This window comes from Ktedonobacter sp. SOSP1-52, from assembly GCF_016587395.1.
On record NZ_BNJH01000002.1, the window covers coordinates 1,211,101 to 1,268,771 of the forward strand.

Below are 57,671 nucleotides of genomic sequence, written 5' to 3' on the forward strand. Positions count from 1 at the left end.
TGCGATCTCTCTCATTCCCGCCAAGGCGCGCCCTCTCCGCAAGCAAAACCCAACAAGCTTACTGCGTACCCACCCACGTGTCGCCGCTCTGCGTACCAGTTCGGTCACCATGGCCTCCGCTTCCTCCGCGCAGCGCTGGAACACGAGATCAGGAGCCGCATCAAACTGATCAAGCTGTAGATAGTTTGCAAGAACCCCCAGAATATAGGTGGGATCCTCTGACCAGCGTGGTAACCCTAGATCGATTTCAGCGACACCACGATGCCCATAATCGTCGAGGAACGCACGTAATCCCCGTTGGAAGACAAAGGGCAATGTTTGATCATGGTATTGCTGCACCAGTTGCGCATGTGGTGTGTTCAGGAAAAACTGCGCAGTGCTTGCGTCAGCACGCAGTTGTTGCGCAAGATCCCATAGAGCGAGATCCATCTCTGTCGTCGGGTTATGGGGGAGCGCTCTTAACACGACCTGTCTCTCTTCAGGGGTTGCAAGATCCCCAAGCAGCTTCCCTGCCAGGACGGTGAGCAGAAAGGCAGGAAGGGCAGTAAAGAGTGAGTTACAGATCGTAGCGGCCGTATTTTGCAGCAATAACACTTCGGCAGCCGTCAACCGTTGGCTAGCACTTGTCTCAGGACGAACTTCACTCTGTTTCTTCAGCTGTTCTTTCAACCCCAGCACACGTTTCTTCGCCTTCTCTGGCTGGAAGAGGACCTGTCCGATATAGAAGAACGCGCGAGTGCGAAGCAGGATGCTTAGAGAGCGTCGCACAATCGTACCACGTGAAATGTGGTCGAAGGAAGTGAGGCGAGGGTCAGCGCTTTGTTGTTGTAAGATCTCACCAGAGCGCGCTTCTAGCCTTCCCATCACCCGCTTGAGCACCTTGCGCCCTAGTGGATGACCCAACAAAGGGGTCATATCAATAAAGAAACGATGGCCCGCTTCCTGTATGGCCGAGGGTCCGACACGCACATCCCGCGGGGGAAGCCGATGCGCCTGGCAATCGACGATGCCATAAGGCGCAGGGCCGCAAACCCCATAGGGGTAAACGGGCGATAGACACCCTGTAATACATTAAAACAGAGGTAGACGCGTAATGAGTCGTTTGCAGAAGGGACACTATCGGGCAATGGGAACAGCGTCGTGATTGGGCGTGCCTGGGTTAACCAGAGCTGATTCGTTGCATCGATAGCCCATTCTATATCCTGTGGCGCTCCATAATACGTTTCTACCCGCGCGCCTAACCGGGCCAGATCTGCTATTTGCCCATCAGAGAGGCATGGGCCCCGTTCGGTCAGCTCTACTCGCTGAAGCCCTCCACCCGGAGTCGCTTGAAGCATAAACTGTTTGTCACCCAGGCAACGCTCAATCATTTCTCCTGTATTGACATCGATGACAAACTGATCTGGATTGACAGCTCCTGAAACCACGGCTTCGCCTAAACCCGGGCTTGCGTTGATCACGGCTTGACGGCGGCGTCCTGTGAGCGGATTAGCGGTAAAGAGGACGCCTGCCACGTGTGCCTCGACCATACGCTGCACCACGACAGCTAGGCGTACGGTGCGATGATCGATACCATTGCTGGCGCGATAGCTCACCGCTCGGTTCGTCCATAACGACGCCCAGCAGTGCTTCACCGCCGTGAGAACGGCATCGACGCCGACGACATTGAGATATGTATCCTGCTGTCCAGCAAAGCTGGCAAATGGCAAATCCTCAGCATTCGCGGAAGAGCGTACGGCAACGGCAATCGACTCCCCCTTCCCCAACAGTTCGTAGGCAGCGGTAATATCCCTGACAATGTCAGCAGGAATAGGTGTGGCAAGCAAAGCGGCTCGCATTGCAGCGGCACACGCTTCAAGCACTTCACTCTCACCACTCGCTGTGGCAGCTAACCGGCTCAGCGTACCTTCAAGATTTGCATCACCACTCACGCGGAGATAGGCAGCTGTGGTAATGCAAAATCCCTGTGGGACGGGGAGGCTTGCCTTGACAAGTTGGCCCAAGTTGGCAGCCTTGCCACCAACGGACGGGAGCATCGTTGCATCAATAGCGGTAAAAGGGAGGATAAACGGAGCAGATACGACATGTGTATCCTGGGATGTTTCGTGTTGACATGGGGTATATTGCAGGCTCATAACGACTCCTTATAAGGTGCGAAAACGTTTCGATTCACCTGATATATAGCCCCATAGTGAGGAGAAGCTCTTACCAGAGAATTGTATGAACGCGAAGTGAGCGGTAACTCTCGATCTTTATGCTGTCCTTTGCGCATCTCGGATTCGCAGACAGATGCAAGAGGAAGCGCTAGCACTTCCCCGTTACTGTAGAGGGAAGCTGAGGGTAAGTACTGCCCTCTATATCTGCTCATCAGAAGGTAATCACGAAAGGATGTAGACCTAACCAATTCACCAGGAGGATACCTCAACTGTGAAGCAATTACAGTCAACGAGAGAAGAGGATTTTAATCCCCAAAGGGCAACAGATCCTCGCTCTATGCACACTCCGCTCGACTTTGCGGATCTCATGGCTCAGAATTTCACGACGGTCCCTTACACTTGTGACGTTTGGTCTTTGCTTGCCTTGATCTCGTATGAACTCGCCAGAACGAACTGGCGTTTCCCGAAGATGCGGAACAAGAACGCGAACAAGTTGGACATGTCGTAAACACACTCTGCGTTGCCAGGCTTTGCGTCCTATACCCATTTTCATGGAGGTCACACACATGATTTATGTCGATGGAGTCCGCCATTATCCAAAGTGCAAGCTCTCATTCAAATATTGGAGCCATATGGCAACCGATAGCACACTGGAAGAGCTACACACAATAGCGAGCAAGATGGGTCTACCACGACAGTGCTTTCACAATGTCAGCTCCCACCCTCATTATGATGTCACCCCTTTACAAAGAGCGAGGGCAATCCAATTGGGTGCAAAAGCGGTCCATTCACGAGAACTGATTAAAATGTGCTGGCCAGCGCGTCACGACTCGAAGAACGAATCGCGGTCAAATGCGGCGTAGGCAGGAAACAACCTCACGCCGAAACGAATCCATTGCGGTTAAGGAGGGATGCTACATGACAGTACCAGTAGACGAGACAACCTTGCTCAAACAAGGCTTCACCCAAGAGCAGGTCAGCCATTTGCGAGCCACTCGCATAGCCATTCAAGAACGCCAGAAAGCACAGGTCATGACGATCCGGCGCCGCCTGGAGTTTGCGCGTTGGCTCATTGCGACTGGAAGGATCACCGAGCAGGTCTGTTAATGCTTCTTGTTCTGACGACTCAAGGCCATTGCCGCAGGCTTTTCTCTCCCTGAAGGGAATGATGGATCAGGGCAGACTGCCCTGATCCATCATTCCCTCGCTCACGAAGTATCCTACTGACTGAGAAGACTTCAGCAAGGAACTTTTCACCACATTCAGACAAAGAGAGGTTACCCATGGCAGATTCTACTGTTGCGTCCAGACAACCTGTTTTGCACTCGCCGAGCGAAGAAACACCGCTTGCATTATTCCAAGTGCCCACTCGTCGGCTCAGCCGCACGTTTTGCGTCCTCTTTGGTCTCGCCAGCATGGTGAGCGGGCTCTGTAACATCGCCATCAAACAGCTGTTATTGCCTGCCCAGGTCAGCTTACTTGATCCCACGAATACCTATACGACCCTTGCCATTGTCGCCTCAGCAGGGGCTGCGGCGGGCATCATCACCACACCGCTCGTCGGAGCACTCAGTGATCGCACCACCTCCCGTTGGGGACGACGGCGTCCCTGGTTGGTATTCGGCTTGATCTTTGTCGTCCTGGGCCTCGTTTTGATGGCACGGGCAACGACACTCGCACAACTTCTCATGGGAGAAGTCATTGTTCAAATCTCTGTCGATAGTATCATGGCCGTTATTACTGCCATTATTCCCGACCAGGTGCCACTGACGCAGCGTGCACTTACCTCGGCATTCGTCGGGATGGCGCCAGTCGTCGGTGGGTTGATCGGTCTCTTGCTTGTCGCGCGCTTCACAAACGCGAATCTGCATCCGGAACAGGGCTACTACATTATGGCAGCTGCTGCGTGTGTCTGCGTACTGCTCTTCCTGCTTGTTCTACGAGACCGGCAACTTCCGCGACATATCATGCCACGTTTTCGCCTTGTCCCGTTTCTCGCGGAGTTCTGGGTGAGCCCCAGAAAGCATCCTGATTTCCTCTTCACGTGGCTATCCCGTGGACTGGCCTTCCTCGGTTACACAATATTAGTCTCATATCTCTACCTCTACCTGAAAGACGTTATCCACTATCCAGGTGCGGATAAAGGCGTCGCCATTTTTCAGGCGCTTACGACAGGCACACTCATCATCTCAGCCATCATCGGCAGCATCCTTTCAGATCGGTTGCAGCGCATCAAACCCTTCGTAATTGGATCTGCGCTCCTCATGATGAGCTCCCTACTAGTCATCGTTTTTATCCCAGTCTGGTCCTTCATGCTCATTGCAGCAGTGCTCACGGGACTCGGCTTTGGGGCCTACCTTGCCGTAGATATCACACTCGCTGTCCGGGTCCTCCCAACTGAGAAGAATCGAGCGAAAGATCTTGGTATTATTAATACGGCGATCTTCCTGGCCCTGCTTTTCACGCCAATAGTCAGTGCGTTCATCTTAAACACTTTTCATAGCTACGCCTTGTTGTTTGCGTTCGCAGCCGGCTGTTTCCTGCTCGCGGCACTGTTCATCATCCCCATCAAAAGTGTCCATTAGATACACGTGTCATGGAGGAGTGCCGCACGTTCCTCCAGTCAGCAAAACACGCGCTCCTCCCGCCTCATTCATAAAGCTGGCAGCGTTTTATGGATGAGGTATTCCGGCCCTCGTGAAACCATTGAGCGCCTGCACACATGCGCGCTTCTCTATTATTCCCTTCATGAAGAGGCTCCCCTAAAAACATTGACTTCGGTTTGAAAAGTGCGAAACGAATGCAAAGTGATTGCAAAGAACCTTTGCGTATACTTATCCACAGAAAAACGTTGTGGTCAGACGGAACAGCGCCAAAAAGCGGAGAAACGCGCAGGCATTTTTCTCTCCGAGAGGAGGGAACCAGAAACAACCTGTCGTTTTCTATGCCTATAGACGACACGTGCAACACAGTTCTCTCCCACTGGATGGTGTCTCATTCCCTCTTCCGATCTCCAATGCCAGGGGTATGGCAGAAAGGGAGGAAACACTTACTGTGCAAGTAAAGCATAGGGGGGAACGGAGAGTTCTTCCCACTCTTGCTCATGGAGAAGCGTTTCAAGGCGACGAAGCGTCTCTCGCAGTTGTTGATCCTGGTGGATAGGATGTTCCTGGGCATCCTCCAGGCATAGAATAAGGGACTGAGCAAGCTCCTGTACAATCTGAGGGGAACTCATTGGCTTCATGTCGTGTATCTCCATTTCTTCGTCATCTCATGTTCTCTTCTCAAGGTGCCTCTTCTCTAGAGGACACTCAAAGTATACCTACAAGAGCGGTGAATCGAGATGCGCCAAGAGAAGGAATCGTCCAGGACTCTAGACTCATTTTGGCAAACGAGAGATGAAAGGAACGAATAGTGATAAATTTCCTACTTGTCAGCTTACTCATTTTTCCCATCATCAGTGTCCTGGCTTTTTTGGGCAGCCGGTTACTTGGCGGACGTGTCTCGTTCCCATGCGCTCTTCTCACGGCATTGCTGGGCCTCTTAGCAGCGCTCGGTCTCATCATTACACTGAAGTTGCTCAATGCGTGGTTCCCAGTGACTGCATTTGCCCTCGCGCTCCTCCTCACAATGGTAGGAATGGTCTTCACAGAACTACTGGCACCACCTGGCTCATTAGGACGCATTCAAGATCGACTTGTTCACAACTCTCTGCCTATACGCGCTCTCTACTTCAAATGTTCACGCATTTATCGCTATCTACAAATTTGCTTTATCGGTGCACGCCATGGGCTCTCCTTCTCATTAGGCAACGCGACCAACCGCACACCGTCAAAGCAGGCACTGAATTCGTCCCTACTTGCCAAAGGCCTGAAGAGTACGCTACAGGATGCTGGAGGCGTCTTCGTCAAACTGGGGCAAGTGCTCTCTACAAGACAAGACCTCCTTCCACCCGCAATGATTACCGAACTTTCAACCCTACAAGATCATGTCCCGCCAGTCCCTTATGAACGCATCGTGGCTGTTTTCCAAAAGGAACTGGGAGGGACACCCTCCGAACTCTTTGCGCAGTTCGACCCCGAACCACTTGCTTCAGCTTCTATCGCTCAAGTCTATCGTGCACAACTTCATTCTGGGGAACAGGTCGTTATCAAGGTTCAACGACCTGGGATGCGCAGAAATGTAGAGCGAGATATTGACATTCTCCTGCGATTATCGCAAACGCTCGAACTGCATACCGCCTGGGGAAGACAATTACAGACCACCAGACTTGCCAAGGGTTTTGCAGAAGCATTACTCGAAGAATTAGATTTCCAGGTTGAGGGGCGTAATCTTCTGGCGCTCTCAGATGCTTTAAAAAACCATGCCGCCATTGTTATCCCCAAGCTCTATCAGCATCTTTCAACTAGCAGGATCTTGGTTATGGAATGGTTAGATGGCGTCAGTGTGCGCCATGCAGAAACTGCCATACATTCACCCAGTGAAGAGCGCACATCACTCGCCCGTTCCCTCCTCAACTGTTTTCTCTACCAAATTTTAGGCAATGGAGTCTTTCACGCCGATCCCCACCCCGGCAATATCTTGCTCCTTCGAGAGGGAAAACTTGCGCTCATAGATCTAGGATCTGTCGGACGCCTCGATCCCCTGCAGCAATCAGCCCTCCGCTCTATGCTCTTTGCGATCCAACGTAATGATGCACACTTACTCTCACAAGCGATTCTTGACATTGCAGAAGTAGGAGAGGACATGCAGGAAGAGCGTTTTGAGCGCGCACTTGCTCAATACCTCGTACAGCGTCTTGGATCACATATGCCTTTTGATGCGCGGGCAATTGCCGATCTCTTTCTCCTCATCCAAAAATTCGAGGTCTCCTTTCCTCCTGTGGTAGCCGGTGTGTTCAGAGCGTTGGTCACGTTAGAAAATGCGCTCCATTTGCTGTGTCCCGGTTTTTCACTCGTTGATGAAGCTCGAACTCTTGCCGTCGCGTACGTGAAAGAAGAACTGCAACCAACAGCCCTCAGTAATGTCCTCATCAACGAAGCGTTAACACTTCTGCCTATTCTGCGTCGGCTCCCAAGACGTCTGGACAGAATTACGGCGTCGTTAGAACGCGGCAATTTCGTCATGAATACACGGCTCTTTGCTCACCCTGCCGATGCAGCCTTTATTCGCGTCCTGATCAGTAACATTATTCTCGCCTTCCTTGGGGCAACGCTAGGAATTATGGGCGTATTATTAATCACCATGAACGGTGGTTCTACCGTTCTACAGAAGATGACCGTGTTACAAGGATTAGGCTATATCAGCTTAGGCATAAGCGCTATCTTCATTATGCGCGTAGTGATGACCGTCGCACACGATCAGACGAGATATCGCTCTTAGTAGGGGCTGTCCTTTCACCGCATCTGGAGGACACCCAAACTGGTGCTCACGCACACAAAAGCATCAGCGCCACCTGTTCGTGACAGCGCAACGCTGATGCTTTTGAACCAAGAAAATAAATACACCCAAAAGTTAATCAGTCAGATACTCCATCCCGTGAAAGGGGACGAGCTTGTGTCTAGCCTCCGCCTCAACTCAGGACAAGCCTGCTTTGGTTTCATCGACCGACACATCAGGGCGTACTGACAAAACACCCGTCCTTCTTTACCTATTGGGGGCAAGGAGGCCCCGGTTCTTGAGACCGAGGAGGAATTGCCGTCAACACAACACCTCTCCCCTTACGGGGGAGCCGTTTTGTATGGAAACGGCTCCAAACCTCTCTCCTCAGCGTGAGCCTTGGAGGTAATGTTTGCCTCGACAATGATAGCGGGCGGCACTGTTCTCTGAGCACTGTCGCGTACCCCGTCCAGCTGTTTAACTCAGAGATTCTAGAGCTCCAGGCTGGCAACGCACCCGGAGGTAGGACCTTGAACGCTTCCCAACTATCGGAGCCCGATAGCCTCCTGCCGAAACAGAAAGCCCTTGGCTGAGTCTACTCATGTCCGGGGCTTGCAACCAGGCACATGGCCTGGCTCCAAGCCCCCGCTTTGAAAGCGGGGTACATGACTAGTCTCTCTCTGTTAGGGCATGTATGCCCATTGGGTGGTTGCAACTACCTCAACCTACAGACTGCCTTTCGACCTAACGATCTCTTCTTCTGCAGACAAGAAAAGCAGTAACGACCACCCTCTCCACCAAAGAAGGGCTCGGCATTCCTCCCGTCCCCTCAAGGGAGATGGGCATCCAACCTCGATTTAGGGGAATCTTGACTTACCAAAAAACGCCGGTATATGAAGCAGCAACAAGATGGGTAAGATCACATCCGCAATCAAGCTGTACGTGAGAGTAGTCGTGCTGTAATGAGCAATCGTGAGTGAGTAGGTGATGTTCGCAATCATTGGCACCCAACAAGCCCACCAGGCCCAGCGCGCACGTTGCCGAAACGGGATCACGAGAATAAGAAGAAAGAGAAGCCCAAAAACGAGCTCATGGACTGCGTATATTATCTCTAAAAGCGTTACATAGTGGGCAATATTGGGTGATGCAAGCTTCGCGCTATTCCAGGTGATACCTGCAATCGCGTGAAATGCCTCCAGGTGATCGGAGGGCAAACCCGTTCTGATATCTGCTACAAGGTCAGAGCACGACGCGAAGATATAAAACGCGCCAAGGAACAGGAGAAGAATCCAGACCTCCAGTAGATAGCGGGACTGTCTGGGCAAGGAACGCTTCGAGGGAGCGTGCTTGGCAGGCTCGCCTTGAGCTTGCTCATCTGATGCCCTCTCATCTGGTTGCTTCATTGTGAATCCTTTCTCATACAACAAAAGGGTAATGTACTCATCCTTCCCTCTTATGAACATGAACAAACAAGAGCAGTGGCAAGCATTCCTTCGCAACACAAGCCAACGTAACATAAGAGCTCGGTAGATCCCTGTGCAAATTGCGCGAAGAACACATGGCCCCTCTGTTCCCACGGGATGCGCAACGAGGTTGCTACAAGAAAGCCATCTTACGTGAATCAGCTTTAGAAGCAAGATTGGTTCCCATCCCATTCTGATTTGTTTCAAGAGAGCAGAGCGCCTCGTTAGCTTTCGTTTGACAACGCAGAAACGGGCGAAAGTCCCTCGCCCTGGTTTTCTTGAAGGCACTCTCCCAGATGAAGACAGCCACATTGTAAAAAACGCTCAAAAATCCGTTTGGTCTGCTGGGCATGAGCGATAATGGCCTCAATCTCTTTGAGTTTGGCTTGAGCAAGCGATTACCACCACTCTGATGCTGGAGTTGAAGCATCAAACCCTGCTACTAGCAGGTGCATCTCAGCAATGGTAAACCCTGCCTGTTGAGCCATCCGCAGAATGGCCAACAGCTCAAGGATACTGGCGTCATAGTGACGATGCCCTCCAGAGGCCCGGCGAGGGGCTGGAAGTAAGCCCATACTTTCGTAGTAACGCAAGGCGGATGTTCGTATCCCTTGCCCGGCGCGCAACTTCTCCAATGGTCAGTTCTTCCATCTCTCTTCTTGGTCCTTTCCCTCTTGACTTCAAGTTCACTTGAAATTGTATGCTTGTAACCAGAAACATGCAATACGAGAGGAGATTTCATCGATGCCATTTCAGCTGCATTGCCTCACGAGAATCTTCCCTCATCGGTCTGCCAAACCCTCTTCCCTTCTGTTCTTCGTTCACCGTGCAATGGGGTTTCAAGCGCGTTCGAGGTCTTTGACCACACAGAAAATAGGCGCTCCAGTACATGACAAGAGGACGATCGTTATGAGGCACAGAGAGGCGAAGCTGTCGTGCCAGGTCTCGGCAGACATGGCAATGGTCTCGACCTGGGGTTCGAGAAACGAGAGAAGCTGTGCCTTTTTCCCACAAGTGGGGAAGTGTGCATGCAACGCGTTTTTTGCCTTGAGTATCATTCCTCCAGTTTCCTCTCCCTCTGGCTTGATTCCCAACGACGTTGCTGAATGAGCAATGCTCTCTCAAATCCCTTCGGTTTCTTGCTGCTCGTGCTCGAGGAGCAGCTGGTCATACCAGCGCAGATATTGCCTGACCGGAGCCATTCCCTCATAGCCCAACAATTCCTGTAAACCCTGGGGGTTTCCTCCCGCCTGCAGATAACGCAGGGCAAAGCTGTGACGGAGGACCTGGGGCGTGATTTTGGTTTCACTGATCCCTGCCCGTTTGCGAAACCGAGCAAACAGCATGGTCATCCCGTTCCTGGTCAGCGGCTGCTTCCCCTGGGAACCGAACAGAGGATCGCCACCAGCATGTCTCCTGGCCAGCCCTCTCCTGGTCGTCGGGTCCATCTGCTTCAGATACACACGCAGGTGGCTCAGACAGGTTGACTTGAGAGGCATCTGGCGTTCTTTGCCTCCTTTCCCCCTCACCCGCAGCAGGCTCCCTTGTTGGTCCAGATCAACGATCCGTAAGGCACATACCTCAACGACCGTGATGCCGGTGTCAAAGAGCACCCAGAGCAGCGCCCGATCACGTGCGGCCAGGCACTTTGCCTCACGCGCTTGCGCTTTCTGGGAAAACCCTGCTCGCATGATCTGGTCAAAGGTCGCTGGCGAGATAACATGAGGGAGAGGGACACTGGTCCGAGGGAATGCGCCCTCGCTCAGAGGGGAGCACGAGAGCATTCCTCGCTCGGCCAGCCAACTGCAAAACGCTCGCGCCGAGCGCGCATAGGTCTCAATGGTACTCGCCGAACGCACTGATCCTCTCGTGGTTGGGGTCTGTGTCAGGGACGCCAGCCAGTTCCTCATGGCCGCTTTGGTGAGCTGATGGACGAGGAGGAGATGACACTCGGTCTGCAAATACTGGTGCAAATGACCGAGCACCATCTGGTGCCATTCGAGAGTTTTCGGGCGATGCCCAGCCTTGCAATGGGCCTGGAGATACTCCTGGACCGCTCGTTCAATGGTCAGGCGCTGACCTTTCTCTCGTGAGGACGTCTGAGGTGCAGATCTGGCTGAGACGGTGGCAGAGCGCCGGACGATCTGGCTTGGTTCGCTCTTCGAGAGGGTTGGGGCAGCGGGTACGGATTCTCTCGCCTTCTCGACGGGGGGTAACGACAGATCTACTGCCCCCTGATGCCGGTCGGAGAAACGCGTGCTCCGGTCACCTGGAGAAGGAGCACCAACGCTCGCTGGAAAGGAAGAAGGGGCCAGGCTCTCAGACGCCGGCCTGGTGGGCTTCAGCTCGGCAGGGAAAGGCAGGGTTCCCTGAAGTTCTTCTGGCGATTCTGCTTCCTCATACGTTTGGAGCAGATGCGTCTGGATCTTACGCATGCCCCGTTGGAGCGTGCGCAGATGCGAGCGCTCATAGCGTCCAGGAAACAGAGACTGGAGTTCGCGAAGGACGTCTCCGCTACTGCGCGTTGGGTTCGCTTGCATCCAGGCGAAAATCTGTTCCCACTGCCCGGCGAAAGGATCTTTGCTGGTCCGTCTCCAGTCCAGAACACGTGCGTTTCCCTGTTCCTCATGGGGAAGCTCATCTGCTTCGCTTGCTTCCGGCAGGACAAGCTCCGCCGCGCATCCTGCCAGACCAAACGGTAGAAGCTCCGGGGGCGGCGTCGGTTGGCTGGCAGAGGACCTCCCAGCTTCACAGCGAAAGGTCGCTTGCTGCAACTGTTCTACCTGCTGGAAAAGCCGAAGCGGGTCGAACGCTTTCCTTATGGCACGCAGTTCCTGCTGCTGGCAAGGGGACAACGCCCCAGAGAGCAACGCCCGTTGCAGCGGCGTTTTAGCCGCGTCGTAGATCCGATGGATCTTTCTCCCCTAGACCTGTTTGGATACCAGCTTCATCGATGGCTGAAAACAGTTCACGTACCAATGGAGAGCACGATACAATTCGTCCAGTTGCCGATAGGCATGCTCGCCAACCAGGCGGCCATGGCCCACCACCTGGCGCACCACCACCCCATTTTTCTGTTCCACGAAGCACTGGTCCCGTTTCTGATAGGGACGTCCTCGCGTGAAGGTGACCTGCTCACGCACACAATAGGCAGCGACCTCTTCGTTGATAAATTCTCCGCCGTTATCGGTATCGAGTCCCAAGATCGGAAATGGGAAGCGCGTCCGGGCGCGTTGGAGGGCAGCCAGGACGGCTTCTCGCCCCCGATTGAGCAAGGGGAAACATTCTGTCCACCCGGTGGCGACATCGGTCAGCGTAATGGTATACAGGCAGCCACCCTGCAATCGCCCTCTACAGTGAGCAACCAGATCAACCTCCAGGAAGCCTGGTTTGGTCTCGTCCTACTGAGCGTAAGTGCGGATCGGAATCTGTTGCTTGAGCAAGGGGCCAGCTTTGGTCGTCGGAAGGCCATGGGGATGCGTGTAGCGGTGGGCCTGCAGGAGACGATCTGCGGTGGCTGCGCTCATCGAGAGGAGTTGGCCGCGGTGTTCCTTGCTGAGCTGGACATGCCCTTGCTCCTCCAGTTTTTCGAGCACATCAGGCAGGAACGGTATCAGGCGTTTCGTACAAATCCGGTTGAGGGTCTTCCAAGCCAGCACCAACGCTTCTTCGACTTCTGGCCCATAGCGACGGCGAAGTGCTGCTGGTGGCGCGAAGATCTCCTCGACGTGATGAAGCAGCCACTGGGCATATTTACGTGCATACCCGGTGGTAATGACAAATTCCTCCAGGATCTCTTGTTTCTGGAGTCCTGATGCCTGGTGATACGCTGGCGCTATTTGCTGGAGCAAAACCCGGCTGGTTTATGTCCTCAATCCGTTTCCCACGTGTTCCTCCTTGATCCGTCAAACAACCCAGAAATTGCATGCGACAGATCCCTGTTCGCTTGCCTCATGACCTTCGTCCTCTTGTCACGAGTATAGCGCTTGAGTGCCGATTTTGCTAGAGACCATCAGCACGCTTCTATCCTCGTGGCAGCGTCTCTGTAAGCCGAGAAGAGAAAGATGGAAAGAATTGGCAGAGGAAGATTTTTGTGAGGCAATGCAGCGCCGGAGAAAAAGGTTACGACAACTTTTGCTCTCTTGCGACAAAAGATGCCCAAACATTTTTGCTGTTTTTCAGCCTTTTATCACTCACTGCTTTCGGCCCCGGGGCAAAAGAGACTATAAGATATAACATCTTTTCTCCCTCTTATGCAAGAGCTTTTCTAACAGCGAGCCAAAAGGTGTCACACTGCCTTTTGGCTATGAGAGCGGTACAAGGCACTCTTCCCACATTTCCTTTGATAAGGAACGCATCGGGGATGACAAAAACAGCGAAATCGTTTCTCCGCAGACATACTCTTAAAGATACTATAAGGACTTTCTGCCTACATTTCAAGCGGGAAAGCCTGCCTCCCCAACAGGCCGCGCTTATATCCTGGGCCAGTGTGCAGACTTGAAGCGTCAAACGACATATTCCAGCCAGCGTGGTCACCGTGCGGGCTGTATGATACGCTGCATACAGGCGCTTCCCACACGCAGAGCAGAACTGCGGATACTGTATTCATGCTCTCTCAGAGAGGAAATGAGAATGCTGGTTCGTCAACTATGCGGCAATCTCGACAGTAAATCCGCCAGGCGCTTGCACATAAAATGTCCAGGCATGACTGCGCTGTGGTGGATTCACATCAAAGCCGTCACCTTTCAAACGTTGATAAATCTCGTTCACTCGTTGCTCGCTCTCCTGACCAAAGCCGATGTGAAACGTACCAGGATAGGTGACGTTTGCGGCCTTCATCAAGGTGAGAACCAGGCCGTCATCGTCAAAGAGCGCGCAAAAGCTCTTCTTATCGCTTGGTTGTTTGCGCAACCCGAAATACTTTTCGAGAAAATCGGCTGCTGCCGGGACATCGGTAACACTCAGATTGAGATGATTCAATTTCATGGATAGATGCTCTCCTTTCAACGAGAAAACGTTTTGCTGCTCAACAGTAATTGTATTTTAAAAGGGTGGTGTATATGTGGAGAGTTTGAGGGGGGAGAAGTCTCTTATCCTGCGGGGAATAGCTCGATCATGTGTCCAATTTGCCCAATCATTTCCTGGGCGCGTTGCTCCAGCTCTAGCAGACTCGCAAGCCAATGATCAGCAGCAGCGACAATAACTTTATCGGCATTTTCTTCAGGCGGAATACTCAGTGATTCACGCAGGCTCTTCGTGTTACCGCTATCAAACTGGTGCAACATACGCAGAATTGCCATGAGGCTGAAGCCACACTTGACAAGCATGCGAATAACCCGCAACCGTCCAAACTCGGTACCTCCATAGAGACGGTAGTGGTTGGTCGGGTCACGTGGGACAGTAAGTAGGCCGTTGCGCTCCCAATTGCGCAGCATATCAACGGATACATTAAGATGGAGGGCCGCTTGGCGAATATGCATGGGATGTGGTGAGGCGTCCATGGTGCGTCCCGCTGCCCAACGCTCAAGAAACTCAAGCGCGGATTCGGCATAGGTGCGTTCGACACGCACCTGAGCAAGATACTGATAAGCAAACTCCATCGCCATGCCCAGATCGCCATTCGCTGCATTTTTCACCAACATAATGAGCTGATGCTTATCGCCTACATATGGCCAGCGAAGCGCCAGCCATGTGAGCCGTGCTTGTTCGAGATGCAGCGCACTATACTGGCGATAGCCATTCGTCCCGCGCGGAATTGGGGCCAGGAACCCGGAGGCTTCATAAAGCCGAATGGTGTTCACATGGACTCCTAGCTCTTTCGCCAGGTCGCTCGTGCGCAAAAACGTTGTTCCCATACATCCAATCCTACGGCATTCTACGAGGAAATCTTTAACTGGTTGCGAGTCGAGGAAACCCTCTACATATTAACCAATGTTGTGCTGCACTTCAATAGAGGCTGGTAAACCGCCCTCGATTTGAGAGCGTGTTCGATTCCCAGGGGCCTCCGTCCTCTCACGTCAGAAATTCGCGCGGCTTCCGCGAGCAAGCGGTCGTAATGGGGATCAGGCACACTCTCAGTGGGGAGCTGGTGACTTCTGTGGAAAACTCTTCCTGACAGGAAACACGTGAAATCCGCTCTGTGAAAAGAGACATCCCTTCACCAGGGATGCAGTAGAAAGCGCAACTCAATGCCAGATGGACGCATCCGTCAACATATCCGTTCGGGAATCACCGTGTTAATCGTCCTCAAGCAAGACCAGCTCGTTTGCACTGAATGCAAACAAACGCTGATCATGACACGCGGTATGGTGCTCTCACGTCGCCCTGAGACGACAGCTCCGTCTCAGAGAGAGCGCCTCTCTCATATACCTCCAGCGATCCTATCGCAAGAATCGCATTTTCGTGGCGATTTGCAGCCACCTCATATAAGAGAAGCGATGACGAATGCGCATCGGTAGCGGCTCCGTCTCCATGACACTCCCGTCACAGTCCGCACTCACGCTCAACGCCTCGACCGGCTCTGGCAAGGTCATCAACGCCTTTAAACATATGCCCGTGGATGGAGCCGCTCCCAGGTTCGAGTCAAGACCGGCAGCGGCTCCATCACTGTCACGAAGGTGTAGAGAGGCCACAATCTCGCGAGCCTCCAGACAGCGTGAGGAGTCGGGTTCATAGCTGGATAGGTAGATGGTTGGAATGGGCTGAATGTAACGGGTTTAAGCCTGAAAATGGTGGAGCAGCATGCCAGCACCATCCAGCAATTTGGCTCTAACGTGTTGTTAAACCAGACACCATCGCATGAGTTGCTAGATATGACCCCGGATGAGGTCGAATTCTATTTGCAGACAACTGGCGTCAAAACGGTGAAGACGAGCTTCAAGCGTTTTGTATGCTTCCTCGTAGAGGCAGATGGGATAGAATATGAGCAGAGCGAGGAGCTGCGACAACTGCTTAGATAGGGAGACGTGCAATCTCATGCCTGATACGCTTCAATGGAGAGGAGAACGAAGGTGAACGATGATTTGACACCAACACAGCGGCTTTTAGACGTCCTAAAGCAAAGAGAATTGACAAAAGCAGAACGCGCCATCGCGAGAGAGCAAATTGGACGCTATTATGCGAGAAAACTGGCCAGCCTCCAACAGCATCTCTTTGAGGCTCTAGAGAAACGCGACACAGGCGAACTCGACCCCTTCGATGTGGATGAGTTCATTCACCGCTACCACAAGCAATCCCAGGAACTCTATGTCTATATGAATGCGCAATCCAGCTCCAATGCGAACCTCCCTTTCTGGCTGAAAATCATTGAGGCTGATGAACAAGGTCGCAATGTGTGGCAGCCAGAGACAACGCTTCCACATGAAGAGCAACCTTCCTGACATCAACGCAACCAATTGAGAGGTTTTCTCAGTCCAGGTTCGCCAACGCTGAATTGACCTGCTGGACTGAAAAGAGCTCAGCATCGTAAGACGCGCCGACCCACTCGCGCAGACGTGTGTGCTCAGGATGCTTCGGATGCTGCAATGCCTCAAGCAAATCAGAGTATCCGCCTACGCCACCAGCATTTTCCGGGGGACAGGCCCGTTCACCAGCCAGGCAACGAGGGGTGATCCAGAACGCATCCTCCTGCACGTTCTCATCTTCGAGATGCTCAATCTTTTCAATCGTCACCTGATGCATCCAGCTATCGCCCAGGTCATACTCATACGTCAACGTCAGCCACTCGGCCCAGACCGTTGCATCGAGCTTAGTGCGTCGGCTGTCCCTGACACGTATACCTGTATCTTCCCACTCAGGATCTGGAAGACCATACACCATGGTCTTGTTGTTGATCGTGAGCCGAAACAAATACAGATGGGAGTTCTCCCACCCCATCACCACCTGAAGCATTTTATGGAGCGTATGCAGACTGATAGCACCAGGCACCACCATTTTGCGCCAGATTGGTGGCTCAATCCCAACCAACTGGACATGCAGATAATAGCGGCTCTCCGACCAATAACTTCCCAAGTGATTCTCCTCTTCTCCATATTCTATAACAGATTAATCTCTCTGCTATTGTCCGCTAGTATACCCTCAAGCTCTTCCTCTTCAATCCAACTTGCAGGATCCTCTACCAGATCGATCACGCTGCTACCGCAGGGTGAGAAATAGGGGTGGCTGGTATGTTTTTTGCGTTTTGACACCTTTGAGCCGTTTGTTGAGCATCTCAGAGTTTCGATTTTGCTCCATGTACCTCTGCTAGTGTAGCATAACACAGGCTTTTTTTCGAAAATCGTTTTTTTGTCTCAAAAATAGGGAATTCTCGGACGCCTTTTGCATGTTTATGCACATCCATCTCGCTTTTCAGATATATTTCGCAATATATCACAAAACGATACCTATCAGTAGCAAAACCAGGCCTGCCACGATCAATCGAGGATCAGTCGGATATTCTCTCTGAAAGACGGAACGCGGTTCGCTCATCATGGCTGTAGAGAGTTGCTTTTCTTTCGTGTGGCGACGCCGTTTTTTGCTCATTGAGGTAGGTCCCTTTTTCATAGACACATAACTCTACTATGTTACAAAGAAATTTGACGGAGGAGATCCAATGCGGCGAAAAGTCTGATCATTCTTCACAATTACTACCACCTCTTTGCTGGTCTTTGGGTACTCTACGAAGCCATTCGTTCACTATTGTAGTGTTAAAAAAAAGATCAATTGACCCGGCGCGACCAGGATAAGGCGTGCGGGAGAGGGGTAAAGCGTATGTTGGCTCGTACAACGGATATCTCGGAAGAAGCTTCTACAGACTGGCCTCTGCGGCCTCGTTCCAGGCCTCTGCTGACCCTGGGCGAAATGGTGGTCTTGCTCATTGCTCTGCTCATCCCAGCCTGTGGTGGCTTGTATCGGGCGGACTATTATAGCCGCTTTGTCCAGGGCACCTGTACCATCACCAGTGGGGATGTGACGAGTGTGTTGCACCATGTCAAAAATGGCTCGGATTATACCACCTATGCTCCTTCTTTTTTCTATATCGTCTCTGCGCCTGGAACCTCTGGAGTGGACAGTTCGGGCTATGATGGGCCTGACCATACAACCTTTTATGATGAGACTGAGGCCCAGGATATCGTGAACCAGTATGCGGTCGGCACGACGACAACATGCTCATATAATCCTGCCAATCCCCATGAGGCCTTCCTCATCTTTCAAGGCTATTCGCAGGAGCGTGCCTGGAGTGTCTTCTGGTGGTCTCTCTTCTTGACTGGGCTGGCCCAGATAATGATTACGTTGCTGATCTGGTATCTCTGGGTGCGCAAGCTCATGATCTTACATGAGCGCGGCCAGTTAACGCGTGGCCATGTAATCAGGCACGAGACCCGTCAGAGCAAAAACGGTCGTTATACCGTCTCGATCATTGAGTATACCGGGATCACTATCTTGAAGCACCCGATCAGGGGAGAGCTTACGGGGCCGGGATATCTCTCTCTCGATAGGCCGATCCCCGTCTGCTACGATCCCTATCGCCCAACCCGAGCCAGGCGCGGCGACCGTCCCACCCGGCTACATATCTGTGGCGCTATCATCGCAACGCTTCTCTTGCTGGTCTCAATAAGCGCATTTGCCTGTTTGTTCACGTTTTTGTTGGTATAAATAGTATGATCAGCATCTGATCATTCGTGTCCTTCTGAAAGAAGATAAGAGGCCAGTAAGCAATGTTATTGCTTGGCCTCTTTCCTCATATGTTTTTATCGCTGCCTCTCCCTCCCTTTCCCTCGCACTCCCTGCCTCCCCTCCCCTCCCTATGGCCTACAGGGGCTGCTCTCCTCCGCCCTCCTCTTTGCTGCCAACTGGAGTTTGGTACGCTCAGCATTGAAGCTTTTCACGAGTAAAGGCTTTTCTTCTGTGCAGATGGGCACAGCGGCAAATAATCGGTAGTCACACTTTAGACTGAGGAACACTCGATGGACCCGATTCAATTCTGGAATCTGCTTCAGAAAATATTTAATGCCCCCCACAGCCTGTTCGGGACAAGTACGCTTGGGCCGTTGGAACCACTACTGATTCACTATATGAAAAGCACGCCGGAGAATTTGACCACCGGGAATATGGAACCCCTCACTGTGCCAAAGCTTGCAAGCTGGATATCTCCAAGATCAAAGTCTCTGCGAGCTCTGGGCACAGATGGATCAGATCATCAACGGGTTCGGCGAACCAGATGCGTGGAGCAAAACCTTGGGACATTAGCGAAGATATCATATCCCTGCTGATGCCTACGTGTCGGCGCGCCCCTTTAGCCTCCAAGTTTTGCTGCGGTCTCGGCGAGGCGCGAAGCGTATCCCCATTCATTGTCGTACCAGGCCGCAACCGAGACAAAATTTCCCTCCTGCACCTGGGTCAGAGGGAGATCAATAATCGAAGAATGATAGTCTCCGACAATACGCGCTGACGCCCATTCCTCTTTCAGTACATCCATAATCCCTTTCAGCGGCCCCTCGCTGGCTGCTTGGATAAAAGCATCGTTCACTTCCTGCGCTGTGACCGCGCGTTCGGTGATGAGATTGAGTTCGGCGATGCTACCAGTCTTGACGGGAACACGATACGCCTTGCCTGTGATTTTCAGGTCCGGCCAGATAAACTTGAGGGCTTTCGCCGCGCCCGAGGAGGAAGGAATGATATTTTCAGCTGCTGCCCACGAGTCGCGCCGGTCGCGCATGGGCTGGTCGGTTAAAGATTGGGTGTTGGTATACGCGTGAACCGTTGTGAATAAGCCGTACTGGATGCCAAATTGCTCCAGCATCACTTTCACCACGGCGGCAAGTGCGTTGGTGGTGCAGCTTGCCATGCTCACAATTGTGTGGGCCTGCGGATCAAAACGCTCCATGTTAATACCAGGCAGCAGAACGGCGTCGCAATCCTGAAGGGTTTTGCTCGCGGCGCTGATGAGCACCCGCTTCGCGCCACGATCAAGATGCACCTGCGCTCCGGCGCGAGTGACGGCGCGACCCGTGCAGTCAACAACCAGATGGATGCCCATCGCTCCCCAGTCGGGCACTTCTTTGGAGGAATCGATATAGGGGATGTCGCGCCCACCAATCAGAAAACTCTTTTCTCTGGTGCTGACATCTTCATGCCAGCGGCCATAGTTGCTATCAATTTGAAAGACGGCGGCTGTTGTCTCAAGGTCTCGAATGTCGGCAATCGCAACGGGCGTGAACAGATTCCGCTTCAATGCCGATTTAAGCATAGAACGTCCAATGCGTCCAAAGCCATAGATTGCAATGTTACTCACACAGCATCTCCCTTATTGTTTTGAGGAAGCCCTTCTCAAGCAGGAGGACTAACATCTCATCAGCAAGTCTACCCAAAGCTCTTGATAAAAAAGAACCTTTTATCCCTCCAACCCTCGATGGGTAGGCTTCTCTCGTTTCCATTTGAGCATGCTTTGATCAGCCTTCAGGCGCTGCATACCTAATTTCTCAAGCACTTTGATGGAACCAATATTGTCATCACGGCACTCAGCCGTGATGCAACTGATGGGAAGATGCTGGAAAACCCAGGTGATGAGACCTTCTGCCATTTCCGTCGCATAGCCTGCTCCACGATACTCGGGAAGAATGCTGTAGCCAATCTCGACCATTCCCTGATCATCTGGCCCGCCCTTAAAACCGATATCACCAATGACTTGTTGATCGGCTGTATGAAGAATGATACCATCCCAGATCGCTCCTGATGGATCACTCTCCGTGAGTCGAATGAAAAATGGTAAGGCTTCCATGTAATCTGGGAGAGGCCAGTGAGGAGGCACATGCACTCCCAGCAATATTTCCAGAGAGATTCTATCCTCAAGCGTTGCTTTTTTTAACCTGAGCGAATAAGGAATGAATTGAAGTCGAGCTGTCTGAATACGTTGTAACATAGGGAAAATTTACTCCTTCTTCAACCAAGGCTTTGGTCTGCTAGAACTTGTGGTACTGGAGAATCATCACACCACTTTCAAAGGATCTCGAAGAGATCAGGCGAAACGGCTTCACCTGAAATTGACCAGAAAAAAGCGGAATCCCATTGCCGATCACGATAGGATTGAGCTTTAGAATCAGTTCATCTATTTCAGGGAGAAGCTGTTGAGCAAGCTTGCCCCCTCCACAGAGCCAGATATCCATCCCCTCTTCCTGCTTGAGTTCTTGAACCTTCTTGAGAGGGTCGCTAGAGATAAATTCGACTGAAGGATCGATCTCTGCTGAGAGGCTGGAGCTTATGACAATCTGACGGAGTTGTGGATAGGGACTGGTCAGACCCACCTTCAATCCTGGTTCATACGTTCCACGCCCCATGATAACCGTATCAAAACGTGTATTGGCAGCACTGATTTCGAAGTGAGCGCGAGCAGGGGCAGGGAACGTCTCTGGGAATTTCTCGATAAGATAGGGAAAATGATCAGTGGCTGTAAAAAAGTCGTACTGGCCCGCTGGTCCGGCGATATAACCATCTAAGGTCGATGCAACATAGTAAACGAGTTTTTTCATTTGTTTTCCTTTTCTAGAGAATGTGCTTGGTGAGTAGGTAAGCAGCGTGAAGCGGAAAAAAGCACGCGACTGCCATCGATGAGACTTACCTGGCGACTCGTCCGAGAGACAAGGGAGCGACTGGCTCCGTCCATCAGCCTTCCGGGATCGTACTGCTCTCCCGGTCAAAATAGCCTTGAAAGGTCTCTCGCTCCTGGTGAACTTCCCCGTCAAGACATTTTCCCAGGTTTCGGGCCTAGCTCTCGATGAAGGCCAGCAGGTCGCTATTGAGGTAATCTCGATGGGTGAGGAACATGCCATGGCCGCCTCCAGGATAGATTTTGAGTGTGCTGCCCGCGATCCCTTGAGCGGTTCTGCGTCCACAGAGATCCAGGGGAGCGATGTGATCGTTATCCCCATGCAATACCAATGTGGGAACCGTGCAGGCAGGTAAGTCGGGGCGGGCATCTGTTGTTGAGGCAGTGCGCTGACACTCAATGCAGGCTTTGGGCGAACACTCCAGAATGAGGCGAATGCTCCATTGGATCATCTCGGACGACAGCAGTTCCGGTCCCGGCCACGCCGATCCCAGGCCGTAGTACGTGATTGCTCCGGCGCCCATGTATAACGGACGGTCCTGACGGACTCTTGAGATATTGAACTCGATCGCCTCCTCTGGTAGTCCTTGAGGGTTATCTTCCGACCTGCGCATAAAGGGGGTCACACCACTGACGAGTGCAACCCGCGCGATGCGACTGGTGCCGTGGCGCGCGAGGTAGTGGAGGATCTCCTGGCACCCCATGGAGTTGCCAACCAGTGTAGCCTCGTGCAAGTCGAGCTGGTTGAGCAACGAGGCCAGGTCATCGGATAAGGTGTCAATATCATAGCCCCGTCCAGGATCATCCGAACGGCCATGTCCACGTCGGTCCAGGGCAATGCAGCGCAAACCCCGCTCTGAGAGTGCCAGCATCTGGTATTCCCACATGGCACTCCCAAAGCTCCAGGCACTCACGAAGACAACTGGTTTACCCGTCCCGTACCAGTCCCGATAGTAAAGGGTAGTATGATCGTTTGTTTCAATGGAAGGCATTGTTTATATCTCCTTTGGTCTCTTTTTCATATGGAGTTCTTTTCAGGAGGCTTCCCAAGCGCCTCTCGACGTATCTCCTGGAAAGGAGTATAGCCGAAACATCAGCGAGATGACTTCACCCGTTTTCGTGATCATGAGGGTGATCGTGTCCTCATCTCCCGAACATTGGCTGTCGATCTTTGGCACCCAACACCAGAACACGCGTTCTGTTACTTCTCCCACGTCAAGGGCAACTGCTTCACCCCAAAAGTGGACATGCTCTTGAGCGGGGTCAGCGGCCCGTCAGACACGCGCCAGGAGCCGGGGAGGCGGTCGAGCATCGCGTTCAGCGCAATCTTTGCCTCCAAACGCGCCAGGGGAGTGCCCAGACAGAAGTGGATACCGCGCCCGAAGCCCAGGTGCCGATTCGGCTCACGCTCGATAGTGAACTGACTGGCATCGGGGAACTGGGCCTCATCGCGATTCGCTGAGGCGATCCAGGCAAAGAGTAATTTACCAGCTTCGATGCGCTGACCACCAATCGTCGTCTCGGTCGTGGTCCCGCGTATCGTGAGTTTGAGCGGCGAGTAGTAGCGCAGTGCCTCTTCAAGCACGCCTGGTACCAGGTCGCGATTGGCACGCAGACGTTCCACCGCTTCAGGATACTCATCCAGGCACAAGATGGCATTGCCAATCAGATTGGTCGTGGTCTCGTTGCCCGCGACCAGGAGCAGCACACAGAAACCTAGCAATTCCTCGTTGCTCAGGCGCTCCCCATCCACTTCAGCCCTCAGCAGTGCGCTCACCAGGTCGTTCTGGTTCCGTCATCCTGAAGTATTTTTCGCCTACTGCTTTGGATTCATTACTCCAATTCCATGCGATATCCCTGTCCACCTCACGACGCCAGACAGGCAACCAGCATGTCCCGACAAGGACACTACATGTCCTCATCGTCTTCCAGCAAGTCGATCTACTGATCCTGCTCCTCCGTTTCCAGCGAGAGCAGGACGAGCCCAAGACTGTGAATTTTCAAGAGCACCCGATAGAGCGCTGCTTGACCGACCAGGAGCTCATGGAGCACGGTTCTCCCATCTGTCTTATGAAGAATCTTAAGGTCCTCAAACCATTCTTGCCAGGAGGGGTCCAGATATCCGTTGATAGAGCTATGGCATCGCATATGCGGTACCATCCTCCTTCCGTTCAGGATGGTTGAAGTATAAAATCCCATCGGGTGAGTTGTGATCATCCGATGTGGTGATTGTGAGTGGGTGAGGCAGAAACAGGAAGATTAGAGTAAGGACAAACGCCGGGCGGCCTCGCTGGCTTCGACCCGATTGTGGACATCAAGCTTGCGGTAGACACTTTGGACGTGGGTTTTCACAGTATTCAGCGAGATCACCAGTTCACGCGCAATCTCTGGATTGGATCGCCCGGCGACCAGCAGACGCAGCACACGCTGCTCCTGCTCACTGAGCGGTTCCAGGAGCAATGTATTCTCCCTAAGAGGCGCTTCCTCTTCTCCAGGCTGGGCACCTAGCTCCTGGACAAAAGCACGCAGGAGAGTCCGCACAAAGAAGACCAGGGATGCCTCGCGCAGTTCTGGGAGCAGGATCTTGAGCAAGGCTTCCATCGCCGGGCCTTCATCGAGAAAGATGCGTTGGTAGTTCTCAGAATGTGCCAGCCACAACGCTTGGAGGTGAGAGGATTTCGCCTGGCTGTATTCTTGACAGGCAACATGGGCTCGGATCGTTGTCCAATGCCTCCAAAGACAACCAGGCAACGGCCTCCTGATGCCTGTGTGCCCACGCTGAGAGCAAGGTAGTTTTCCCCCAGCCCGCGGATGCGGAGAGCAAGGTGAACGGGCGAGAGAAGGCAGTATCTAAAGCTGAGAGGAGACGCTCCCGTCCCACGAGAGTGGCAGGAAGAGGGGGTGGAGCCAGCCTGGTCAACACCATCAGCATGCCGAGATCAGTGAATGGGACAGCAGGCTCGACAAGGTGGGAAGGAGTCTCGTTGTCAGCAGATGGGATGGACAAGGAAACAGGCCTCGCCTCCAGCACGCGCGAGGGGGACGACGGCTTCTGTTGGCCCTCCTGGAGTTCCTGTGCCATCTCCTCTAAACGAACCAGAGTCACAGTGGCATCGGTTCCCAGATAGCGCTTGCTGGTCTGGCCGAAATGGGTGTGATAAGCATACCAGTAGCCACGCCTACGAGACCGACTCTCTTTGAGGACATTCAAGTGACCATGTTGGCCCTGAAAGGAGAAGGAGGAGTGCGCTGCCAGCCAGGCCCGCCACGCTTCCTGGTCTTCTGGAAGCATGGGCTGTAGTGGCTGGTTGAGAGTATGCAAAAGATAGCACTGATTCTCGGGAGACCAGATGAGAGCATGAGCGGCTGGCTTTGGCATGGCGTCCTTTCTTCTCCACAACTCCATACTGAACGTCTTCCCCAACTCCCCAACAGGGTGAGTATAGCAAAGGCGAGACGAGCCTGCAAGCGTGCGCATCCGCTCCAGCTTCATCTCTCCAGGCGGTTCCAATGACGTGTCAGGCGAATGGTTCAAAATCGACCTTTTTTGACGCTTGTTGCTCTGCTTTTCAGGACTGACTGGCCTGGCGCTGCTCGTGACCGATGAGGAGACTCCCCTTACCAGGAGCGAGGAGGCCTACCTGACTGCCGTGGCGCGGGCAACCTATGCCGAGAAAGGCATTACCGGTGAAGCCATACGAGCACATGCTGAAACTACGCTTCTGCCTGCTCCAACCCTGGCTGACTTCATTGAACGGCTGCACACCATCCCGGCCTCATCGGAGAGTATGCGGTGCTCACACGATGCCATCCCGAATGTTGTGTAACGGTGAATTACGGAAAAGCCTCGAAGCCAGAACTGGCGCCGTTTTAACGCATTCTAGCATTACGCCATTACACACAACTCGGTATGGCATCTGAAGTTTTGTGAGTAGGAGTCATAATTGTGAGATTACACCCACTCAATGAACCAGGCGTCTGTTACCTACCTCTCGCAGGTGAGTAATTTCCTCTTGTGAGACAAGAATCATGCATGCTATCCTCCACAGAAGAGAAGTATTAGTGAAAGATGGTGAGCATGTTAAACACTACCTTTGATTGGAATGAAGTTGAGTCTCTCATCGCTCTTTTGCATACATATGGAATCTCTTCAAACTCGCAATATGTTATATGATATTAGCATACAAGCAAAGCTGATTTTGCTTGTATGTTGCTAAAATAGACGAGGGCAAACGTGACATTCATTCTTGGTTACTTTCTTGTACTGAACATCCTGACTTTTGTCGTCTATGGCCTGGATAAGCATTCAGCCAGAATTGGAGGACAAAGAGTTCCAGAGAACGTCTTATTGTTACTCGCATTTGCTGGTGGTACTCCTGCCGCCTACATTGCACGGAAATACTTCAGGCATAAGACGATCAAACGCCCCTTCATCACAAGGCTGCGGCTTATACTCATTGTTCAAATAGGTGTTTTGCTTCTCTATATTCTGTTTTCTTTCCGTGGACAGGCGTAGCTTTCATGTGTTTGCTAAAGAGATCCAAATTGTTCCTTTTTTAGATATTCTTATTTTTTTGCTTAAACATATCAACCATTGAGATTAGCCTATTTCACCACCCCTTATGAATCAAAGCAAGCAGACACGCTTACTATGGGGATGAGCCAGGATAGTTGATCTTTAACAAACCTCGAAAGGTGGGAAATTCCATGCATCTGAGCAAACAAATCCATGGAATTCCCAATCTTCTTTGGCTACGAACAACCGCACTTTACAATACGAAAAACAAATCTGTTACTCATCAAGGACGTGACTTGCGACTCTGGCCACGTGATTGGTGATGAGTGACTTTTGAGTTGGTCTCGGCGTTTGTTGTAGGGCCTGGGCAGGTGCAGACGTTATAGAGGCGGCTGGCGCCCAGGCGGAGACGTCTTTGCCTCGACGAAGCCGGTCCCATTCGATGAGGATACGTCGCGTGGCTTCTGCACGGCTGAGTCCTCCCCATTCTTTGCAGAAGGCATCGAGCGATTGCAAGGCCTCGTGCTGCCTGGGAAGGCTCGTATTCCAGTAGACATCGTCATCGTTGCGCATTTACGGTGCCTCCTCCCAGCGATCTTCATCCAGAGAGGCGGCAAGTTCTGCGTAGCCACAGATGCTTGCGTGTTCTGGATCGGGGACGGTGACGATATGGCATTCCTGTAACGCCTGGCGGACCACCTCTTCAAAGTAGTAGGCTCCTCCGCCTCCGAGATAAATCTTGTCAAATTGTGTTCCCGCTGGCGCGCCCTCGACATTCCATGTGCCAATGAGAAATGAGGACAGAGCGCGAGCCAGGCGCTTGAGCGAGCCTGTAATGACCTGCATAATTTCCTCATCTGGAAGAGAGCTTGCGCCAGTGGGGATACTCGGGTAAGGCTGATGATGCGCATAGGCCGTGAGCAAGGCATGCGCCTTTTCGATGGAGAGCTTGCGCTTATAGCGCCAGACAAGCTGCTGAAGATCTTCGACCAGTTGGCCGACGCCAAATTGTTCTCCTTTGCATAAGGGGATGAGGAGCCGTTGCCCTTCGGCAGCGACTAGATCGGTCGTGCGCTCACCCACATCGATGACGGCCTGCTGACTGCTTGCATCGCCGCAGTGGATAAGGATACCTTGCCCTTCCATCGCGACATAACCGCACTTAACGATTACCTCGCGGGAGCGCCCATTGAAGCTGAAGCGATACTGCTGCGAGAGTGCCTGCTTGACGCGCTGGCGTCGCGTGCGCTCATAAAGGCTCACAGGCAGAGCTGTCACCAGGCGCAGCTCAAAACATCGTTCAGGTATGAGGATACATGCCAGGCAGAGCAGGAGAACCTGGGCATGCTCAGACCAATACCGCCGCTCGTCATTGAATGCGTTGTGGCTATGCGTGCCATGAGCGAGCAAACGGCCAAGAAAGTAGGTATGGTCCTCCAGGGAGAGCACATAGTCGCTCGGCTGGAGGACATCAGCGAGCTTTGCGTGAGGGTCACTGCCTTTGAGCAAGGTGACAATATCGCCATCCGCAAGAAAGCTCGGGAGCGTAACGAGGTCCTGGACCAGTGTCAGCCCATCGGCGGGAAGGAGTTTTAAGCCCGCAAATCCAGAGCCAACCTCAAATCCGACATAGTAGAGGGGGAATGTAGGATGCATATCTCAGTTTCAACCCTTTCCTTCTTGGCACTCTGAAGGATACGTCCCCCAAAGTGATGTACATGTTCCACAAGTTAGTGAACACCTCTTGTATCTTGCCATCGGTACATGGGAATGGTGTACGTGTCCCACACTTTGTGGGACACGTACACGTTTGCTCAGTCCTTAGCGCTCCTCTTGTTGCTTCTTGACTCTTTGGCGGGGGTATAGCCTCGGCGGCGCAGTTCGCGAGGGCCAGGCATGCTTGCGGGAAGGTGATCGCCAGGGCTATATTTGCGCTTTTGCTCCTGAATATCGTCGTCGTTCATGTGCATATACAGCTTGACGGTCGCCATGTCGTCATGCCCTAAGAGTTCTTGCAGGCTGAAGGGGTCCTTGCCGAGCTTGAGATAGCGGATGGCAAAGGTATGGCGGAAGATGTGAGGGCTGATACGCTTGCTGGTAATGCCCGCACGCTTCTTCAGGCGCGCAAACAAGAGGGTAATCCCATTTTTGGTTAATGGCCGTCTCGTTTCAGCGAGAAAGAGATGATCCTCTCCGAGACTTCCCCATTCAGTGAGCTCCTCCTCATCGGGTCGATGGCGGTCGACATAGTATAAGAGGTTGCGCAGGCAGTTTTGCCCCAGTGCTATCCGTCGTTCTTTCTCACCCTTTCCTTTGACGGTCATGATGCCTCGCTTGCGATCAACATCACCCAGGCACAAATTGGTGAGTTCGGAGACACGAATACCTGTATCGTAGAAGAGCCAGAGAATAGCACGGTTACGCACCGTTGCTCGCTCGGCGAAACGCCCATCTTCATTAGGAGGAGTACAGGCAAGCAGCAGCTTTTCAAATTCCTCGTCAGTGATAGTCTGGATTAAGGGCTTGCCAACTTTCGGAAAGACAACCCGATCAAATGGACTGACCGTGAGGAGGTTTTGGCGTATCAGCCAGTAAAAAAAGGCGCGAGCAGAGCGAGCATAGGTCTGAATGGTTCTTTCACTGCGCACTTTTCCACGCGCCCCCGGTGTTTTGCGCATAAAGACAAACCAGGCGCTGATATCGGGGGCATCAACATCAGTAATGGAGGAAATGCCTCGTTCTTGTTCGAGGTACTGGCGCATGAGTCCAAGTGCAGTCTCATGCCACTCAAGCGTCTTTTGACTATGGTTGCCGCCTTCGTGATCATCCAGGTAGTGCTGGATCGCACGCTCTAGCGTGACTATCGTGCGTTTTTTTGTTGAACGCTCCTGGTGATGCTCTTTTGCGGATGGGCGCGTGGGAAGCTGCGCTTCTCCTAAAAGCGCCTGCGCGTCGGATTTGGCGCGTTGCGCTCTGGCACGCGCCTGCGTGACGCCATTCCCGCTACGCGAACGAGCATGAGAGGATTCTACAAAAGAGGTACCTGGTTGCGTAGAGCGTATTTGTTTGTTTTCTGTCACCATGAGTATCTTGTCTCCTTCAACGAGATCAATGAGCCATGTGCGCAAGCCGGTCCTGGCTCTATACTACCTGTCCAAGGTGGGCAGGCGAGAGGGAGGGGTAGGGAGGTGGGAGGCAGGGTGGGGGAGGGTAACGTGACAGACCGAGAAGGAGACAGAACGTCACATCCTGCCAAACAGAGAGTTCCCTGTAATGGGTCTTGCGACACCCCAATTTGCGGCAGGATGTCAAGCCTGAAAGGGCAGGATGTTTCGCGTATCCCAATCTTGGGACACCCCTTTTTGCGGCAGGGTTTCGCCTGCCAGGGGGCAGGGTGTTGCCCGCGTTGGAGGCAGAGTGTTGCACTGCGCGAGGCAGGCTGTCCGCCTTTTTGGAGGCAGGATGTGATTGGAGGGAGTATGATCCAAAACGACATCGTCCCTGTGCTTCCTTTCGACCGGTCACTTCCTGGTGAAGTGGCCTCTTATCGGCTTGCACAGGGACGATTGACAGCAAAAAAGCGGGAGACGAGACTCGAACTCGCGACAGCCTGCTTGGAAGGCAGGAACTCTACCAACTGAGTTACTCCCGCATAATCGGGGTGCGCGGACTTGAACCGCGGACCTCCTGCTCCCAAAGCAGGCGCGCTACCAACTGCGCCACACCCCGTTTGTTACGGTTGAAATATTAACATGGTTTTGGCGGCTTGTCAAGCACTTTTCAGCGCGATTTCTCAGCCATCCATCATATCCAATTCACCCTTAGCGCGGGCGGTCGTTCTTGCGATAACGTAGCTTCAACAAGAACAGGTTCCAGCGCGTGCGCAGGTTACTAAAAGGGCCGCGCCGCAAGGGGGTAATGGTGACATTGCCAAACTGGACCGATTGATGGCGCGTACGCTGCGCGAAACCCGAACGAGGCGAGACAAAATTGGTGAGCGCGACACACACAATACAGATCATACCCACAATGGCCAGCAGACCTGTGATGAGGTTGGCCTCATGCGTTGGCGTGGCATAGGCATAGCCACCACCCAGCAAGGCCGCCACAATGGCGCTCAGGAGAAACCACTCGTTGGGGGAAAAGTTCCAGGAAAAGCCCCGAAAACGAGGGCCATGTGGGGGTCGCTCCTTCTTCGGGGGGCCTGACCGGCGCTCGCTTCTCTTCCCCCCAGACCCCGGAGAGTCTGAGAGTTCCAGGTTGCGCAGTATCTCTTCAATTTCGCGTTCATATTTATTAGGCATAGCCGCTCTGCTTCCTTGTATGGTTACCAGGACGCTCTTGCTTGTAATCATACCAACTTTTGAGCGTCGATACAAGTAGTTTTCTTCCTATTTTCTTCTATCTAGCCAGGTGGGTATATTGTTTCTGCCGCCTACGGCGGGGGGAGAAAGAAGAATTTGGGGACACCCCAAACCCCGCCAGGGGCTCCGCCCCTGGACCCCGTTCTCGCTCTTCGCCGGTGAGAAGCCTGGGAACCTGCCCCTGGACCCCGTTCTCGCTCTTCGCCGGTGAGAAGTGGCCCTATCCCTGGACCCGTTCTTGCGTTCATCAGGCTTATTTGGGGGGGCCTACCAGAGTCTGCACGCGCTCTACGAGTTCGAAGGGGTGAAAGGGTTTGGTAATATGGAGCGCCGCCCCCAGATCTTCGCTGATCCGCTCGTAGATGTGCTCAGCGCGTGCTGTGACGATGATGACAGGGATGTGCCTGGTTCGACCATCCTCGTGTAACCCCCTACAAATATGATACCCATCCTCCCCAGGCATCATGACGTCCAGGATAATCAGGTCGGGTAGCGGTCCATGCACAGGGGCAAGGAGTTGCTGCAACTGAGAACCATCCTTCGCGCACTCCACTTCAAATCCATAGCGCACCAGGATAAATGCGAGTATCTCCCGCACCTCCCGGTCATCATCCACAACGACAATTCTCTTTGGCATCATTCCCAATCCCTTTACCGGACCGCATCTCTCGCATGTATATATTCTCCCATACATGCTAGCTTACGCCTCTCCTCTGCATCTATTCTATACACGTCCGCCGCCCCAATGGTTGACTCACTCTACCCCCTCTGTTATCATATACAAAAGCGCAAATGGAAGTCAGAAACGCATCTAATTATGTATAAAAGGTGGAACTGGCATGAGTAGCAACGCTCCTTCCTGGACATCCATCCTCCACTCCATCATTAAGTCAACCGCCGAGCGTCAACGGATCGCCAATGAACTCTCAATCGCTCCCATGACCCTGACCCGCTGGGCCAATGGCGAGACAAAACCGCATAAGCAACATCTTGTTCGCCTGCTTCAAGCTGTCCCCGTCAAGGATCGCCAGGAGCTCTTTCAAGCCCTGGAACAACAATATCCCGACCTGCATGCCTGGCTGATTGAAGATACTGTCGATACCATTCCTTCTGAGTTCTTCGCCCAGGTCTTGCATATGCGTACCATCACCAACGAACGCCTGCTCTTCTGGCGCCTGGCCGATCTCATCTTGAAGCAGGCCCTGGAGCAGCTCGATCCTAATCGCCTGGGCCTCTCCATTCGCCTGGTCCAATGCATGCCACCACGCGAGGATGGGGCCATTCATAGCCTGCGTGAGATCGCGGGCAAGGGGCACTTCCCCTGGCCGAGCGACCTGGAACACGAGATCTGCTTCCTTGGGGGCGAGACCCTCTGCGGCTACGTAGTTGAGACTGGCTACCTGCAACTTGTGAGCGACCTGCGCCATGAACATCCTCCCTTTCCCGTCTATAATGATAAATTTGAGGTCAGCGCGGTCGCTCACCCCATTCGCTACGCGGGATTAACCGCCGGGTGCCTCCTCGCCGCCAGCAGCCAGCCACACTATTTTACCCCCCTGCGCGTGGAACTGGCCAAACATTTTAGCGACCTGCTGGCCCTGGCCTTCCCCAAAGGAGCCTTCTATGCCAACGAGATCATCAAGCTGCATATCATGCCCGAGCCAGAGAAACAATATGCCCTGATCAACACCTATCGTGAACGCACGGCCCGCCTGGCTCAACAAGCCGCCCAGGAACACTTACCCTTCGATAATACTCAGACCAGCATCCACGTTTGGCAACAAATTGAGGGCGAACTCCTCGCGACCCGCTAAAATCTGGTTCAGGGAAGGGATGGTGTTGTGGCCATGCTTGCGGCATGGCCACAACACCATCCCTTCCCTTTTTAATCAATGCCGTGTTTGCGCATGAGGTAGCGGAGCTGGTCGACTTTGGCGAAGCCGAGCAGCTCCGCGGCTCGTGTGCGGTTGTGCCGGGTGGATTCCAAAGCCCAGCGGATAAAGTGGCGTTCGATGCGCCCGTTGATCTCTTCCAACGAGACCGGGCCGGTGGGGCGCGCGTTAAACCATTGCTCCCAGGGGTCTATCGGACTGGGCGCCTGCCCGTCTTTTGAGCCGACGATCTCATGGGGCAGGTGCATGGGCAGCAGCTCTTCGCCGCTACTTAAAATAATGGCGCGCTCAATGACGTTTTTTAGCTCGCGTATATTCCCCGGCCAACTATAGTTCTGTAAGAGGTGTTGCGTCTCGGGCGCAAGCTTGCGCACGTTACGACCAAGCGAGCGATTGAAGTCTTCGATAAAATGGGCGGCGAAGAGTAGGATATCTGCTGGCCGCTCGCGCAGGGGCGGCAAAGGAATCTTCAGGACCGCCAGGCGGTAGTAGAGGTCCGAGCGGAAGGAGCCATCCTTCATGGCCAGTTCCAGGTCGCGGTTGGTCGCGGCCAGGATACGCACGTTGATCTTGACCTCCTTGTTGCCGCCCAGGCGAAAGAAGGAACGCGTCTCCAGTACGCGCAGCAGCTTAGCCTGCATGTCAAGCGGCATCTCGCCAATCTCGTCCAGGAAGAGCGTGCCTCCTTCTGCCAATTCTAACAGGCCGCGCTTCTGCTTCTTGGCGTCGGTAAAGGCATACTGCTCATACCCAAATAGCTCGCTTTCAAGCAGGTTGTGCGCGATGGCGGCGCAATTGAGCGGGTGAAAGGGGCCGCTGGCACGTGGACTCTGCTCATGAATGGCGTGCGCGATAACCTCTTTGCCGGTGCCGCTCTCGCCGGTGATGAGCACCGAGGCATCGCTGCGCGCGATCTTGGAGACCAGCTCAAAGACGGCATGCATACGCTCACTATGCCCCACGACGTGATTGAAATGATAATTATCGCTGCGCTCTCGCTTTAACTGTCGCAGTTCTCTCGACATCGCGCTGGTATCCAGCGCTCGTTTTACAACTAGCAACAATTCCTCCAGGTCAAATCCTTTGAGTATGTAGTCTGAGGCTCCTAACTTCATGGCCTCTACGGCGGTCTGGACGTCGCCATAAGCGGTCAGGATTACCACGGGCAGCTCCGTCTCATGCTCGCGAATACGCCTGAGTACTTCCAATCCACTCAATTTGGGGAGGCGCAGGTCCAGCAAGACAAGATCAATCGTATTCTTCTGGAGTTCGCGCAGGCCCGCCTCGCCATCTGAGGCAGTGTAGACATCATAGCCGCGCTTGCGCAGGTAGCGTGCAAGCTGGTGCGGTAGATGTGGCTCATCATCGACGATCAGAATACCCAGGCTCATCAACGCCCTCCTCCACTAACATCTCCTCTTCCAATAACATGTCGCCCCAGGGCGCTTCATAAGCATATTTTCTGCGGGGGCTTGTACAGGCATCCTCATCGAAGACGGGCAGGCGAATCGAGATGGTTGCGCCATAGCCATAGTGCCCCTCGACGCGGATATAGCCCCCGTGGTCCTCGACCAGGCGGCGCGTGATCGCCAACCCCAGGCCGATACCGTGGGCTTTGGTGGTAAAGAAGGGTTGGAAGATACGCCCGAGTTGTTCTGGCCTGATGCCCTCGCCAGTATCGCTCACAGCGATCTCAACCCACTGCGAGAGGGTGATGCCTGGACGCTGAAGCCCAACCAACACCTGGGGTGAGCGTGTAGTGGCCACGTCCTCCTGCTCGCCCTCCGCTCTCTCCTGCTCGGCTGGTAGCGTCATGCAGGAGACGGTGAGGATGCCCCCTTCGGGCATAGCCTGCAAGGCATTCATGTAGAGATTAAGCAAGACCTGCTCCATTTGCCCGGCATCGACGCCGACGGCAGGGATATCACGGTAGACACGATGCACAACGACATTAGCTGCCTCACACTGTGGCTGAATGAAGTGCAATACCCGGTCGCTTAGCTCGGAGAGGGAACAGGGCGTGCGGTGCAATTGGCGCGGCTTGGCGAAGAGCAACAGGTCATGCACGATGGCATTGAGCCGCTCGACCTCTTTCAGGACGACCGAGCTCTCCTCGCGTATCCAGGCCTGGTCGCTTCCCAGGCCACAATCAATCTCGTCTGAGGGCAGAGGCTCGGTCGTGGTGGAGAGTTCCTCCATGATCATCTGCATAGAGGTCTTAATCGAGGCCAGGGGGTTGCGCACCTCGTGGGCGACGTTGGCGGCCATCTCGCCCAGAGTTGCTAGGCGGTCCAGGCGCCGCTTCTCCTCCTCCAGGCGATGGACCGAGGTGACATCGGTGAAAGTCACGAGCATACCAATGGGCATGTTACTCTCATCGCTCAGGGGCAGGGCATCGACCTCCAGCACCACTTCGCGCCCCTGCCGGTCGGTGTTCTTGATAGTTCCGCTGCGCAGCTCTCCCAGCAGGGCGTGAAAGGGAGCTGGCAGGCGCTGGAGCGAGCCGGAATCCACCGGCTCGCCATCCGCTCGCGCCGGGTCACCATTCGGTAGGGCTCCTTCACCTGGCGCCTCGCCTCGGAGAGCGCTGAGGACCGCCTCGAAGGTCTGCGTCTCGCGCACTGGCTCATCTATGCCTGGCGGCGAAGATGGCTGTTCAATAGGTGAGAGATATTGCTCATACGGGGCGGTCGCGACATGCAGGGAGCGTATATCCAGAACACACGCCAGCGGCTGGCCTACAATCTCGCGAGCATGATAGCCAAGAATGGCGGCGGCTGCGCGGTTAAAGGTGGTGACGCGCCCGGAGCGGTCGGTCGTGATCAGGCCACTGGGAATGCTTTCGAGGATCATCTCTTTGAGGCGCTGATCCTCAAGCACCTGGCGCAGGAGCTTACGGGCCTCATTGCGGGCCTCAATGACCTCGTGCATGAGCGTCATATTCTCCAGTGCCGCCCCCGCCTGGCTGGCGAGCACCTGGAGCAGTACCAGCTCGGACTTGCGCAGCTTCCAGGGCGTGTGATAGGCTCCAATGACCACACCCAGGATGCTCGTCTCCTGTGCATACTCCTGGTCTTTGCTGATACTCCCACGCAGCAGGGAGCCGCCACGCCGCGCGCCAATCTTGCCACCCAGCAGGGGGACCGCGAAGAAGGTCTTCACAGAGGAGGGGAGAGCCTGAGTCATTTGCTGGCTCCAGGGATCATTTCTGGCACCAGGCAGTTCTAGCAAGAGGATTTCGGGAAACTTCTGTTCGCCAAAGTAGCGCAGGAGGAGGGTACGTAACTCTTCTGTCACCCATGTTTCCTTCTCGAGAGACCTGGGGCGCGTCCGCGCGCCCCGTGCAGGCACCTCTAGCAAGGCCCCCAGGTCGGCCATCGAGATCTCGCGTGCGCGCTGGACGATGACGGCACGCATACGCTCATACTCATACATCGAGTAGTGCATCTGGCTGCTGATGCTGTTAAGCAACGACAACTCATGGATACGCTCCCGGTCGCGCTCCAGCAGACGTGTATTCTCCAGTAGTAGCGCGACCACGCCCGCGACGGCCTCGACCATGCTCACCTCGTCCGACTGCCAGGTCATAGGCGGCTCAGAGGATTCCTCGCGCGGCAGGCGAATGACGACCATCACACCGATACAGCGCTGGCGATAGATGAGGGGTGCCGCGACATGCGTAGGGGCACGAAAGGGCGTGGCCCTGGCATGCCGCTCGCGCCAGGCCTGCGCCTCCAGGAGGTCGCCTGTGAGTGGGATAGGATTGATGCGCGCTACCGAGAGTAGCGCGCTCGACCAGCCCGGCTGGTCATCGAAGGAGCCAGCCACAAACTGGAGTGTCTCGCCAATGCGCTGATAAAAGAGGACACAGCGACAGCGCAGCAGGGTCGCCAGCCGTCGCGGCAGGCTATCCTGTAACGTTTTATAATCAATAATGGCGCTAAAATCTTGTAGCAGGGCCTGCACGACCGCCGCAATCTCAATCTGCTCCACCAGTGGCACCCCTTCTTCTACCCATCAACCCAATCCCCACACGCTCCACAACGACTGCACCAGCCAGGCGTGCCCTCCCACGAAAAACGCCTCTCCACCGCTCTGGCTGAAATCAATCATACCAGATGCCCCCCGCGCAACGCACGCAATAGGACCGCTTTATGAAAATATTGTCACCAAGTATCTGAAAGCGCTCGATAGTTGATGTGATATCGGGCAGATCAGAGCCGTACATATATAAGCCGCACATATATACATTGAAGGATTAAAAATATGCTCAAATAGCTTTAAGGAGATCACCACATGAGGAGACATCACTTCCACCTGCGACTCATCGCGCTCCTGCTACTCTGCCTGGTGCTCGCAGCCTGTACATCAGGAGGAGGCTCACCACAGACCTCAAACCCTCCTACTCCGACCGCGACACCTCCCATCGCTCCGACGCCTACCACGCCCACAGTCACCAGTCAAGAGGTCCACTTTACGACAGCCGATCATATTAAGCTTGCTGGCATACTCTATAGCAAGAGCGGCACGACGGCGATTATCTGTTCTCATGAACTCAATAGCACCAAGGCTATATGGCAAGGGGTCGTGCCCTGGTTCGCCGCACGCGGCTTTATGGTTCTGGCCTATGACTTCCGTGGCAACGGCGAGTCCGAAGGGCAGCGCGATAGCGCTCAATATAGCCAGGATTTACTTGCCGCCATCACCTTTGTCAAAAGCCAGGGTGCGAAAAAAGTCATCCTGCTTGGCGCAAGCATGGGGGGATCCGTGAGCCTGGACGCTGCCTCCCAGGCCAAGGTAGCAGGGGTCATCACCCTCTCCGCCCCCCTCAAAGGTTGGATCGAGGAAAAGAAGATTCCCGCAATCGCTGCACCCAAGCTCTTCATCAATAGTCAGGAAGACACCTACGCCCAGGAGACCCAGCACATGTTCGACATCGCCCAACAGCCTAAAGAGATACACATCTACCCCGGCAGCGCCCACGGCACCGCAATCTTTGGAACCGAGAATAGCCGTGATTTAATTGACCGCATCCTCGCCTTCACGGCCAAAAATGCACCTCAATAAGAGGTCCCTTCCCCAGACATTTTTAGTTCAAGCCAGCATGGACCCTACAACTCACCCTCGCATCACATCTGGGTAATAGAATGATCGTGTTGAGTCCATGCAAGCATGGACCATAATACCTTACCCCTACATCTGTAATAATATGGGCGTGCATTGCGGGCGGATGCCCGCAATGCACGCCCATATTATTACCCTTGAGCGCCGCAGGCACCAAGGGTGATACCAAATAAAAAAATAGGAAGCAGGCAGTATTATGGGTAGACGCTGAGACGGAAAAAGAGTACAATAACTCATGCGCGAATATGTATGTATTAACTATATCTCTGTATCAAAAGGCCGGGTGTTGCAATGGCGCGCACATCGCCCACAGGTGCGCACGCTGTGACGTATGTTCTATTTGGGGAACGCGAAATTTAGAGGAGGAACAATGTCCGCCAAGGCGAATTCACATCTACCCTCAGAGGCCGCCGAAACGCCTGAGAAAAGTCTTGAACGCCTGCGCTATGAAAACAACAAGCTGCAAAGGCTGCTGGAGGCGCGCACGCAGGAGAACGCCCTGCTCAACGAGGTCATCTCGACAGTTGGCTCAACGCTGCGCCTGGAAGAGGTGCTTAAACGCCTGCTCGAAGCCATTAACCGGGCCACCTCCTGCGATATAGCAACCATCTACCTCTATGATCCCGAGAAGGATCTGCTGGTGCTCTCCAGCGCGACCGGGCCGTACGAGGGCTATGTAGGCAAAATACATATGACGCTGGGCGAGGGCATTACCGGCTGGGCAGCCCTCCACCGCAAGCCAATCTTCCTTAAAGAAGCTGCCCTGGCCGATCCCCGCTTCCACTACATCCCTGAGTTTCAGGAAGAGAAGTTCCAGTCGATCTTTAGCGTGCCCATTATCGCCAAGGACAAGAGCCTGACAGGCGTAATCACGCTCCAGGCCGTGGCTCCCCACGAGTTTAGCAAGCAGCAGCGCAATTTTATCAGCAACATCGCGGCCCTGGTGACGGGCGCCATCGAGAATGCGCAGTTGTACGAGAGCGCCCAGCGCAAACTGAGTATTTTGACCTCGCTCTCGATGCTGAGCCAGACCATCAGTTCAGGCCTCTATCTCGATGATATGCTACGCACCCTGGCGACGCTGACGGTCCAGATCATGGAGGTCGATCTCTGCGTAATCATGCTGATGGACCAGGCCCGCGAGCGCGATGCAGATACCTCGCGCCAGCTACGCCGCCTGATCGTTCACGCCACAGCGCCCAACTGGAACGACCAGAGCCAGTTTCAGGCCGTGGATGTCGATCCCCATACCCTCGACCACCTGCGCAGCTTGAGCGATAAAGCCGACCTACAGACCATGCGCGCCTATAGTTCAGAGGCCCAGGACCTTCCCGAGGGGGAGACGCTTGAGCGCTTGAATCCCCTGCGCACCTCGCAGTATAAATCCCTGATCTCTGCTCCCCTGATCGCGGGCACCGAGCAGCTTGGTCTGATCAACTGCTATACCTATAAAGCACGGCGCTTCAATTCAGAGAATCAGACGCTCCTGACGACCATCGCTAACCAGGTAGCCATCGCCATCAAAAACAGCCGCCTCGTAAACCAGTTGGCACAGAAAAACCTGGTCAAGGGCTTCTTCGAGGATCTCATCCAGGGCCTGCCGGAGAACGAAGAATCCCTACGCCAGCGCGCGCACTTCCTGGGCTGCGACCTCACGCAGCCACATGCCGTGGTGCGCATCGAGATGACGCGTGGCGATGAGAGCACGCACCCCACCAGTGGGCGCAAGGAGGGCGCACCAAGCTCCAGCGCGCTCCAGAACACCTACCGCAGCCTGGGCAATCTCGTCCGCCGCCGCATTCAGGAGAGTGCCCCCGGCTCCATCTTCTATGAGCATGAGAACCTGCTCAATTGTCTGCTTCCGCTTCCGAAGGACTCCGACAGCCTGCGCCTCAAGACCTGGATTCAGGAGCTGGCCCACCACATCTATGATGAATACGATGTCAGGCTGGCCGTGGGCCTGGGCAATGCCTGCCAGCAGATCAGCGATTACCGTCAGGGCTTTGCCGAGGCCAGCGAGGCGCTCCAGATGGGCCAGAGCATGCACTCGACCGAGCGCGGCCCCGCCGTGACACACTTTAACGACCTCGGCGTCTACCGCTACCTCTACAAGATAGCCCATATGGACGACCTGCGCGACGTCTACCAGGAGCAGGTGGCAAAGATCGATGAATATGATAAACGTAAAAATACCGAGCTGCTAACCACGCTGGAGATGTACCTGGAGAACGCAGGTAACCTCACCAAGACAGCCGAGCACCTCTACGTGCACCGCAACACACTCATCCAGCGCCTCGAACGCATCCAGTCCCTCTGCAGCATCGACCTGCAAGAGCGCAGCAACTGGCTCACCTTCCAGGTCGCCATCAAGATCTACCGCTTACGCATGGAGTAGCCGCGTACGCCAGTAGCGGGCGGGCCCGCTACTGGCGTACGCGGCTACTGGCAGGGGTTATGCCTCGATGGGAAGGTGCGGGGATTCCTCTTTGGCTTGCTGGCTCTTGCCGCGCAGGGGGATCTCTTTGAGGAAGAGGACGACGACGAGACCAAGGCAGAGTAGCAGGGTGCAGAGCAGGAAGACATGGTGGATGCCCTGGGTGAGACCGAGCTTGACGGCCTGCATGAGCTGGGTGTAGAGGTCCTGGCCCTGGGGGCCGAGGGCGGAGAGGCCAGAGTGGACGTGGCTCTGCATCTCCTGGGAGAGCAGGATCTGCGGGTTGTCGAAGAAGTGGAGGGTTCCGGCGGGCAGGGCCTTCTTGCTGGCCTCGGGGAGGGCACCGTGGAAGGCCGGAAGATAGCTGGCGTTCATGACTGAACCCATGGCCGCGAGGGCGATGGTGCCGCCGATGGAGCGGAAGAAGACCAGCGAGGAAGTGGCCTGGCCGATCTTCTGCGGCAGGGCGTTCTGCACGATCAGGGTGTAGAGGGACATGCTGGTCCCCATGCCCAGGCCGAGCATGATCATGGCCAGTAGCACATCGCTGTCGCTGGCGGTGATGTCCAGGCGCATGAGCAACCAGGAGCCAGCGATGCCGATAAGCATGCCGCTGATGGCGGCCCACTTGTAACGTCCAGTGCGGGCAACGAGCTGGCCTGAGATGACGCTGCCCACAACCGAGGTGAGCATGAGCGGGGTCAGGACAAGGCCGCTGTTCGTGGCGGTGATACCAACGACCCCCTGAACGAAGAGCGGGATAAAGAAGGTGCTGCCGAAGAGGGCCATGCTAAAGATGACCGTGGCGATAGTCGAGATGGTGAAGATGCTGTTGCGGAAGAGCGAGGGCTCGATGATGGGCTGTCCGCCCTCGCGCTGCACGATGGACTCGTAGAGCACGAAGACGCAGCCAACGCTAATAGCCAGGGCAAAGAGGCCCAGGATGATGGGCGAGCCCCAGGCATACTCCGAACCGGCCCAGGAGAAGCCAAGCAGTAGCGGAACCGCCGTGGCGACCAGGAGAGCGGCACCCAGGTAGTCAATTTTTGGCTTCTTACTCGTCTGCTTGAGCGTGGGCATGAGAAAAATGAGCACGAGCATAGCCAGGAGGCCGACGGGCAGGTTAACGTAGAAGACCCAGCGCCAGGTCGTATGCTCGGTAATCCAGCCGCCCGCAGTAGGGCCGACTATAGAGGAGAGGCCCCAGACCGCGCCCGTGACGCCCTGCCACTTGGCGCGCTCGCGGGGAGCAAAGAGGTCAGCGACGATGGCGATGGCGATGGGCATGAGCGCACCGGCACCGATCCCCTGGAAGGCGCGAAAGAGCACCAGTTGATCCATAGTCTGCGCGGCCCCGGAGAGTGCCGAGCCCGTCAGGAAGATGACGACGCCCACCAGGAAGATAGATTTGCGCCCAAAGATGTCTGAAAGCTTGCCATAGATCGGCACCATAACCGTCGAGGCCAGGAGATAAGAGGTTGAGACCCAGGTATAGCGGTCAAAACCTTGCAGGTCGGCAATAATTCTGGGCATGGCGGTCGAGACAATGGTCTGGTCCAATCCTCATCAGGGCCGTTCATGTCCACAACCGGCAACACCCACCAACAACTGAGCGGCGTCTCTTTGCCTGTGGTGTGCGCATAGTAACTCAGCATCTCCAGTATCTTCATTCCTTCCTCAGTTTCAGGGTCGGTCTCCAGGGCTGCGCAAGCCCCTGTCCAGTCGCTATAGCACAACGCTCGATGCAGCGGACTACGACGTTTCTGAAAATTCTCGCTCCGGTGAACGCCGAGTTGTAAGGCACGTACCTTCATGGCATGACTGGTTTTCGTCGGGAGTTGCTGAGATATCACGAACCCATTGGTGTCGGGCCATAACTGCCGCAAAATGTCGTCTTCTGCGGGCGTCCACTGCGAGACATTGAGCAGTTTCGAGCGTATTGCCTGCCGCTTGAAGAGAATCGCGCAATCCCACCGGTTGGCGACAGGGTCTTTCCATTTCAACAGCAGCTTATAGAGATGAGGGGAAATACTTGTCACTTGTATTTCCTCAATAAGCAGACTCAACATGTGGCGCTGCCGGTCAATATCCAGGCTCCAGAACTCGCCAGGCGCCTGGCCTAAGATGCGGTAGAACTTCGGGATGAACTGTGCTGGTTGCATCCGGTCATATCGCTCCAGCGCACTCTGAGCCATTGCCAGATCGCGTTCAGCCTGCGCCTGTTCGTCCAGATAGCGGCCCTCCTGCGATTCGGTCAGAGGCCTCGCCGGTGTGGTGAGCAATTTGTCGTAGCGAGCGATCTTGGCTTGCAGGGCAGTTATTTCACGCAGAATTGCCTTTTTCTCGCTCACCGTGTTGGCATGCAGGTTTTTGTAGTAGTTCTCGACGCGTGCAGCCAAGTCTTTGTCATGTGCGGCCAGGGCGCTCAGACGTTCGACAATGATACGGTCAAACGTCGTGCATGGCAGCGACCATAGCCGATTGCTTTCCATATAGCTGTACGTCTCGGTAGTCTGAGTTGTGCGTCGGAGGTAGGCAGCATAGTAGAGCGGCGGACCGTCTTCAGTGCGCACGCCCCATGTATTGTCCGGCGCGCGGAATTGTTGGGTAAGCAGGGCCGTCTGATCTTCAATCGGCTTGCTTCGCACGAAGCGCCGGTGGTTTGGGCGCATGGTGCTTGGCTGACCGTCGAGCGTGAAGCCGGTAATTGCCTCGTATGCTGGCTCGAATAAATCGCGCGGGATGGCCGCCTCGAATGCTCCTTCGATATAGACGTGGCTGCCCTGTGTATCCTTGCCGACACCAATATAGCCCTGGTGCATCAGATTGGATAGCCACGTAGACAAGCGGCTGTTCACCGTGAAGGTGTAGCCAAGGCCGGATACCGAACTCATTCTGGTCTTAAAGATGTACTGTTGCATATCTTCAGCTGAGGGAAAAGGGAAAATGTATTGCCGCTCCTCGATATAGCGACCCATGCGCGAACGGGAATAATCAAATAGCTTGAATTTTTCAAACAGCTCAACCGCGATCTCCCGCCACGGTTCGTAAATGACTGGTCGGTAGGCTTTGGTAATAAGCAGTTCTTCCTCGTCACTTGCCCCGAACTCCTTCATTATTTTCCGGTGCTCTTTGGCTTCCTGGATCGCCAGCCGGTCCAGAATATACGGTGCAATCAGATTGCCCCCGACCCACTCGCCACGCTGGAGCTTCTGAAGTTTCATCTCCATCATATATTTCACATGCGTGTCGATATAGCCGTACGCCTCCTCCATCTTACGCAGGAAAGCTTTGAAATCGTCCTGAATGCGAAAATCGTAGGCACGTCGTCCGGCAACGATCAGAATCACGCCACGCTGGGCACACTCCGCAGCGAATTGGGTTGGCTGTGTCAGCCAGCGGTCCCTGAATAAACGGTCCTCACGGGCCACGATGATACTGCCAATTGTACTGTCCAGCAGCGCCTTCCAGAGTTCCAGGAGCTTTGGCCGTTCGTATATTTTTTTCTGGCCTGAGACACCAGCGCCTTCGTCGTAGGGTATCACCATGAGCGGGTCGTGATCGCCGCGTATCTCCAGGGCAACAGTAGCAAGGCCCTTCTGGCGCAGGCGACTCTCCGGGTTGTCTTCATCAGCCCCACGGCGGCTTTGGCGGATGAGTGCAGCTGTCTTGCGTGTCAAATCGATTTCATAGCCGTGCATATACCTATGAGTATTGTCATAGCCAGTACTCTGTGTCGAGAATACGGTCGCAGCTTTAATAATGCGAACGCCATCACTTCGCATGACTTTCTCCGTTCGATTGACAGGCCATATTCCGTAATGCGACAATGCGCCCGGAAGATCTGTACCTGTCTGGTATGGAATATCTATACAGATAGATCAGCAGGACATACCGAAGAAGCCTCGGAAACTTTCGCGGTGCGCCTGCTGTGTGGTACGACTCATCTTAAGAAGCGCCCGTCTCTGAACAGGAGACCATGGGCGTTTTTTATATGTGCGAATGGCTTAGGATTAATCGGCAAACACAACACCTTCGAGATCGGTATAGAGAATAGATGATTTGCCGCGTCGTGTGAGCTCCTGGTTGATCGCCTCAGTGATCGCCCCCACTTTGGCGCGATACACTGGATTGCCAGCCATCGCGCTACGCAGCGTATTTTTATCTATACCTGCCTCCTTAGCCATATGCCGCCGCGACCAACCGAATTGCACACGGTAATCGTCTATGGTCATATGCGCCCCTTAAGAGTAATATCAGATATAGAGTACAATGAAAGTGACTTAATGTCAATGAATATAGACTATATTAATCTATTATGAATAAAAGTTGGTGAAAGTGACTGAAAGTTAGTGATAGTTGTGCTTCAGGCGTGCCTGCATCCAAGTAAGATACTGTGTCGCTCTTTCAGTACCCAGAAGGGCCAGTCCCCATTTGAGCTGTATCTGAGGATCAATAGCTGGCGGTCGCGTTCTTTTCCTATTCACAGAGTGAATACGCTTTTGCATAATGCTTGCCTTTCTACAACTGCTTTACCAGTAATAAAACCATGTGTCCACAACGCGCTATTAAACAGTATTTTTGAGCGCATCATGTATGCTACAATCATGAAGTGAAATCTTCTTGTCATCGGGGTGGCACATCTCCTTCATATCTATGAATCTCATACATATGGTGAAAACTCAGCAATTTGGCAAGATCTGCAAACGCAGCATGTATTGAGGGTGGCTACTATTTTCAAGCACATGAACGATTTGGCATCAGAACCAACCCGCAAAATACAACACATAGATGAAGCCAGCTTCAAACATGTCCAATTGCTCAAAGAGCTGCATCTTTAGATGCTTGATAAATCAGATGCCAGACTTGCTAACTGTTTTTATATTGTTCCTCAAATGTTATGCTTCCGCACCTATCTTTTCAGGTATACCAATCGAGACGTGAGCATACCATTGCAGCCAGGCAAGAATATGCTGTTGATTTCCCAGATACCAGACCCGTTGTGGATTGGCATGCTCGCTGATTTCAATGACACGTCGACGGCTACGAGGTGCCAGACGCACGCTAATACAATAGCGATCAGTATCAATTCGTCTTTGGAGCGCACTCACCCATTGCACTAAGGGACGCGGCAAATCCGTCAGGAGCGCCTGCTCTTCTTCCGCAGGAAGATGCTGCGTCTTCGCCCAGGCCAGATAGGTCTGGATTTCGTACATCACCTCGGCATCGCCGGGATCATAGGGAGTAGCAAGGACTTCATTGACCGCAACCTGGCGAGACCGCTCGTACTCTTGAGGTGTCAAGAATTCGCCATCACGATCCACAAAGAGATAGCCGTAGCGCTCCAGGCCTTGTGCGCCACCTTCCGCCCAAAACTCCTGCAACCATTCGGCGTCTATAATCACTTCGTGAGGAAGTGGGCGTTTCCCCTCACCTGGCTTGATGAGCCCACTGCGCGCTGCAATTTCAAGCACCCACTCCAGGCGGTTATAGGTCAATCCACCGTTGAGAATCCATTGCGCCCAGTCCACCATTTCGGCGGGAGGCTCTTCCTTCCCCTCCACATACTCACGGTATTTCTTGATCACCCAGCCTCCCCCCAGGCGAGCGGCACGACGTCCAGGATCAGGGAACCAGGTACGCACCAGAGCGTCCACCGCTGCCACATGCAGCCACTCTGGGTGCTCGTGCATACGCTTGAGATAGACTCCGACATCCTCATTGCTCTGGTTAAAACGCTGTGAGTAATCCAGCGCTAGCGCCTCAAGCATCTCACGGGTCGCCGGTTCATACACCCGCTTCATTGCGGCTACCTGATCTCGACGTGAGAGAAAAGAACCATCAGCCTCATCCTCATCAGGTGTGGTGACAAGAGAGGTCTCTTCTTGCGCCGGGGAAGACGACATGGGTGAAGGCTCATCACTATCCCCTCTGCGAGGACAGGCAGCCAGGAATTGACCTGCTTCCTCTCCGACACTCACAAAACCATCGACCTTTTTTTTTTGCATACCCCTGTTCTCTCAATTCATTCTCATTTTTTTCATGTATTTCTTTTTTTGGTAATTGATGGGTATTGAGAGTATTGAATTCAACACGCGCGCGCACGTGTGTATGCGTATGCGCCTCGTTGGTCTGCGTTTGTGCGCCGCGAACGTCGACCTTTTCTTGCACCAAAGGTCGACGGTCTTCCACCGAAGTCGATGGTTTGGGTTGAGGTCGATGGTCTTCTTCCAGAACTGACGTGCTCACAACAGGTCGACGGTCTTCCGTAAGAGTCGACGTTTTCTCTCCATCTTCTCCACTCTCCATACGAGTTGATGCATCAGGGTGAAGTCGACGTTGTTCTTCTGGAGTCGACGGTTCACCTTGAGGTCGACGGCCTTCGTCCACTCCCCTGGACCGACTCCGAGACCATCGACTTTTGCGTATCGTGAGTCGTCGACCATTGAGCGGTCCATCATTGGGTGCATGCATCTGGGTTCCGGGTGATGAGGAGACCAATGCTCTCTGATCGGACAGTTGAGGTGAGACCGATTGTGCCGGGCGAATACACTCTTCCCAAACAATCGCGGCCATCGATGCTTTCACCGCAGGGGTCACACGCGTTCCAGAGGACTGCATCACCGCCGCCAGGCGCTCAACTGTCCGCCCCACCGGGTCTTCTTTGCCAGATGGCTCGCCATGCCTCTGCATCATCTGAGAAGAAGAATCATGTGTTCCTTGTTCGTCTTGTCCCTGCGGTGAAGATGGGACAAGGCGAAGATGAACTGGACGGGATTTCACGTCTCCTGCTTCCTTTCCATCATACGTGTCTTCTGGACCAGAAACCTCCATACATCCCGAGACCCGTTGCAACGCGCGCGAACGTCTCACGCTTTTGCGTCGCCCCGCGAGTCGCTGCACCTGATCAGTACAGACGGGCAGACAGGGCGTCGCGGTGAGTGGGAAATAATAGGTGGCTCCCATCCCCTTGGGCTGCTTTACTTTGAGCAAGAGGCCTGCCGCTTGGAGTACTGAGAGGTATTTTGTGGTCGTATCGTAGCACCAGGGCCAGGCAGACAAGGGAGAAGTACAGAACGCACGGAGGTTCTGGACCGTGAGCACGGCAACTGGCAGAGCAGGTTCATGAGGGAGAAGAGGGATCTGTTCGACGTGGGCTCCCCGAAGCCACTGAGCGAGAAACTCCTGCCCATTGAGACAGCGCCGATCCTGCGACCCAAACAACAGTTGTACCTGCTCCAGTAATACAAGAGGAACTCCATGCAACGGATGGAGTGCCATCGTCTGCTCCTGGTGTTGTTCCTTCCCCTTTTTTGGAGAAGTGTGCGGAACATGTTCAGAGGCATTCACTGATGGCAGAAAACGCTCCCTATTGAGCATGTTGTTCTGTCTACCTTTCATCAGAATAAGGCCGTGCAGCTCTCAAGGGTCTGTTGGTCGTGGAGAAGAGTAGGGGTAGGGAGGCACCACGCAAGAGCCACACGACCTGCTCTTAGTGTACTGAAAAACCCTCCAAAAAGGGAAGATGAAAACCACCCAATACTGGGCGAAGTACTTCGCGATTTTCGGCGAAGTTGGACCGTGACAGAGAAATACTGGATGATTTTCCTTTTTCTTCTCTCATATACATCACGCTTCAACCCGCGCTAGAAGCCAATCAAACGGCATGGGAGGGAACGCTCTTGACAACGAGCGTGGTTCGCTCTTCTCTGACGTTCATCCTGACCGTTTTCTTCCCGAAAATGCGCCATTGACCCGAGATGCGTTTTTGGGTACAACAAGAGTGGAAGTGCTGTTCATCCACAGGGGATGAATGGTCCTGGCAAGGTCCAGGGGAGCCTTTCCACCTCACCATCAAGAGGGGAGAGGAAGTGGCACAGCCTGCGCCAGAGCCGCGCGGTTCTCTCTTCTCTCGTTCATAAGAGAGAGCCGTCTGGCCCTGGTGGTGCCACGGGTACAAAGCAACGTCGAGTCTCTCCGTTGCTTTGTGCTTTCAGGCCACCCGCATTCAGGCATCGAGCCTCTCTGCCTGCATGCGTTCGCGTCTCTCGTCCACTGGTTTTTCTCGTATTTTGCGCAGAAAGGAGGTCTTTCCCACACAAGAGTATCCGTGACTCTTTCCCTTTTTCCCCAGCCTGGGAAAAGAGGTGTGGTGCCTTTCTGTGCCTTTTTCCCACATTGAAAGGAGTCATCACCATGAGTCATGGATCACTCTGTTCCTGCGGGACCAACTGCCGCGTCACCAAGGCCCTGCGCGACCTCATCGACACTCAGAACCAACTCTGCCTCCTGGCACGTGAAGAGTCGGTCATAGTGAGCATTCTGGAGAACCTTCAGAATGTGGTCAGCGCGTCCCAACACCGCTTTACCACGTGGTTGGGTGCCGTTGCTGCCTGTGAGACCGCTCAAGCCAATCTCGCGATTGCCCAGAGCTTCTCCCGCGCGCGTACCACCATCCCTCGCTGGACGGTGGAAGCTGAGCAGCGTCTGTTTCACCAGTGGGTGAAGCAGGAGCAGCAGCGCTGGGATCAACGGCTCGTGCAAATTCAGCGAGGCATGGCCAATTATCGCGCCTACCTCCAGAAGTGCGCGCAACAGTTCGTGCTGACCCCGGAGTGCCTGGCGTTGTGTCTTCCGCTTCTCGATGAGCTTCTACGCCATCAGGAAGAACGGATTGAGCAGCACCACCTGGCATCCATCTCGGCGCACGAGCTCTTCCTGCAATTTGAGCAGCGCTGGACCTACGAGCGAGATCGTCTCGACTATGAGATTGCTCAGGTTCCCCAGGCTTATCAAGCAGGTCGTTCGCAAGCCCAACAGCGCTGGGGGTTATACGTCGTCACCGGGATTGGTCGTCCTGTGAGTCTCACCCAGACAAACATGAATTACCAATCGATGGTCCATACTCGGCAATTGGAGTTGTACTCACAACAATGCAAGCTGTTCCTCTCCACCAAAGTCGAACAGTTTCGCCTCTATGTCCAGCAAATGGAGGGGGAGTACAAGGCAACGGTGCTTGCCGCCCAACAAGAGCGCTGGCACATGCTGCACGCGCAATTGTCTGTTGAGGTGGCTGATCCCGACCAACTCACATCACTCCAATCACTGGTCCTTTCATACTTTCTCTAATCCGCTTCACAAAACGCAGTCCCACTCCCTTCTCCCTCGCGAGAAGGATGGGCTGCGTTTTTTGCTGTTCCTTACACCTCAAGACAATGGTGAAGGTCCTCATCACCACCAGGACACATCTTCATCTTGTACTCCGGCTGACCATTCCCAGGAGGGGTGATCTGCTGCTCTCACTTGTGTTCGCATCATCCCCCTTGTTCGCTTTTTCCATTTCATCCGGTATCCTGCTCGCCCTCGACGGCCTGAACAGGATACCCTTTTACTCTCCGGGCCAGACATCGCGTGTCATCCCTCGCTGTCTGGCAATGGGGGAGCCAGGAAAGGAGTCTCTCATCATGACACATCATAGTGGCACGTCGTGGGCATTTTCGGGTCCCGTCCCGCACACCGGGTATTCGCTCGATTGTGCTGTCGCCACCAGGCACCTTAATCTCGTACTCCAGGGGCATGGGGCACTCTTGCTTCCTCGGATCAGTCCTTTTCCCATTCACCGTGTCTGGTGGACCCAACAGGGTCCCCTGGCGAACCTCCAGGTTCCTCCAGGGCATCCTGCCCCTAGACAAAAGCACCTCTCGCCTTTGGAATGGCAAAGCCTGCTGCTGGTCACCGGCGTTGTTTCACACGCATCGCTACGCGCATCTCCTCTCCCGATACATAGGGCAATCCATTCGTTTCTGTAGGACGTTCTATCCCCACTTTTTGGAAAAAGACCAGGCATCGGCCTGTGTCGGTTTGATCGCGCGAGAAAGAGAACTATGATCACACCACAAAAAAACACCCAACGTATTGGCGTACGTTGGGTGTTCCGTCCTCTCTTCTCACGCGGGAAAAGAAAGGTTCATTACACGTGTTTAGTGTAGCATCCCTTGATGATGTTTTCAATGCTGTTCCGCCCCACTATGACGATTTTCGTACCCAGCAACACGTCCTCCTCGCCAGGGAGTTCTCGCAACTCTTCCCTGAGACGATCTATGGCGGGAGGCAGGTCCTTTGGTGGTGTCCTCGCTGCGCTTTTCCCTGGTGGCAAGCTGATCACCGCCTCTTCGTCCTTCAGCTCTCACCAGAGCAGGCCGCTCGGATCGGACACCAGTTACACGCCCCGATGCACAAAGACGGCACCTTTCATGAGTTACCCATGCGGATCTGTCCAGGCTGCATGGGCGCCGTCTGTACAATAGAGATCTATCCTGGTCGCCTGGGAACGCAGGTGCTCTGGCATGCCCTACCAGATGCCGCCACCACCTCCTCCACTGAGCCTCCGTTGACCGGTCTGGGTCCGCTCCGCCCAGCGCGCAGTCTCCAGACACGAGAACCTGCCCCACTGGCCTTTGTGTTTGCTATGGCTGAGCAAACGCCAGACGAGGTATCATGGTCTTTAGCGCAGATGGGAACCAGTATGCTTACCTGGCTGACCGACCTCCCAGGGGAACTGGATGCGGTCTCCTGGCAATTACGCTGGGTGGAGCGGCTCCTTCCTCCTCCCAGGCGAGAGGAATACGAACCACTCGGTACTTCTCATCTCGCTCGCCTTGAGCACCTGGTTGTCCCCCACTCAGGGATGCGATGGCAGGGCTTTCTCTGGCGACTCCCCGACATGCTCAGCAAAGAGTTGTTCACGCGCCGTCCCCTGACCATCCTGCTCGCCGTCCTCTCTTCAGAGGAAGAACCCGCTACCGCCTTGAGCCTCTATTCCCTCTGGCAGCGTCTCCTCCCACGGGTCTTTGACGTCGCCCAATGGGATGAGCCGCGCTAATGATCGAGATCCCCCAACGGAAAGGGTGCTCGCCTCTTCCCACTGCCCGTTCACCCCCCCGCCTCCCACACGCCCCCTCACTCCCTCGTGTTTGTGTAATTGTTTCACTCCCTCTCATTGCGCTCCCTTGTCGCCATAGTGCTCGACGAGAGCTATGCGCCACAAGAGAGCCAATGGGAGGGAGTGTGTTTTTTGGAATGGAGTCCGTATCCTTATGACGGAATTTCTTCTTCCCAGTTGGTACCGTGCGGTTCAGGTACCAGATCGTCGGGAGCAAAAAACGCTCTTCGACACGCTTGAAAAGATCGTCTCTACGATCAACATGACACTCACCGTCAACACCTATATGGCTGGTGGCAACTACTATACCGTCATCTTTTGCCTGGGTTCGACGGTCCCCTCTGAGCGCGAGCAGAAGCGTCTTGAAGCCGCTCTCGCGCCCTATACGCCCTTCCTCACGCTTGAGGAGACGTTCCTTGATGCCCTCGTCCGAGCGCGTTTGAGCAAGGAACCTGAGATTGCGAAGGACACGCAGTTTGGAAGAACACATGTCTCCCATCAGTATCGCCCCGTGGTCTTTGATGATGCCGCCCCTCTTTCTCAAGAAGAGCGAGACCAACGTCATCAGGCTTGGGTCGCGACCATAGAAGCGCTGCTTGCCGAAGGCAAACCCTTCGTCGAGGTCTTCAAAATGATCTTCAACGAAGAACGTCTTACAGCAGGCTCTCCCCTGGTGCAGCCGGACCCCTTCCAGGCCAGCATCTTTCGCCAGATGCTTGATCATGCCCAGCTCTGGCTCTGGACAGCCTCGGCCAGGCAGATGCACCAGGATCTGGTCCAAGCCCTTGAAGCGTTCTGCATACGTCAGGGTTGGACAACGCCTGAGGAGCAACTGGCCCACTCCAATAGTCTGGTCACAGACCTCTTCCAGACGGAGCAACGCCTCTGGATCGAGTTTGATGAGCCGCAACCCGATCCCTTTGGCCGCGTGCGAGCCGTGTTTGTCTACCCACGCTACCCCGAGCAAGAATTGAACAGGCTCATTGACCCGCGCGAGGATCTGATCGCGTGGCTTCAGGCGCATCAGATCCTTGGTCAAGAAGCGGCACGCTGGAACATTGATGTCATCGGCGAGAATGCGGCGGTGCTCTTGCGCCTGTCATACGACACACAATACGGGTGCTGGGTGCTGCCAGAAGACCAATATATGAGTCAGGTGTTTACGTGGACACGCTGGCTTGCCATCGCAACCGGGATGCTGTACAAACGCTATGCTCGTAGCCCACAGGCCCCAGCATTTCCGGCTCATATCGCATCCTACCAGGCCAAAGAACTGGTGCCACGTGTCAGAGGAAAAGGGAAGCCCAAAGACAAATGGGTGACACACAGCAGGACGTATATCAAGATCACCTATGACCTCTCGGACAAGCCTTCCGTCATTCGCGCAAACGAAATGGCAGACAACGAACGTCCCCCCAAACGCCAGAACTGGCTGGCCCAGGCCCAACCTGAAGACTTGCTCTATGAACAGCGGATCATCGACACCTTTACCCGTAGCTATCCAACGCGCAAGGATGGCACCCGCCGGGAGGGAGAAGTCACTGTCAAGCATTCCGAACCCAAGTGGGTCCCGCTACTTCGGCCCGAACGGCGTAAGCACCAGGTCATCAAAAAAGCCGTTGCCAAAGTCTACGAAACGTCCCCTGTGCTTCCAGAACAGGAAACGCCGACTGCGCACCAGTCGATGCAATCATCATCAGTGAGTGAGAACAGAGAAAAAAGAAGGGAGCCATCATGCTAGTCATACGACGCAAGAAAGGGGAGCGAGTCATCCTCGCGGGCAATATTCTCATTGAAGTCCTTGAGGTGGATGAAGGACGAGCCAAACTCGGTATCACCGCTCCTCCCGAGGTCACTATCGTGCGCGAGGAATTGCTGCAACGGCAATCACCCCTCTCAAAGCCTCCCGTCACCAAACCAGAGTGAGGCACTTGTTCTCTTTTCAATTGAAAAGCCGTTTTTTGAGAAAGAGAGGAGAAACATGTAACCACAGCCTGTTCTCACCCGTATTACAGGAGAACATGCGTTCTCCTTCGTGAGAACCGCAGTGCATAAGAAGGGATCCCTGGGTGGATGTTGAGTCCCTCCATTCGCCCAGGTATCCTGGCACTGCACGTGCGCCAGGTCGTAGCCCTGCTCCCTGGCGTCACACCGACATGAAGACAGCAGCACCTTGTTGTCTGGGCCTCTTCTGAATGGAAGAATAAACAGACAAACAGGATGTTCGAGAGAAAACGGAGCATCTCCCTGCCTTCATCCCGCCTGGCACGGTGCCTCAGGGCACCTGCACACCGCTTCGGAAGTACTGAACGGAACCCTTCCTTAGATAGGGGCAAACCATGCCTTTCGACCGAAGCAGGATAGACATGCCATGGGAAAACGACCTGGGCTCCTCTATGAAGCCCTTCAACGGCTTGATGGCTTGATGGCCCTTGGACAAAGCCGTGCCGATGCCAAAGCACAGGCCCGCGCCCAAGGCGAGCGCTTCTGGTCGTTTTCTGACAGGAAGATCCACTCCTTCCAGACGAGGGCTACCTACCAGGACATGGTGATGCGCTTTTTGCGCTGGTGCCGAGCAACCCACGGAACTAAGCGCCTGGCCGAGGTCGACAAACGTGCAGACGAACTCGTCTCGGCTTACTTGCTCTTGCACATACAGGAGGGCTATAGCCCCTGGACCCTGGCCACAGAGCGCAGCGCGTTACGGCTCTTCTTCGGGTCCCCACTCCTGGCAGAAGCCGTTCCACTCCCACCGCGTCACCGGGAAGCCATTCGTCGTTCTCGCCAGTCTCCTGAGTCTGAGGAACAGCCCTCACCCCATTTTCAACCCAAGCACTGGCAACCCTTCCTTGCCTTCATTGGTGTAACCGGATTACGGCGACGCGAAGTGAGAATGCTCCGGGTTGGACAGATTCAGGAGGAGCCGGATGGACACATTGTAATTCACGTGCAGGGCAAGGGGGGAAAAGTGCGCCAGGTCCCGGTCATATCAGGGCAGGAAGCAACCGTGCTCAGCCTAGTGCAAGGCAGGAACAAGGAAGAAAAGGTCTTTCCCCATATTCCCAGTCACCTGGATATTCATGCGTATCGGCGGCAGTATGCGCAGGCCCTCTACCAACAACTCTCAGGCCTACCACTCCCCCCAGCCACTGGTCGACTTCCGCGTGGCATTCTGGATGAGGAGGCAGTACTGGCGGTCTCACGAACGCTGGGGCATAACCGTCGAGATGTGGTCCTGACTTACTACCTGCGCTGATTCTGATACTATTCCAGGAACATTGCTGTCCCTGTTCACATACATTTTCTATTCACTGGCTCATCTACCTGCCAATACAGGTGGGTGAGCCAGTTTTTTCATGCCTTTTTTGAAAAATAAGGAGAATGTTCTATGCGTCGAGAAGATGCACGCTATCGCTTTTTACTCCAAGAGATCGAGGCCTTTACCACTGTCTACAAACAAACGGCCCAGGCCTGGTTCACCGACTTTACCAGTGACCCATCCAACGTGACCGATCAGGAACATGGCTACCGACGCGTCTTTCCCGAGCAAGTGCTCGCCCGTATCGAAGGCTTTGAGACCCTCAAACGCCTCTTCCAGCCCTTTGAGCGCCCCGAACCAACGCGTTTCTTCCTGCCATACCATGACCAGGTTATTACCCCTTTCAACAAGACAATGGAGCAACGCCTGGCTGCGTGGTGGAGACGAGAGTGGCGACGCCAGTGGCTCGACTTTGCCCATATCCCACCGGCGCCATCCACACAGCCAGAGGCACTCATTCCACACGGATTTCGTACCTGGCGCTATACCGATCAACTTCTGGTACGGATAGAAGGAGGGATGAGGACACGCCGCTGCCAGGTGAGTACCTGTTGCACAGGCTACGTTATCTGGAGCCTTCCGCTGCCTCCCGCGCCGTTGCGCATGTTACCTCACCTCTTACTCCCACGGCTCCATCGGCTGGCATCCCTTACCGACTGGCGACAACTGGAACACCTTCCGCCCCCAGTGAGTCGTGCCCTCGCGAAACGCGTCAGCCAACTTATCGCCTTTTATACTGCGCGCCCCCTTCAGGTCTCACCACTTCCATTGCCTTCACCCACGCCACCCTGTCCGAGCAGACCACAACAGCAAAGATCCGCTGCCCATGAATAACGGTCTTCTTCCCCACTGCCGCGGCCCGCCACATCTCACACTATTTCATCATCATGCTCAACCATCATTAACACCTCTCATCAGCCAACCCGTCAAAGAAAGGATACTCATCGTATGAAGACACATTATCTCCGTGAAGAGAACCCCCATCTCTCCCTGCTCCATTCAGCAGATGCTGCTGCCCAACACGCACCCGTGCCGCAGGTCGACGAGATGCAGGAAGAAGATGCGAGCCTCTTGCTCCTACTTGAGGGCCTCGCCAATCCTATCAGGTTTCGCATGCTCGGCGTCCTGGCACAGGAGGGAGGAACCCTGTGTGTCCGCGAACTAGTCGAACGGCTCCCGCGCAGTCAACCGGCGATCTCACACCACCTGCGTATCCTCTTATTCTCCGGGCTCATCGGTGTGAAGCGTCAGGGCACCTATGCCTATTACTTCATTCGACCCGAAAAGCTTGGCCAGGTACGCGAGGCCCTCACCTCCGTTGAGCGCCTGTGTCAGCAACGGCGTGAGGATCTGCGCTCATAAAAGAACCTCTTCAGGGGAGATTGTCCAGATCCAGCCCTGAAGAGGCCTGCGTGAAGAGAGGGCATGGAGTACTCCTACACGCTCTCCCTTGAGCATACCTCACCTTCTACCACCGTGCAACATTAACTGCACGCCTTCTCTACCACAGAGACGACAGCTTCTCGCATACGGGAGGCTGTCGTCCTTTTTGATGAAAGGAACACTGTATGTCTCATACCAACCCATCATTTCCCCCGCCCTTCAATTATCAGCAGGCCGTCGAAGAGGCCCGAGCCCTCCTGGCAGAAGAACAGCAGGCAAGCCTGCTGCCCACGCGTACGTCCCGCAACGTGCGAGCACAGAGACGCGAGCACCTGGAGCAGTTACTGATGCAGATCCAGGTCCGCATGCAGCAGGAGATCGGGCACCTGCGTTATGCGCTCCATACGCTCCCATCACTTCCTCCTCTTCAGGAAATCCGGTGGGCGCAGGAGATGCTGGCACGCCCCGATCTCGCCATCTTTCACCTGACCACCGCCGGGCTCTCACATGACGCCGAGATCATCGCAGTGACCCTGGTTGATCGAGCAGGTCTGCCCATTGGACATCTCGTGCTTCGCCCAACGGAGCCCATTTCCTTTGCACGTGGCGAAAGCTATGGCCTGAACGCAACCCAACTGGCGTCGGCGCCTTCTCTGCCTGAGGTGTGGGGGAGTCTTTCACAGGCCTGCCAGGATCGTTTTCTGCTCAGCTTTCAGCGCGACTATGACCTGGCACGGCTTGCCGAGGCGGCTGCACAGTTGCACCTTCCGCCTCTCTGCGTCCAAATGGAGGATCTGCGCGCCCATACCCGGGCCTACTTTGGCGAACTGGGGTTACGGCTCTCAGACCTCTGCGAGCGATGCGGGATCACACTGCCGCCCACACCCAATCCCCTTCACTGTGCCCAGGCCTTCCATGCTGTGCTTTGCGCCATGGCCCGCGCAGGAGAGGACTAACCGTTGCCCCACACGACACAAACACACCAACGGGAGGGGGCGACAATGCTGCCCTCTCCTCTGGTACCTCACTATCAGACCATGTCCTCAGTTTTGAAAGGAGTAGGTTCCATCATGTCCATATCATCATCAACAACAACACCGACGCTCGCCTCAGAGATCGGGTACGCCTTGCGCCAGATCCTCATGCTGCATCCAACCCATCCGCTCATAGAGGTGTGCTCCTGCGTAAGCGACGATGGCACCGTTGAACGCCCACAACTCGCGAAGCACATGAGCATCTGGTCAGCACACATGAGGCACTCTCAGCCCAACCCACACGCGCTCTTCTTCCCGCAGAACAAGGACACGCAACGCCTGCTGCTGCAACGCGGGGCCGCCTATGCCCTGCTTGGTGCCCCTGAGCAGGCACGGCAGGATCTGCATGCGCTCCTGCAACGCACGAGCGGCAGGAGAGGGGGAGCAACGAGGCAACTGGAAGGGCTCGCCTGTCTGGTGCTCGCGGTCCTTGCCACAGCACAGGACCGCTACCCAGATGCGCTCCCACTCTGGAAACAGGCCCGGGCCTGGCTCCAACCCCAGGAGTATGACCTGTTAGCGTGGACCTGGTACGACGCGAAGGTCCTCATCCAGCTCCGGCATCTACACAAGGCCCACAAGGTGCTTTCAAACATCCTCACGCCAGTCAGCCCTGATCCACGTCTGCCACGGCAGCAGGAGCGAGCCGAAGCCTATGCGGAGCTCTATGCCCAGCGTGGTGGGGTCTGTTCCCTCTTGCGCTCTCACCAGGAAGCCATTGAGGATCTCAACGCCGCGATTCGTCTCCATCCCACGTGTGCGCGGTTCTTTCACATTCGGGGGTTACTTCATGCCAAACAGCAGCACTGGCAGGCGGCCTATCATGATCTCTGGCGTGCGTTACACGAGATGCCAGAAGACCCGGAACTGGCCGACTGTTTCTTCGTCGTGATGCAACACCTGGGCACAGAGCTTGCCGTGCCTGCCACCTCTGCCCGCGCACGAGAGGGAGAGCCACGCATGCATAACCGCCGTCGACCTTCCGCATTCACCCGTCAACTCCAGGAGTTGCGTGCGTCGCTTCCACCAGATGCGCCTGACCCCCTGATCGATCCGCCACCTGACGCGTTTCTCCACCTGTG

Annotated in this window: 54 protein-coding genes and 2 tRNA genes (2 of these 56 only partly in view); 23 read left to right on the forward strand and 33 right to left on the reverse strand. The window is 54.5% G+C overall.

The features are described 5' to 3' along the window. Together JMJ16_RS20800 and JMJ16_RS20805 are read right to left on the reverse strand one after the other, a co-directional pair. Nucleotides 1-969 carry the 5' portion of a PEP-utilizing enzyme gene (locus tag JMJ16_RS20800; protein WP_201384639.1) on the reverse strand. 615 nt of this gene lie to the left of the window's left edge, so only the first 969 of its 1,584 coding nucleotides appear in the window; it begins with the start codon at nt 967-969; its stop codon lies beyond the left edge, outside the window. Then, complete coding sequence (locus JMJ16_RS20805) at nt 912-2,135, reverse strand: PEP/pyruvate-binding domain-containing protein (protein WP_201384641.1); 1,224 nt, start codon at nt 2,133-2,135, stop codon at nt 912-914. The genes JMJ16_RS20800 and JMJ16_RS20805 overlap by 58 nt, the downstream gene beginning before the upstream one ends. A gap of 587 nt (nt 2,136-2,722) precedes the next feature. Here JMJ16_RS20805 and JMJ16_RS57190 point away from each other — a divergent pair. From JMJ16_RS57190 to JMJ16_RS20820, 3 genes are all read left to right on the forward strand, one after another. After that, nucleotides 2,723-3,019, forward strand: coding sequence for a DUF4031 domain-containing protein (locus tag JMJ16_RS57190; RefSeq protein WP_201384643.1), 297 nt, complete (start codon nt 2,723-2,725; stop codon nt 3,017-3,019). A 55-nt stretch (nt 3,020-3,074) separates the two neighbouring features. Further along, nucleotides 3,075-3,263: a hypothetical protein gene (locus JMJ16_RS20815; protein WP_201384645.1), complete on the forward strand. Its 189-nt coding sequence runs from the start codon at nt 3,075-3,077 to the stop codon at nt 3,261-3,263. Between the two features lie 176 nt (nt 3,264-3,439). Then, nucleotides 3,440-4,741, forward strand: a complete 1,302-nt coding sequence (locus JMJ16_RS20820; RefSeq protein ID WP_201384647.1) for an MFS transporter — start codon at nt 3,440-3,442, stop codon at nt 4,739-4,741. Between the two features lie 464 nt (nt 4,742-5,205). On the opposite strand, the gene JMJ16_RS20825 is transcribed toward JMJ16_RS20820, so the two are convergent. After that, the gene (locus JMJ16_RS20825) at nt 5,206-5,400 is read right to left on the reverse strand and encodes a hypothetical protein (RefSeq protein WP_201384648.1); all 195 of its coding nucleotides are present in this window, start codon (nt 5,398-5,400) and stop codon (nt 5,206-5,208) included. A gap of 170 nt (nt 5,401-5,570) precedes the next feature. Here JMJ16_RS20825 and JMJ16_RS20830 point away from each other — a divergent pair, with 170 nt between their 5' ends. Beyond that, nucleotides 5,571-7,538, forward strand: coding sequence for an AarF/ABC1/UbiB kinase family protein (locus JMJ16_RS20830; protein ID WP_201384650.1), 1,968 nt, complete (start codon nt 5,571-5,573; stop codon nt 7,536-7,538). An 854-nt stretch (nt 7,539-8,392) separates the two neighbouring features. Here the strand turns inward: JMJ16_RS20830 and JMJ16_RS20835 are convergent. The 7 genes from JMJ16_RS20835 to JMJ16_RS20865 all read right to left on the reverse strand — a co-directional run bounded on the left by JMJ16_RS20835 (nt 8,393) and on the right by JMJ16_RS20865 (nt 14,853). Next, a complete protein-coding gene (locus JMJ16_RS20835) occupies nt 8,393-8,938 on the reverse strand; it encodes a hypothetical protein (RefSeq protein ID WP_201384652.1) in 546 nt (181 codons plus the stop codon). A 458-nt stretch (nt 8,939-9,396) separates the two neighbouring features. Further along, the gene (locus tag JMJ16_RS20840) at nt 9,397-9,633 is read right to left on the reverse strand and encodes a MerR family transcriptional regulator (protein ID WP_201384654.1); all 237 of its coding nucleotides are present in this window, start codon (nt 9,631-9,633) and stop codon (nt 9,397-9,399) included. 486 nt (nt 9,634-10,119) lie between these two features. Continuing rightward, nucleotides 10,120-11,772, reverse strand: a complete 1,653-nt coding sequence (locus JMJ16_RS20845; RefSeq protein ID WP_201384657.1) for a tyrosine-type recombinase/integrase — start codon at nt 11,770-11,772, stop codon at nt 10,120-10,122. Between the two features lie 150 nt (nt 11,773-11,922). Then, complete coding sequence (locus tag JMJ16_RS57195) at nt 11,923-12,342, reverse strand: DDE-type integrase/transposase/recombinase (protein ID WP_201384659.1); 420 nt, start codon at nt 12,340-12,342, stop codon at nt 11,923-11,925. A 57-nt stretch (nt 12,343-12,399) separates the two neighbouring features. Next, the gene (locus tag JMJ16_RS57200; RefSeq protein WP_201384660.1) at nt 12,400-12,849 is read right to left on the reverse strand and encodes a hypothetical protein; all 450 of its coding nucleotides are present in this window, start codon (nt 12,847-12,849) and stop codon (nt 12,400-12,402) included. A 796-nt stretch (nt 12,850-13,645) separates the two neighbouring features. Then, entirely contained in the window at nt 13,646-13,984 is a 339-nt protein-coding gene (locus tag JMJ16_RS20860) for a VOC family protein (protein WP_201384661.1), read from the reverse strand. A gap of 104 nt (nt 13,985-14,088) precedes the next feature. Then, complete coding sequence (locus JMJ16_RS20865) at nt 14,089-14,853, reverse strand: MerR family transcriptional regulator (RefSeq protein WP_201384662.1); 765 nt, start codon at nt 14,851-14,853, stop codon at nt 14,089-14,091. A 333-nt stretch (nt 14,854-15,186) separates the two neighbouring features. Between JMJ16_RS20865 and JMJ16_RS20870 the strand changes: the two genes are divergently transcribed. The 3 genes from JMJ16_RS20870 to JMJ16_RS20880 all read left to right on the forward strand — a co-directional run bounded on the left by JMJ16_RS20870 (nt 15,187) and on the right by JMJ16_RS20880 (nt 16,377). Continuing rightward, entirely contained in the window at nt 15,187-15,456 is a 270-nt protein-coding gene (locus JMJ16_RS20870; RefSeq protein ID WP_201384663.1) for a hypothetical protein, read from the forward strand. Nucleotides 15,457-15,726: 270 nt separating this feature from the next. Next, a complete protein-coding gene (locus tag JMJ16_RS20875; RefSeq protein ID WP_201384664.1) occupies nt 15,727-15,957 on the forward strand; it encodes a hypothetical protein in 231 nt (76 codons plus the stop codon). Nucleotides 15,958-16,008: 51 nt separating this feature from the next. Continuing rightward, nucleotides 16,009-16,377, forward strand: coding sequence for a hypothetical protein (locus JMJ16_RS20880; protein WP_201384665.1), 369 nt, complete (start codon nt 16,009-16,011; stop codon nt 16,375-16,377). A gap of 28 nt (nt 16,378-16,405) precedes the next feature. Here the strand turns inward: JMJ16_RS20880 and JMJ16_RS20885 are convergent, their stop codons facing one another. Continuing rightward, a complete protein-coding gene (locus tag JMJ16_RS20885) occupies nt 16,406-17,008 on the reverse strand; it encodes a plasmid pRiA4b ORF-3 family protein (protein WP_201384666.1) in 603 nt (200 codons plus the stop codon). A gap of 357 nt (nt 17,009-17,365) precedes the next feature. Beyond that, nucleotides 17,366-17,518: a hypothetical protein gene (locus JMJ16_RS20890; RefSeq protein ID WP_201384668.1), complete on the reverse strand. Its 153-nt coding sequence runs from the start codon at nt 17,516-17,518 to the stop codon at nt 17,366-17,368. 228 nt (nt 17,519-17,746) lie between these two features. Here JMJ16_RS20890 and JMJ16_RS20895 point away from each other — a divergent pair, with 228 nt between their 5' ends. Beyond that, entirely contained in the window at nt 17,747-18,631 is an 885-nt protein-coding gene (locus JMJ16_RS20895; RefSeq protein ID WP_201384670.1) for a DUF3592 domain-containing protein, read from the forward strand. A 640-nt stretch (nt 18,632-19,271) separates the two neighbouring features. On the opposite strand, the gene JMJ16_RS20900 is transcribed toward JMJ16_RS20895, so the two are convergent. The 8 genes from JMJ16_RS20900 to JMJ16_RS20935 form a co-directional block, all read right to left on the reverse strand. Then, nucleotides 19,272-20,270 carry a type I glyceraldehyde-3-phosphate dehydrogenase gene (locus JMJ16_RS20900; RefSeq protein WP_201384672.1) on the reverse strand — a complete coding sequence of 333 codons (999 nt, stop codon included), beginning with the start codon at nt 20,268-20,270 and terminating at the stop codon, nt 19,272-19,274. A gap of 99 nt (nt 20,271-20,369) precedes the next feature. Then, nucleotides 20,370-20,897, reverse strand: a complete 528-nt coding sequence (locus JMJ16_RS20905) for a GNAT family N-acetyltransferase (protein WP_201384674.1) — start codon at nt 20,895-20,897, stop codon at nt 20,370-20,372. A 40-nt stretch (nt 20,898-20,937) separates the two neighbouring features. Then, entirely contained in the window at nt 20,938-21,504 is a 567-nt protein-coding gene (locus JMJ16_RS20910; protein ID WP_201384676.1) for a dihydrofolate reductase family protein, read from the reverse strand. A 235-nt stretch (nt 21,505-21,739) separates the two neighbouring features. After that, entirely contained in the window at nt 21,740-22,573 is an 834-nt protein-coding gene (locus JMJ16_RS20915; protein ID WP_201384678.1) for an alpha/beta fold hydrolase, read from the reverse strand. A gap of 209 nt (nt 22,574-22,782) precedes the next feature. Then, complete coding sequence (locus JMJ16_RS20920) at nt 22,783-23,361, reverse strand: cytochrome P450 (protein WP_305068187.1); 579 nt, start codon at nt 23,359-23,361, stop codon at nt 22,783-22,785. A 161-nt stretch (nt 23,362-23,522) separates the two neighbouring features. Next, the gene (locus JMJ16_RS20925; RefSeq protein WP_201384680.1) at nt 23,523-23,729 is read right to left on the reverse strand and encodes a hypothetical protein; all 207 of its coding nucleotides are present in this window, start codon (nt 23,727-23,729) and stop codon (nt 23,523-23,525) included. 111 nt (nt 23,730-23,840) lie between these two features. After that, entirely contained in the window at nt 23,841-24,182 is a 342-nt protein-coding gene (locus JMJ16_RS20930; protein ID WP_201384682.1) for a response regulator transcription factor, read from the reverse strand. Between the two features lie 37 nt (nt 24,183-24,219). Then, a complete protein-coding gene (locus tag JMJ16_RS20935; RefSeq protein WP_201384684.1) occupies nt 24,220-24,960 on the reverse strand; it encodes a hypothetical protein in 741 nt (246 codons plus the stop codon). Nucleotides 24,961-25,135: 175 nt separating this feature from the next. On the opposite strand from JMJ16_RS20935, the gene JMJ16_RS20940 reads away from it, so the two are divergent. Continuing rightward, nucleotides 25,136-25,408: a hypothetical protein gene (locus tag JMJ16_RS20940; protein WP_201384686.1), complete on the forward strand. Its 273-nt coding sequence runs from the start codon at nt 25,136-25,138 to the stop codon at nt 25,406-25,408. 407 nt (nt 25,409-25,815) lie between these two features. Continuing rightward, nucleotides 25,816-26,097 (forward strand): DUF1294 domain-containing protein, encoded by a 282-nt coding sequence (locus tag JMJ16_RS57205; RefSeq protein WP_201384688.1) that lies wholly within the window; start codon nt 25,816-25,818, stop codon nt 26,095-26,097. Nucleotides 26,098-26,373: 276 nt separating this feature from the next. On the opposite strand, the gene JMJ16_RS20950 is transcribed toward JMJ16_RS57205, so the two are convergent. From JMJ16_RS20950 to JMJ16_RS20980, 7 genes are all read right to left on the reverse strand, one after another. After that, nucleotides 26,374-26,670 carry a hypothetical protein gene (locus tag JMJ16_RS20950; RefSeq protein ID WP_201384690.1) on the reverse strand — a complete coding sequence of 99 codons (297 nt, stop codon included), beginning with the start codon at nt 26,668-26,670 and terminating at the stop codon, nt 26,374-26,376. Next, the gene (locus tag JMJ16_RS20955; RefSeq protein ID WP_201384692.1) at nt 26,671-27,753 is read right to left on the reverse strand and encodes a ParM/StbA family protein; all 1,083 of its coding nucleotides are present in this window, start codon (nt 27,751-27,753) and stop codon (nt 26,671-26,673) included. It abuts the gene before it with no gap. Nucleotides 27,754-27,911: 158 nt separating this feature from the next. Further along, nucleotides 27,912-29,180 carry a tyrosine-type recombinase/integrase gene (locus JMJ16_RS20960; protein WP_201384694.1) on the reverse strand — a complete coding sequence of 423 codons (1,269 nt, stop codon included), beginning with the start codon at nt 29,178-29,180 and terminating at the stop codon, nt 27,912-27,914. 496 nt (nt 29,181-29,676) lie between these two features. Next, nucleotides 29,677-29,749, reverse strand: a tRNA-Gly gene (locus JMJ16_RS20965). A 4-nt stretch (nt 29,750-29,753) separates the two neighbouring features. Then, a tRNA-Pro gene (locus tag JMJ16_RS20970) sits at nt 29,754-29,826 on the reverse strand. Nucleotides 29,827-29,918: 92 nt separating this feature from the next. Further along, entirely contained in the window at nt 29,919-30,401 is a 483-nt protein-coding gene (locus tag JMJ16_RS20975) for a hypothetical protein (RefSeq protein WP_201384696.1), read from the reverse strand. Between the two features lie 313 nt (nt 30,402-30,714). Continuing rightward, nucleotides 30,715-31,101 carry a PleD family two-component system response regulator gene (locus JMJ16_RS20980; RefSeq protein ID WP_201384698.1) on the reverse strand — a complete coding sequence of 129 codons (387 nt, stop codon included), beginning with the start codon at nt 31,099-31,101 and terminating at the stop codon, nt 30,715-30,717. A gap of 199 nt (nt 31,102-31,300) precedes the next feature. Here JMJ16_RS20980 and JMJ16_RS20985 point away from each other — a divergent pair, with 199 nt between their 5' ends. Continuing rightward, a complete protein-coding gene (locus tag JMJ16_RS20985) occupies nt 31,301-32,275 on the forward strand; it encodes a GAF domain-containing protein (RefSeq protein WP_201384700.1) in 975 nt (324 codons plus the stop codon). Nucleotides 32,276-32,346: 71 nt separating this feature from the next. On the opposite strand, the gene JMJ16_RS20990 is transcribed toward JMJ16_RS20985, so the two are convergent. Then, nucleotides 32,347-33,744: a sigma-54 dependent transcriptional regulator gene (locus JMJ16_RS20990; protein WP_201384702.1), complete on the reverse strand. Its 1,398-nt coding sequence runs from the start codon at nt 33,742-33,744 to the stop codon at nt 32,347-32,349. Continuing rightward, entirely contained in the window at nt 33,716-36,346 is a 2,631-nt protein-coding gene (locus tag JMJ16_RS20995) for a sensor histidine kinase (RefSeq protein ID WP_201384704.1), read from the reverse strand. The genes JMJ16_RS20990 and JMJ16_RS20995 overlap by 29 nt, the downstream gene beginning before the upstream one ends. 303 nt (nt 36,347-36,649) lie before the next feature. Between JMJ16_RS20995 and JMJ16_RS21000 the strand changes: the two genes are divergently transcribed. Both JMJ16_RS21000 and JMJ16_RS21005 read left to right on the forward strand, forming a co-directional pair. Then, nucleotides 36,650-37,420 carry an alpha/beta hydrolase gene (locus JMJ16_RS21000; RefSeq protein WP_201384706.1) on the forward strand — a complete coding sequence of 257 codons (771 nt, stop codon included), beginning with the start codon at nt 36,650-36,652 and terminating at the stop codon, nt 37,418-37,420. Nucleotides 37,421-37,847: 427 nt separating this feature from the next. Then, nucleotides 37,848-39,872, forward strand: coding sequence for a GAF domain-containing protein (locus JMJ16_RS21005; RefSeq protein WP_201368985.1), 2,025 nt, complete (start codon nt 37,848-37,850; stop codon nt 39,870-39,872). Between the two features lie 57 nt (nt 39,873-39,929). On the opposite strand, the gene JMJ16_RS21010 is transcribed toward JMJ16_RS21005, so the two are convergent. From JMJ16_RS21010 to JMJ16_RS54530, 4 genes are all read right to left on the reverse strand, one after another. Continuing rightward, nucleotides 39,930-41,444: an MDR family MFS transporter gene (locus JMJ16_RS21010; protein ID WP_236601642.1), complete on the reverse strand. Its 1,515-nt coding sequence runs from the start codon at nt 41,442-41,444 to the stop codon at nt 39,930-39,932. Between the two features lie 2,480 nt (nt 41,445-43,924). Then, nucleotides 43,925-44,146 (reverse strand): XRE family transcriptional regulator, encoded by a 222-nt coding sequence (locus JMJ16_RS21015; protein ID WP_201384708.1) that lies wholly within the window; start codon nt 44,144-44,146, stop codon nt 43,925-43,927. Between the two features lie 663 nt (nt 44,147-44,809). Continuing rightward, complete coding sequence (locus JMJ16_RS54525; protein WP_236601643.1) at nt 44,810-45,919, reverse strand: hypothetical protein; 1,110 nt, start codon at nt 45,917-45,919, stop codon at nt 44,810-44,812. Beyond that, nucleotides 45,834-47,192 (reverse strand): hypothetical protein, encoded by a 1,359-nt coding sequence (locus JMJ16_RS54530; protein ID WP_236601644.1) that lies wholly within the window; start codon nt 47,190-47,192, stop codon nt 45,834-45,836. Before JMJ16_RS54530 ends, JMJ16_RS54525 begins: the two co-directional genes overlap by 86 nt. A 915-nt stretch (nt 47,193-48,107) precedes the next feature. Between JMJ16_RS54530 and JMJ16_RS21025 the strand changes: the two genes are divergently transcribed. The 10 genes from JMJ16_RS21025 to JMJ16_RS54535 all read left to right on the forward strand — a co-directional run. Then, nucleotides 48,108-49,040: a hypothetical protein gene (locus JMJ16_RS21025; protein WP_201384710.1), complete on the forward strand. Its 933-nt coding sequence runs from the start codon at nt 48,108-48,110 to the stop codon at nt 49,038-49,040. Between the two features lie 335 nt (nt 49,041-49,375). Next, on the forward strand, nt 49,376-49,720 hold the full coding sequence (locus JMJ16_RS21030) for a hypothetical protein (protein ID WP_201384712.1): 345 nt from the start codon (nt 49,376-49,378) through the stop codon (nt 49,718-49,720). A gap of 167 nt (nt 49,721-49,887) precedes the next feature. After that, a complete protein-coding gene (locus JMJ16_RS21035; protein WP_201384713.1) occupies nt 49,888-50,793 on the forward strand; it encodes a hypothetical protein in 906 nt (301 codons plus the stop codon). Between the two features lie 214 nt (nt 50,794-51,007). Further along, entirely contained in the window at nt 51,008-52,594 is a 1,587-nt protein-coding gene (locus JMJ16_RS21040) for a hypothetical protein (RefSeq protein ID WP_236601645.1), read from the forward strand. Next, entirely contained in the window at nt 52,588-52,779 is a 192-nt protein-coding gene (locus JMJ16_RS21045) for a carbon storage regulator (protein ID WP_201384714.1), read from the forward strand. The genes JMJ16_RS21040 and JMJ16_RS21045 overlap by 7 nt, the downstream gene beginning before the upstream one ends. Before the next feature lie 445 nt (nt 52,780-53,224). Then, entirely contained in the window at nt 53,225-54,109 is an 885-nt protein-coding gene (locus JMJ16_RS21050; protein WP_201384715.1) for a site-specific integrase, read from the forward strand. A 132-nt stretch (nt 54,110-54,241) separates the two neighbouring features. Next, nucleotides 54,242-55,006 carry a hypothetical protein gene (locus JMJ16_RS21055; protein ID WP_201384716.1) on the forward strand — a complete coding sequence of 255 codons (765 nt, stop codon included), beginning with the start codon at nt 54,242-54,244 and terminating at the stop codon, nt 55,004-55,006. A gap of 114 nt (nt 55,007-55,120) precedes the next feature. Beyond that, the gene (locus tag JMJ16_RS21060; protein ID WP_201384717.1) at nt 55,121-55,534 is read left to right on the forward strand and encodes a helix-turn-helix transcriptional regulator; all 414 of its coding nucleotides are present in this window, start codon (nt 55,121-55,123) and stop codon (nt 55,532-55,534) included. A 206-nt stretch (nt 55,535-55,740) separates the two neighbouring features. Continuing rightward, entirely contained in the window at nt 55,741-56,511 is a 771-nt protein-coding gene (locus tag JMJ16_RS21065; protein ID WP_201384718.1) for an exonuclease, read from the forward strand. Nucleotides 56,512-56,625: 114 nt separating this feature from the next. Further along, nucleotides 56,626-57,671, forward strand: partial view of a hypothetical protein gene (locus JMJ16_RS54535; protein WP_236601646.1) — the start only. Its footprint extends 1,234 nt past the window's final position; 1,046 of the gene's 2,280 nt are visible here — the first part of the coding sequence; its start codon is at nt 56,626-56,628; its stop codon lies off the right edge, out of view.

Excerpts from the sequence above, each read along its gene's own strand:
- JMJ16_RS20805 (WP_201384641.1), bottom strand. The coding sequence starts at position 2,135 with ATGAGCCTGCAATATACCCCATGTCAACACGAAACATCCCAGGATACA.
- JMJ16_RS57190 (WP_201384643.1), top strand. The coding sequence starts at position 2,723 with ATGATTTATGTCGATGGAGTCCGCCATTATCCAAAGTGCAAGCTCTCA.
- JMJ16_RS20815 (WP_201384645.1), top strand. The coding sequence starts at position 3,075 with ATGACAGTACCAGTAGACGAGACAACCTTGCTCAAACAAGGCTTCACC.
- JMJ16_RS20820 (WP_201384647.1), top strand. The coding sequence starts at position 3,440 with ATGGCAGATTCTACTGTTGCGTCCAGACAACCTGTTTTGCACTCGCCG.
- JMJ16_RS20825 (WP_201384648.1), bottom strand. The coding sequence starts at position 5,400 with ATGAAGCCAATGAGTTCCCCTCAGATTGTACAGGAGCTTGCTCAGTCC.
- JMJ16_RS20835 (WP_201384652.1), bottom strand. The coding sequence starts at position 8,938 with ATGAAGCAACCAGATGAGAGGGCATCAGATGAGCAAGCTCAAGGCGAG.
- JMJ16_RS20860 (WP_201384661.1), bottom strand. The coding sequence starts at position 13,984 with ATGAAATTGAATCATCTCAATCTGAGTGTTACCGATGTCCCGGCAGCA.
- JMJ16_RS20865 (WP_201384662.1), bottom strand. The coding sequence starts at position 14,853 with ATGGGAACAACGTTTTTGCGCACGAGCGACCTGGCGAAAGAGCTAGGA.
- JMJ16_RS20870 (WP_201384663.1), top strand. The coding sequence starts at position 15,187 with ATGCCAGATGGACGCATCCGTCAACATATCCGTTCGGGAATCACCGTG.
- JMJ16_RS20875 (WP_201384664.1), top strand. The coding sequence starts at position 15,727 with ATGGTGGAGCAGCATGCCAGCACCATCCAGCAATTTGGCTCTAACGTG.
- JMJ16_RS20890 (WP_201384668.1), bottom strand. The coding sequence starts at position 17,518 with ATGAGCAAAAAACGGCGTCGCCACACGAAAGAAAAGCAACTCTCTACA.
- JMJ16_RS20895 (WP_201384670.1), top strand. The coding sequence starts at position 17,747 with ATGTTGGCTCGTACAACGGATATCTCGGAAGAAGCTTCTACAGACTGG.
- JMJ16_RS20905 (WP_201384674.1), bottom strand. The coding sequence starts at position 20,897 with ATGTTACAACGTATTCAGACAGCTCGACTTCAATTCATTCCTTATTCG.
- JMJ16_RS20910 (WP_201384676.1), bottom strand. The coding sequence starts at position 21,504 with ATGAAAAAACTCGTTTACTATGTTGCATCGACCTTAGATGGTTATATC.
- JMJ16_RS20915 (WP_201384678.1), bottom strand. The coding sequence starts at position 22,573 with ATGCCTTCCATTGAAACAAACGATCATACTACCCTTTACTATCGGGAC.
- JMJ16_RS20925 (WP_201384680.1), bottom strand. The coding sequence starts at position 23,729 with ATGCGATGCCATAGCTCTATCAACGGATATCTGGACCCCTCCTGGCAA.
- JMJ16_RS20930 (WP_201384682.1), bottom strand. The coding sequence starts at position 24,182 with ATGGAAGCCTTGCTCAAGATCCTGCTCCCAGAACTGCGCGAGGCATCC.
- JMJ16_RS20935 (WP_201384684.1), bottom strand. The coding sequence starts at position 24,960 with ATGCCAAAGCCAGCCGCTCATGCTCTCATCTGGTCTCCCGAGAATCAG.
- JMJ16_RS20950 (WP_201384690.1), bottom strand. The coding sequence starts at position 26,670 with ATGCGCAACGATGACGATGTCTACTGGAATACGAGCCTTCCCAGGCAG.
- JMJ16_RS20955 (WP_201384692.1), bottom strand. The coding sequence starts at position 27,753 with ATGCATCCTACATTCCCCCTCTACTATGTCGGATTTGAGGTTGGCTCT.
- JMJ16_RS20960 (WP_201384694.1), bottom strand. The coding sequence starts at position 29,180 with ATGGTGACAGAAAACAAACAAATACGCTCTACGCAACCAGGTACCTCT.
- JMJ16_RS20975 (WP_201384696.1), bottom strand. The coding sequence starts at position 30,401 with ATGCCTAATAAATATGAACGCGAAATTGAAGAGATACTGCGCAACCTG.
- JMJ16_RS20980 (WP_201384698.1), bottom strand. The coding sequence starts at position 31,101 with ATGATGCCAAAGAGAATTGTCGTTGTGGATGATGACCGGGAGGTGCGG.
- JMJ16_RS20985 (WP_201384700.1), top strand. The coding sequence starts at position 31,301 with ATGAGTAGCAACGCTCCTTCCTGGACATCCATCCTCCACTCCATCATT.
- JMJ16_RS20990 (WP_201384702.1), bottom strand. The coding sequence starts at position 33,744 with ATGAGCCTGGGTATTCTGATCGTCGATGATGAGCCACATCTACCGCAC.
- JMJ16_RS21000 (WP_201384706.1), top strand. The coding sequence starts at position 36,650 with ATGAGGAGACATCACTTCCACCTGCGACTCATCGCGCTCCTGCTACTC.
- JMJ16_RS21005 (WP_201368985.1), top strand. The coding sequence starts at position 37,848 with ATGTCCGCCAAGGCGAATTCACATCTACCCTCAGAGGCCGCCGAAACG.
- JMJ16_RS21010 (WP_236601642.1), bottom strand. The coding sequence starts at position 41,444 with ATGCCCAGAATTATTGCCGACCTGCAAGGTTTTGACCGCTATACCTGG.
- JMJ16_RS21015 (WP_201384708.1), bottom strand. The coding sequence starts at position 44,146 with ATGACCATAGACGATTACCGTGTGCAATTCGGTTGGTCGCGGCGGCAT.
- JMJ16_RS54525 (WP_236601643.1), bottom strand. The coding sequence starts at position 45,919 with ATGCAAAAAAAAAAGGTCGATGGTTTTGTGAGTGTCGGAGAGGAAGCA.
- JMJ16_RS54530 (WP_236601644.1), bottom strand. The coding sequence starts at position 47,192 with ATGGCACTCCATCCGTTGCATGGAGTTCCTCTTGTATTACTGGAGCAG.
- JMJ16_RS21025 (WP_201384710.1), top strand. The coding sequence starts at position 48,108 with ATGAGTCATGGATCACTCTGTTCCTGCGGGACCAACTGCCGCGTCACC.
- JMJ16_RS21030 (WP_201384712.1), top strand. The coding sequence starts at position 49,376 with ATGACACATCATAGTGGCACGTCGTGGGCATTTTCGGGTCCCGTCCCG.
- JMJ16_RS21040 (WP_236601645.1), top strand. The coding sequence starts at position 51,008 with ATGACGGAATTTCTTCTTCCCAGTTGGTACCGTGCGGTTCAGGTACCA.
- JMJ16_RS21045 (WP_201384714.1), top strand. The coding sequence starts at position 52,588 with ATGCTAGTCATACGACGCAAGAAAGGGGAGCGAGTCATCCTCGCGGGC.
- JMJ16_RS21050 (WP_201384715.1), top strand. The coding sequence starts at position 53,225 with ATGGGAAAACGACCTGGGCTCCTCTATGAAGCCCTTCAACGGCTTGAT.
- JMJ16_RS21055 (WP_201384716.1), top strand. The coding sequence starts at position 54,242 with ATGCGTCGAGAAGATGCACGCTATCGCTTTTTACTCCAAGAGATCGAG.
- JMJ16_RS21060 (WP_201384717.1), top strand. The coding sequence starts at position 55,121 with ATGAAGACACATTATCTCCGTGAAGAGAACCCCCATCTCTCCCTGCTC.
- JMJ16_RS21065 (WP_201384718.1), top strand. The coding sequence starts at position 55,741 with ATGTCTCATACCAACCCATCATTTCCCCCGCCCTTCAATTATCAGCAG.